At 66.2% G+C, this 57671-nt stretch carries 39 protein-coding genes and 3 pseudogenes (1 of these 42 running past the window's edge); 31 read left to right on the forward strand and 11 right to left on the reverse strand.

The window, feature by feature from the left end; translation table 11 throughout:
- Positions 1 to 120: 120 nt before the first annotated feature.
- From MF607_RS16380 to MF607_RS16395, 4 genes and pseudogenes are all read left to right on the forward strand, one after another.
- Positions 121 to 552 (forward strand): annotated as a pseudogene (locus MF607_RS16380) (IS5 family transposase); the annotation flags it as partial.
- Between the two features lie 370 nt (positions 553 to 922).
- The gene (locus tag MF607_RS16385) at positions 923 to 3703 is read left to right on the forward strand and encodes a TonB-dependent receptor plug domain-containing protein (protein WP_431311968.1); all 2781 of its coding nucleotides are present in this window, start codon (positions 923 to 925) and stop codon (positions 3701 to 3703) included.
- Positions 3704 to 3725: 22 nt separating this feature from the next.
- Positions 3726 to 5318 carry an amidohydrolase gene (locus MF607_RS16390; RefSeq protein ID WP_242120770.1) on the forward strand — a complete coding sequence of 531 codons (1593 nt, stop codon included), beginning with the start codon at positions 3726 to 3728 and terminating at the stop codon, positions 5316 to 5318.
- Positions 5319 to 5489: 171 nt separating this feature from the next.
- A complete protein-coding gene (locus tag MF607_RS16395) occupies positions 5490 to 6389 on the forward strand; it encodes a LysR family transcriptional regulator (protein WP_242120772.1) in 900 nt (299 codons plus the stop codon).
- On the opposite strand, the gene MF607_RS16400 is transcribed toward MF607_RS16395, so the two are convergent.
- Entirely contained in the window at positions 6363 to 7574 is a 1212-nt protein-coding gene (locus MF607_RS16400) for a cation:dicarboxylate symporter family transporter (protein WP_242120775.1), read from the reverse strand. The genes MF607_RS16395 and MF607_RS16400 overlap by 27 nt on opposite strands.
- A 197-nt stretch (positions 7575 to 7771) precedes the next feature.
- Here MF607_RS16400 and MF607_RS16405 point away from each other — a divergent pair, with 197 nt between their 5' ends.
- The 4 genes from MF607_RS16405 (at position 7772) to MF607_RS16420 (ending at position 13207) form a co-directional block, all read left to right on the forward strand.
- Positions 7772 to 8605 (forward strand): substrate-binding domain-containing protein, encoded by an 834-nt coding sequence (locus MF607_RS16405; protein ID WP_242120776.1) that lies wholly within the window; start codon positions 7772 to 7774, stop codon positions 8603 to 8605.
- Positions 8602 to 9927, forward strand: coding sequence for an MFS transporter (locus tag MF607_RS16410; RefSeq protein WP_242120778.1), 1326 nt, complete (start codon positions 8602 to 8604; stop codon positions 9925 to 9927). Before MF607_RS16405 ends, MF607_RS16410 begins: the two co-directional genes overlap by 4 nt.
- A 302-nt stretch (positions 9928 to 10229) precedes the next feature.
- A complete protein-coding gene (locus MF607_RS16415; protein ID WP_242120780.1) occupies positions 10230 to 11681 on the forward strand; it encodes an OprO/OprP family phosphate-selective porin in 1452 nt (483 codons plus the stop codon).
- A 38-nt stretch (positions 11682 to 11719) separates the two neighbouring features.
- A complete protein-coding gene (locus MF607_RS16420; protein ID WP_242120782.1) occupies positions 11720 to 13207 on the forward strand; it encodes an MFS transporter in 1488 nt (495 codons plus the stop codon).
- Positions 13208 to 13217: 10 nt separating this feature from the next.
- Here the strand turns inward: MF607_RS16420 and MF607_RS16425 are convergent, their stop codons facing one another.
- Both MF607_RS16425 and MF607_RS16430 read right to left on the reverse strand, forming a co-directional pair.
- Positions 13218 to 15335, reverse strand: a complete 2118-nt coding sequence (locus MF607_RS16425) for a S9 family peptidase (protein ID WP_242120784.1) — start codon at positions 15333 to 15335, stop codon at positions 13218 to 13220.
- Positions 15336 to 15439: 104 nt separating this feature from the next.
- Entirely contained in the window at positions 15440 to 17599 is a 2160-nt protein-coding gene (locus MF607_RS16430) for a M3 family metallopeptidase (RefSeq protein ID WP_242120786.1), read from the reverse strand.
- A gap of 177 nt (positions 17600 to 17776) precedes the next feature.
- Here MF607_RS16430 and MF607_RS16435 point away from each other — a divergent pair, with 177 nt between their 5' ends.
- Entirely contained in the window at positions 17777 to 18526 is a 750-nt protein-coding gene (locus MF607_RS16435; RefSeq protein ID WP_242120788.1) for a 3-keto-disaccharide hydrolase, read from the forward strand.
- Positions 18527 to 18529: 3 nt separating this feature from the next.
- On the opposite strand, the gene MF607_RS16440 is transcribed toward MF607_RS16435, so the two are convergent.
- The gene (locus MF607_RS16440) at positions 18530 to 19213 is read right to left on the reverse strand and encodes a Fe2+-dependent dioxygenase (protein ID WP_242120790.1); all 684 of its coding nucleotides are present in this window, start codon (positions 19211 to 19213) and stop codon (positions 18530 to 18532) included.
- 16 nt (positions 19214 to 19229) lie between these two features.
- Positions 19230 to 21596: a TonB-dependent receptor gene (locus MF607_RS16445; RefSeq protein ID WP_242120793.1), complete on the reverse strand. Its 2367-nt coding sequence runs from the start codon at positions 21594 to 21596 to the stop codon at positions 19230 to 19232.
- A gap of 768 nt (positions 21597 to 22364) precedes the next feature.
- Between MF607_RS16445 and MF607_RS16450 the strand changes: the two genes are divergently transcribed.
- From MF607_RS16450 to MF607_RS16520, 17 genes and pseudogenes are all read left to right on the forward strand, one after another.
- A complete protein-coding gene (locus tag MF607_RS16450) occupies positions 22365 to 24947 on the forward strand; it encodes a S8 family serine peptidase (protein ID WP_242120795.1) in 2583 nt (860 codons plus the stop codon).
- A 164-nt stretch (positions 24948 to 25111) separates the two neighbouring features.
- On the forward strand, positions 25112 to 27616 hold the full coding sequence (locus tag MF607_RS16455) for a S8 family serine peptidase (RefSeq protein WP_242120798.1): 2505 nt from the start codon (positions 25112 to 25114) through the stop codon (positions 27614 to 27616).
- A 383-nt stretch (positions 27617 to 27999) separates the two neighbouring features.
- Positions 28000 to 29946 (forward strand): annotated as a pseudogene (locus MF607_RS16460) (S8 family serine peptidase); the annotation flags it as partial.
- Between the two features lie 28 nt (positions 29947 to 29974).
- A pseudogene (locus MF607_RS23140) lies at positions 29975 to 30022 on the forward strand (hypothetical protein); the annotation flags it as partial.
- An 84-nt stretch (positions 30023 to 30106) separates the two neighbouring features.
- Positions 30107 to 30313, forward strand: coding sequence for a hypothetical protein (locus MF607_RS23145; protein ID WP_488803480.1), 207 nt, complete (start codon positions 30107 to 30109; stop codon positions 30311 to 30313).
- A gap of 58 nt (positions 30314 to 30371) precedes the next feature.
- Entirely contained in the window at positions 30372 to 30635 is a 264-nt protein-coding gene (locus tag MF607_RS16465; RefSeq protein WP_242120802.1) for an I78 family peptidase inhibitor, read from the forward strand.
- 112 nt (positions 30636 to 30747) lie between these two features.
- On the forward strand, positions 30748 to 31248 hold the full coding sequence (locus MF607_RS16470; RefSeq protein ID WP_242120804.1) for a helix-turn-helix domain-containing protein: 501 nt from the start codon (positions 30748 to 30750) through the stop codon (positions 31246 to 31248).
- Positions 31249 to 31267: 19 nt separating this feature from the next.
- Positions 31268 to 31615, forward strand: coding sequence for a hypothetical protein (locus MF607_RS16475; protein ID WP_242120806.1), 348 nt, complete (start codon positions 31268 to 31270; stop codon positions 31613 to 31615).
- A 16-nt stretch (positions 31616 to 31631) separates the two neighbouring features.
- A complete protein-coding gene (locus MF607_RS16480; RefSeq protein ID WP_242120811.1) occupies positions 31632 to 32099 on the forward strand; it encodes a hypothetical protein in 468 nt (155 codons plus the stop codon).
- Complete coding sequence (locus MF607_RS16485; RefSeq protein ID WP_242120812.1) at positions 32051 to 32392, forward strand: MarR family transcriptional regulator; 342 nt, start codon at positions 32051 to 32053, stop codon at positions 32390 to 32392. The genes MF607_RS16480 and MF607_RS16485 overlap by 49 nt, the downstream gene beginning before the upstream one ends.
- A 304-nt stretch (positions 32393 to 32696) precedes the next feature.
- Complete coding sequence (locus tag MF607_RS16490; protein WP_242120813.1) at positions 32697 to 33017, forward strand: hypothetical protein; 321 nt, start codon at positions 32697 to 32699, stop codon at positions 33015 to 33017.
- Between the two features lie 37 nt (positions 33018 to 33054).
- Complete coding sequence (locus tag MF607_RS16495; RefSeq protein WP_242120814.1) at positions 33055 to 33420, forward strand: CsbD family protein; 366 nt, start codon at positions 33055 to 33057, stop codon at positions 33418 to 33420.
- 7 nt (positions 33421 to 33427) lie between these two features.
- Positions 33428 to 34945, forward strand: coding sequence for a helix-turn-helix transcriptional regulator (locus MF607_RS16500; protein ID WP_242120818.1), 1518 nt, complete (start codon positions 33428 to 33430; stop codon positions 34943 to 34945).
- On the forward strand, positions 34942 to 35124 hold the full coding sequence (locus MF607_RS16505; protein WP_242120821.1) for a CsbD family protein: 183 nt from the start codon (positions 34942 to 34944) through the stop codon (positions 35122 to 35124). The genes MF607_RS16500 and MF607_RS16505 overlap by 4 nt, the downstream gene beginning before the upstream one ends.
- Positions 35125 to 35156: 32 nt before the next feature.
- Positions 35157 to 36068, forward strand: a complete 912-nt coding sequence (locus MF607_RS16510) for a hypothetical protein (RefSeq protein ID WP_242120822.1) — start codon at positions 35157 to 35159, stop codon at positions 36066 to 36068.
- Positions 36069 to 36134: 66 nt separating this feature from the next.
- On the forward strand, positions 36135 to 36275 hold the full coding sequence (locus MF607_RS16515) for an entericidin A/B family lipoprotein (RefSeq protein ID WP_082438795.1): 141 nt from the start codon (positions 36135 to 36137) through the stop codon (positions 36273 to 36275).
- Between the two features lie 75 nt (positions 36276 to 36350).
- Complete coding sequence (locus tag MF607_RS16520) at positions 36351 to 38759, forward strand: ligase-associated DNA damage response DEXH box helicase (RefSeq protein WP_242120823.1); 2409 nt, start codon at positions 36351 to 36353, stop codon at positions 38757 to 38759.
- 412 nt (positions 38760 to 39171) lie between these two features.
- Here the strand turns inward: MF607_RS16520 and gyrB are convergent, their stop codons facing one another.
- On the reverse strand, positions 39172 to 41640 hold the full coding sequence (gene gyrB / locus MF607_RS16525) for a DNA topoisomerase (ATP-hydrolyzing) subunit B (RefSeq protein WP_242120824.1): 2469 nt from the start codon (positions 41638 to 41640) through the stop codon (positions 39172 to 39174).
- A 328-nt stretch (positions 41641 to 41968) separates the two neighbouring features.
- Between gyrB and MF607_RS16530 the strand changes: the two genes are divergently transcribed.
- Together MF607_RS16530 and MF607_RS16535 are read left to right on the forward strand one after the other, a co-directional pair.
- Positions 41969 to 42337: a glycine zipper 2TM domain-containing protein gene (locus MF607_RS16530; RefSeq protein WP_056459912.1), complete on the forward strand. Its 369-nt coding sequence runs from the start codon at positions 41969 to 41971 to the stop codon at positions 42335 to 42337.
- A gap of 248 nt (positions 42338 to 42585) precedes the next feature.
- Positions 42586 to 45138 carry a TonB-dependent receptor gene (locus MF607_RS16535; RefSeq protein ID WP_242120826.1) on the forward strand — a complete coding sequence of 851 codons (2553 nt, stop codon included), beginning with the start codon at positions 42586 to 42588 and terminating at the stop codon, positions 45136 to 45138.
- A gap of 46 nt (positions 45139 to 45184) precedes the next feature.
- On the opposite strand, the gene era is transcribed toward MF607_RS16535, so the two are convergent.
- On the reverse strand, positions 45185 to 46087 hold the full coding sequence (era, locus tag MF607_RS16540) for a GTPase Era (protein WP_242120828.1): 903 nt from the start codon (positions 46085 to 46087) through the stop codon (positions 45185 to 45187).
- 152 nt (positions 46088 to 46239) lie between these two features.
- On the opposite strand from era, the gene MF607_RS16545 reads away from it, so the two are divergent.
- Positions 46240 to 47850 (forward strand): alpha-N-arabinofuranosidase, encoded by a 1611-nt coding sequence (locus MF607_RS16545; RefSeq protein WP_242120831.1) that lies wholly within the window; start codon positions 46240 to 46242, stop codon positions 47848 to 47850.
- Between the two features lie 63 nt (positions 47851 to 47913).
- On the opposite strand, the gene MF607_RS16550 is transcribed toward MF607_RS16545, so the two are convergent.
- The gene (locus MF607_RS16550) at positions 47914 to 49014 is read right to left on the reverse strand and encodes a glycosyltransferase (protein ID WP_242120833.1); all 1101 of its coding nucleotides are present in this window, start codon (positions 49012 to 49014) and stop codon (positions 47914 to 47916) included.
- A gap of 139 nt (positions 49015 to 49153) precedes the next feature.
- On the opposite strand from MF607_RS16550, the gene MF607_RS16555 reads away from it, so the two are divergent.
- A complete protein-coding gene (locus MF607_RS16555; protein ID WP_242120834.1) occupies positions 49154 to 49930 on the forward strand; it encodes a hypothetical protein in 777 nt (258 codons plus the stop codon).
- Positions 49931 to 50089: 159 nt separating this feature from the next.
- Here MF607_RS16555 and MF607_RS16560 read toward each other — a convergent pair whose 3' ends face one another.
- The 3 genes from MF607_RS16560 to MF607_RS16570 form a co-directional block, all read right to left on the reverse strand.
- Positions 50090 to 51550, reverse strand: coding sequence for a hypothetical protein (locus tag MF607_RS16560; protein ID WP_242120835.1), 1461 nt, complete (start codon positions 51548 to 51550; stop codon positions 50090 to 50092).
- Between the two features lie 4 nt (positions 51551 to 51554).
- The gene (locus MF607_RS16565) at positions 51555 to 53162 is read right to left on the reverse strand and encodes an inorganic phosphate transporter (protein WP_242120836.1); all 1608 of its coding nucleotides are present in this window, start codon (positions 53160 to 53162) and stop codon (positions 51555 to 51557) included.
- A gap of 195 nt (positions 53163 to 53357) precedes the next feature.
- The gene (locus tag MF607_RS16570; protein WP_242120837.1) at positions 53358 to 55784 is read right to left on the reverse strand and encodes a glycosyl hydrolase 115 family protein; all 2427 of its coding nucleotides are present in this window, start codon (positions 55782 to 55784) and stop codon (positions 53358 to 53360) included.
- Between the two features lie 309 nt (positions 55785 to 56093).
- Between MF607_RS16570 and MF607_RS16575 the strand changes: the two genes are divergently transcribed.
- On the forward strand, positions 56094 to 57671 hold the 5' portion of the coding sequence (locus tag MF607_RS16575; RefSeq protein WP_242120839.1) for a TonB-dependent receptor. Its footprint extends 1629 nt past the window's final position; only the first 1578 of its 3207 coding nucleotides appear in the window; its start codon is at positions 56094 to 56096; its stop codon lies off the right edge, out of view.

Below are 57671 nucleotides of genomic sequence, written 5' to 3' on the forward strand. Positions count from 1 at the left end.
CTGCAGCTGTTCTTGCCCAGATCAATCCCGAGAACCGATATGTCCATGACCCTTGCTCCTTCCGCAAACGGCCTGCTGCCGTGAGGCAACAACGCTCAGTTAAGGGGCGAGCCATCCATAAAGGGGGGCCTTGGCCGCCTGATAGGCCGCACCAAGGGCGGCATGAACACCAAGCTCCATGCCGTAGCCGATGCGAACGGACGCCCCTTGAGCTTCTTTATGACCGCCGGGCAGGTCAGCGACTACACCGGTGCGGCCGCGTTGCTGGACGACCTGCCGAAGGCTCAGTGGCTGCTAGGTGACCGCGGCTACGACGCCGACTGGTTCAGGGATGCGCTCCAGGCCAAGGGCATCCAACCCTGCATCCCAGGGCGGCGGTCCCGCAACGAGCCGGTCAGGTACGACAAGCGCCGCTATCGGCGACGTAGCCGCATCGAGATCATGTTCGGCCGCCTCAAGGACTGGCGCCGCGTCGCAACCCGCTACGACCGCTGCCCGACCGTCTTCTTCTCCGCCATCGCCCTCGCTGCCACCGTCATCTTCTGGCTGTAATCAACGAGTCCTGACCCTAGGCAACGGACTTCGTGAAATCGGTCGGACGCCGGCATCGGCACCCGATCGTTTCACCGATGGCTTCGGTCGGACGAGCGGACCGCTCTCCTCCCGATCCCGTCGCGTTCGCCACAATGATGTCGGGGGAGCGATGCCCGGAGGCTTTTGAACAAAGCTTCGGGGAGTCGACATGGCGGGGACACAGACGCGTACAGGGGCGGTCGAACGGGTGGCGGGTTGCGACGTCGGCATACGCGCGGCGTTGCTGGCGACGGTCGCGGCGGCGCTGATCGCACCGACGCCGGGTCGGGCACGACAGGTAACGCAGGTTGCGGACGCGACCGGGGCGGCACCCTCGCCAGTCACCACCATGACGGACGCGCCGCAGGACGAGGCGGACGAGGAAAAGGTCGACAGCGACATCGTCGTCACCGGCAGCCGCATCGTCCGCGACGGCTATAGTGCCCCTACCCCGGTCACCGTGCTGGGCGCCGCCGATATCCAGGCGCAGAAGCCCGCCAATATCTCCGACTTCGTCAACCAGCTTCCCAGCATCGGACAGGGCAGCACGTCGGGCAACAGTTCGGGATCGCTGTCAAACGGCATTGCCGGCATCAATTCGGTCAATCTGCGCGGGCTGGGCGCGGGGCGGACGCTGGTGCTGCTCAACGGGCAGCGTTCGGTCGCATCCGCCGTCAACGGCGTGGTCGACATCAACACCTTCCCACAGGATCTGGTCGAGCGGGTCGAGGTCGTCACCGGCGGCGCATCGGCACAATATGGGTCCGACGCGGTCGGCGGCGTCGTCAACTTCATCCTCGACGAACGGTTCAAGGGGCTGAAGCTGTCGGCCGATCAGGGCATCTCGACCTATGGCGACGGGCGCAACTATCGGTTGGCGGCGACAGTCGGCGTCTCGGGGTTCGACGACCGCCTGCACGTACTGCTGAGCGGCGAATATTTCCGGCAGGAAGGCGTCGACACGATCGCGCGCGACTGGAACGACAATGGCTATTTCCAGATCAACAACCCCGCCTATACCGCAACCAACGGCCTGCCCCAGCGGCTGGTCGGGTCGGGTTTCGGGCCGGCGGGCTATACCAAGGGCGGGTTGGTCACCGCCGGGCCGCTGCGCGGCACCTATTTCCTGGGGGACGGACAGACCGGACAACTGACCTTCGGCACGACCAACACCACCTCTTCGCCATGGATGATCGGCGGCGACTGGCGGACGACGCTGGAAGGCCATGTCGGTACCAATTCGCTGATCCCGCACGAGGAGCGGATCAGCTTCTTCGACCGCATCGCCTTCGACGTCAGCGACGCGCTGCAGGTCTATGGGCAGGCGTCGTACAACCGCTATCGCGGGCAGAGCTTCTATCAACAGACGCCGAGCACCAACGTCACCATCCGTAGCGACAATGCCTATCTGCTGAGCCAGTATCCGGCAGTCGCGGCAGCGATGCGGGCCAACGGGCTTGCCTCGATCGCGATCGGCACGTCGAATTTCGGCTTTCCGGTGCCGGGCAGCGACAATACGCGCGAAGTCTATCGCTACGTGCTCGGCGCCAAGGGCAAGTTCCAGCTATTCGGGCAACGCTGGACGTGGGACAGCTATTACCAGCATGGCGCGACCAAGTCGCACGAGGAGCTGACCAATACCTGGAACAACGCCCGCATGGCGCTGGCGCAGGATGCGGTGCTGTCGGGTGGGCAGATCGTCTGCCGGTCGACGCTGACCAATCCGACCAATGGCTGCGTTCCGATCGACCGGCTGGGCACCGGCGGCGTGTCGGCGGCGGCGCTCAATTACATCTATGGCACCGCCCAGCCGCAGCGCGACCAGACGATCCAGCAGGACGTCGCCGCCGCCAGCGTCAACGGCGCGCTGTTCAAACTGCCCGGCGGGGTCGCGGCGATCGCGTTCGGTGGCGAATGGCGCAAGGAACAGATTGACGGCACCGTCGACCCGCAATTCTCCTCGGGCTGGCTCTACGGCAATTATCTGGTCAATCGCGGCGAATATTCGGTGAAGGAAGGGTTCGTCGAAGTCGACCTGCCGGTGCTGCCCGGACTGAACCTGAACGGTGCCGGGCGCTATACCGATTATTCGACCTCGGGCACGGTCCAGACATGGAAGGTCGGCGCGACGTGGCAGCCGATCCCCGACATCAAGTTCCGGGGAACCTATAGCCGCGACATCCGCGCCCCCAACCTGCAGGAACTGTTCGCGGCAGGCACGGCGCGCACGAACACGGTCATCCTGCCATCCAACGCGCCGCTGACCGGATCGCAACAATTCCTCGAAACGACGATCGGCAATACCAGCCTCGACCCCGAACGGGCCAAGACATGGACGCTGGGCGCGGTGTTCAGCCCCGGATTCGTCCCCGGCTTCACCACTTCGTTCGACTATTTCGACATCACCATCGACGATGCGATCGGGTCGATCACGTCGCAGAACACGGTCGATTTCTGCTATACCGGATCGAACCAGTATTGCAGCAACATCGTCTATACCGGCGGCGCGTTGCAGCGGATCATCATCCAGCCGTTCAACTTCGCCAGCCAGCATGAGCGCGGCTTCGATATCGAGGCGAGCTATCGCACCGACTTGTCGGCGATCAGCGGATCGCTGCCCGGCCGGATCAGCATCCATGGCGCGGCGACGCATTACATTTCGAACGTGATCGACAACGGGATCTTCCCGATCGACTATGCCGGGGTGAATGGCGGCAGCCTGTCGGGCGGCTTCTCGGTGCCCAAATGGCGCTACCGGGTCAGCGCCTTCTACGAACTCGATCCGGTCAGCCTGAATCTGGTCGCGCGCGGGTTCGGCAACGGCGTCTATGGCAACGACTATGTCGAATGCACCAGCGGCTGCCCGGCATCGACCACGCAATATCGCACGATCAACGAGAACCATATTCCCGGCATGATGTACCTCGACGCATCGCTGGGTGTGAAGCTGAATGCCGGCGGGCATCAGGGCAGCCTGAACTTCATCGTCAACAATCTGACGAACCGCGATCCGGTGCTGGTCGGCAACGGTCCCGACGGCAACAACGTGCCCGCCTACGCCCAGACCGCGCGGTCGATGTACGACGTGATCGGTCGCACCTTCCGCGTCGCCTTCACCATCAAATTTTGACCTTTCCAAGGGGAGTGACAAGATGACCTATCTGCACAAGGGCGCCGCCGCGCTGCTGATCGCCGCGATGGCCGGCACCGCCCTCACCCCGGCCGCGGCACAGGCGCCCAAGCCGCTGAAGGTCGAGGCCGCCGCCGCCGTCGACGCGCAGGCGAAGGACATTCAGGTGATGGTCGACACCGTGTTCAGCTTTGCCGAACCGGGTTTTCAGGAGGTGCGGACCTCCGCCTATCTGGCCGATGTCCTCGAAAAGAACGGGTTCAAGGTCGAACGCGGTGTCGCGGGCATGCCGACCGCCTTCGTCGCGACCTGGGGTTCGGGCGGGCCGCTGATCGCGCTTGGCAGCGATATCGACGGGCTGCTCGGCCTGTCGCAGATGCCGGGCGTGGCGCAGCAGAAGCCGCTGGTGCCCGGCGCGCCGGGCCATGGCGAGGGGCATAATTCGGGCATGCCGATGATGATCGCCGCCGCGATCGCCGCCAAGCAGGTGATGGAGAAGAACAAGATCCCCGGCCGGCTGATGCTGTGGCCCGGCGTCGCCGAGGAATTGCTGGCGACCAAGGCCTATTATGTCCGCGCCGGCGTGTTCAAGGATGTCGATGCCTCGATCTTCTCGCACGTCAGCAGCGATTTCGGTACCGCGTACGGCGAACTCGGCATGAACGGCATGGTGTCGGTCGAATATACCTTCCACGGCAAGACCGCCCATGCCGGCGGCATGCCGTGGGAGGGCCGCTCGGCGCTCGACGGCGTCGAACTGATGGATACCGCGTGGAATTTCCGGCGCGAGCATCTGCCCGTCACGCAGCGGTCGCATTACGTCATCACCAATGGCGGCGGGCAGCCCAATATCGTGCCCGACACCGCGTCGGTGTGGTATTATTTCCGCGACCGCACCTTTGCCGGGGTCAAGACGCTGTTCGATACCGGCAACGAGATCGCCGAGGGTGCCGCGCGCGCCAGCGGCACGACGGTGACGCGCCAGATCCTCGGCTATGCCGCGCCCAATTTCGGCAACAAGCCGCTCGCCGAAGCGGCCTATGCCAACATCACCGCGGTCGGCATGCCGAAATGGACGCCCGCCGATCAGGCCTTTGCCAAGACGGTACAGGAAACCAACGGCCGCAAGGTCGAAGCACTGCGCAGCGTGCCCGCTCCTCTCAGCACCCCGGAGAACCGCACCGCGGTATTCGGCGGCGGGTCGGACGATATCGGCGACATCATGTGGACGGTGCCGACGATCACCATCCGTTTCCCGTCGAACATCCCGAACATGATCGGCCACCACATCACCTCGGCAATGGCGATGGCGACGCCGATCGCGCACAAGGGCGTCGAGGCGGGCGCCAAGGCGGTGGCGATGACCGTGCTCGACCTGATGACCACGCCAAAGCTGGTCAGCGCGGCCAAGACCTATTTCCGCGACGTCCAGCTCAAGACCGACAGCTATGCGCCGTTGATCGGCCCGGACGACAAGCCGGCGATCTGGCTGAACGAAAAGCTGATGCGCGAGATGCGGCCCGAGATGGAGAAATATTACTACGACGCGAGCAAATATCCGACGTATCTCGATCAGATCGGCGTTCGTTATCCGGGTTCCGGTTCCGCGAAATGATTAAGACGGGCCGCCCTCCTTTCGGGAGGGCGGCCGCATTCGTCCTGTTCGAATATGGCGCCGGACTCTGGACCCCGGCGTGCGGAACGTCCATCTTCCGGCCAGGCTGTCGGATACAGCGCGGCAGCGCCAAACCGGCATCCGATTTCCCGCAACGCCGTAGAGTGATGCATGTCCCAGTTGAATTGCGAGTTGCTGGACCTGCGCGCGCTCCTTGCCGTGGCGGAGGGCAAGAGTTTCCTGCGCGCGGCGGAACAGCTCAACCTGTCGCAACCGGCGCTCAGCCGGCGGGTGCAGAAGCTGGAGGCGATGGTCGGCACGCCGCTCCTCGAACGGACGACCCGCAGCGTCCGGCTGACCCCCGCAGGGCAGGAGATCGTACCGCTGCTGCGGCGGTTGCTTGAGGAGGTCGACCATTCGCTGCTGGGCATGATGGCACTGGGCGAGCGGCGCGCCGGGCGGCTGACCGTCGCCAGCATCCCCAGCGCGACGGTGCGGTTCCTGCCCGACGTGCTGGAACAGTTCGGGCAGGAATATCGCAACGTCCGCGTCCGCGTGCTCGACCTGTCGGCGACCGAATGTGCCGAGGCGGTGCGGACCGGCGAGGCGGAGTTCGCCATCACCCTGCCGGTACTGTCGGATGCCGACCTGTCGTTCGAGCCGCTGACCGACGATCCCTATGGACTGGTCTGCCGACGCGACGATCCGCTGGCGGACATGCCCGCACCGGGCTGGGCCGACCTTGCGGGCATGCGGCGGGTGACGGTGCATATGGGGAGCGGCAACCGGACCGCGCTCGACGCCGGGCTGGCGCGGGCGGGGATCGAGTTGCGCTGGTTCTACGAAGTGACGCGGCTGACCTCGGCGCTGGCGCTGGTACAGGCGGGGCTTGGGCCATCGGTGCTGCCGCGCCTCGCCTGTGAGGGGCCGGAGGCGCGCGATCTGGTGTGGCGGCCGCTGGCCGGCGCGGAGGTCGTGCGGACGATCGGCGTGCTGCGCCGCGCGTCGGCGACGCTGTCGCCGACCGCGACCCGGCTGATGGCGCTACTCGCCGCGGCGTGGGGGCGGTAGGGCGGGGCGGACCCCGCTCCACCGGGTGACCAGCAGCGACGCGGCGACATTGGCGGTGCCGCTGGTCAGCGCACGGATTTCGGACAGGAAGCGGTCGATCGCGATCAGCAGCGCCGCCGCGCCCACGGGGACGTCGGGCAGCAGCGACAGGGTGAGCAGCAGCGCCGAAAAGCCACTGCCCGTGACCCCCGCCGCCGCTTTCGACGTGACCAGCATCACCGCGAGATAGGCGAGGATGCGCTGGGGCGAGAGGGTCACGTCGACCGCTTCGGCGAGGAACAGCGTCGCGACGATCAGATAGACGGCGGTGCCGGCGAGGTTCAGTGAATAGCCGAGCGGCACGGTCAGCCCGACGATGCCGCGCGGACAGCCCATCGCCTCCAGCTTTTCGATCAGGCGCGGCAGCACGACCTCGGTCGAGGAGGTGCCGAGGACGATCAGGATTTCGTCGCGGAACAGGCGCCACAGCCCACCGGGGCCGATGCCGGTCGCCAGCCGTACCGCCAGCAGCAGCCCCGCGACCAGCAGACCGCAGGCCAGCGCCAGCGTCGCGACCAGCATGCCAAGCGACCCGATGAAGCCGACGCCGTAGGTGCCGACGGTGAAGGCAATTGCACCGAACGCCCCGACCGGGGCGGCGCGGATCAGGAAGCCGAAGATCGCGAACTGCAACCGCGTCAGCGCCTCGATCCCGCGGACGATCGGCGCACCCGCTTCGCCGATGCGCAACAGGCCGAAGCCGACCAGCGCGGCGACGAACAGGACCGGCAGGACGTCGCCGGCGGTGAAGGCGGAGAACAGCGTGTCGGGGACGATATGGAGCAGGAAATCGCCCGGCCCGGCGATTGCGCGCGCGCGGACCTGTTGCGCTACGAGGTCGAGCATCGCCGTGTCGGGGGCGAGCACCAGCCCCTCGCCCGGATGGAGGACCAGCGCGGCGCCCAGCCCCAGCCCGAGCGCGGCAAGGGTAATTGCGAGGAAGATCAGGATGCTGCGCAACACGGTCGCGCCGGTATCGCGCGTCGCGCCGTGGCGCACGATCCCTTCGACGATCGTGCAGAACAGGACCGGCGGCACCATCATCCGCATCGCCTTTACAAAGGCGATGCCGAGCGGACCCAGCGCGCGGCCGAGATCGGGCAGCCAGACGCCGATCAGCGTGCCGGCCGCGATCCCGAGCAGCATCTGGACCCAAAGGTGACGAAGGTTACGCGTAGCGACCGTCCTTTCGCGGCTATTTATGCGTGCGACGCATAAAGCGGCTCGATCATTGCATTTGATCGAAAGGCCGCCGGTGCTGCTTAGTGTCGCATACGGCACGCCGGCTCAAGCCTTTGCCGCCACGGGAATCCGCCGGAGAGCGGGACGAACGAGAGGTGTTCATGCACGATCCACTATCCAGGCCGATGGCCGTCCTGTCGCGGCGCACCACGCTGTTCCTGGGACTTGCCGCGCTGATCGGCTTCCAGACCGGCGATGCCACCGCGCAGCGCCGCCCCCGCGAACTCCATGTCTTCACCTCGGGCGGGTTCACCGCCGCGTTCGAGGCGCTGGCCAAGCAATATGAACGCGATACCGGCGTCCATATCGTCACCGAACACGGGCCGTCGATGGGCGACACGCCACAGGCGATCCCCAACCGCCTGGCGCGCCACGAAGCCGCCGATGTCGTCATCCTCGCGCGCAGCGGGCTCGACAGGCTGGCCGAACAGAAGGTCGTGACGCCCGGCACCACCGTCGATCTGGGATTGTCCAAGATCGCCGTCGCGGTGAAGGCGGGCGCGCCCACCCCGAACATCACCACCCCCGACGCGCTGCGATCGACGCTGCTGACCGCCAAGTCGGTGGCATGGTCGGACAGCGCATCGGGCGTGTATATCCAGTCGGCGATGCTCGACCGGTTGGGCATCGCCGATCAGGTCCGACCCAAGGGACGGATGATCCCCGCCACCCCGGTCGGCAAGATCGTCGCCGACGGTCAGGCCGAGATCGGGTTCCAGCAGCTGAGCGAACTCAAGCCCGTCAAGGGCATCCGCATCATCGGCCTGCTGCCCGACACGTTGCAGAAGGTCACGCCCTTCTCGGCCGGTGTCGTCGCCTATTCCCCGCATCAGGCCGAAGCACGCGCGCTGATCGCCTATCTCGCCTCCCCCAAAGCCCACCGGCAGATCCGCGACAGCGGCCTCGAACCGGTCGTCGCAAAGGTGACACCATGACCCAAGCCATCCCCTTCCCCGCCGACACGGCGGGTTCGACGCCGCCGATTTCGGCCGCCGCCAAGAAGTCGGCGTTCAAGTCGATCTTCATCGTCGCCAGCGGCAACTTCCTCGAAATGTTCGACTTCATGGTGTTCGGCTATTACGCCACCTACATCGCGAAGGCGTTTTTCCCGACCGGCAGCGAGTTCGCATCACTGATGCTGACGCTGATGACCTTCGGCGCCGGATTCCTGATGCGGCCGGTCGGTGCGCTGGTGCTGGGTGCCTATATCGACCGGCACGGGCGGCGGCAGGGCTTGCTGCTGACGCTGGGGCTGATGGCGCTCGGCACGCTCGCCATCGCGGTGACGCCCACTTATGAACAGATCGGCCTCGCCGCGCCGATCATCATCCTGATCGGACGGCTGGTGCAGGGCCTGTCGGCGGGTGTCGAGGTCGGCGGCGTGTCGGTCTATCTGAACGAGATCGCGCCGCCCAACCGCAAGGGCTTCTTCACCTCGTGGCAGTCGGCCAGCCAGCAGGCGGCGGTGGTGTTCGCCGCGCTGATCGGCCTACTGGTGTCGACCAACCTGTCGCCCGACACGATGCAGGCATGGGGCTGGCGCATCCCGTTCATCATCGGCTGCGTGATGATCCCGTTCCTGTTTGTCATCCGTCGCCACATGGAAGAGACCGAGGCGTTCCTGAACCGCAAGGAGCATCCGCAGCTCGGCCAGATCCTGCGGACCATCGGCGGCAACTGGGGCGTAGTGGTGCAGGGCACGCTGATGGCGGTGATGACCACCGTCTTCTTCTACATGATCACCGCCTATACCCCGACCTTCGGCAGCAAGGTGCTGTCGCTCAGCCCGGGCGAGAGCCTGTTCGTCACCGCCTGTGTCGGCATCACCAACTTCGTGCTGCTGCCGGTGATGGGGGCGCTGTCGGACCGGGTCGGGCGTCGTCCGCTGCTGATCACCGCGACGGTGCTGGGCGCGGTGCTCGCCTATCCGCTGATGAGCTGGCTGGTCGCCTCGCCCAGCTTCGGGCGGCTGCTCGCGGTCGAACTGCTGCTCGCGGCGATCTATGCGACCTATAATGGTGCCTTCATCGTCTATCTGACCGAAGTCATCCCGGCGCATGTCCGCACCGTCGGCTTCAGCCTCGCCTACAGCCTTGCCACCGCGATCTTCGGCGGGTTCACCCCGGCGATCAGCACCGCGCTGATCGGGGCGACCGGCGACAAGGCGATCCCCGGCGCATGGTGCGCCGCCGCCGCGATCCTGTCGCTCCTCGCGCTCTTGATCGGCAGTGCGCGGGCGCGGCGCAAGGCGGGGTGATTGGACGGACATATCCCGGCGGATGCCGGGATATGTCGGCGAGACGGACAGCGCCGGCATCGTCATTCCCGCAAGGGCGGGGCCGCTGCGAACGTCGCGTTTTTGAATGCAAGTTGGTCGTACCCCGGCGGAGGCCGGGGTCCAGTTGGCACGTCTTTTCAGAAATTTACGAACGTCCCCCAACTGGGCCCCGGCCTTCGCCGGGGTACGGGAACCTCGTTCCGCAGCGATACTGCGTCTGCCGGAACGACGATCCGAGACGAGGATGCACAACCTCCATCCGCCCCATTCGGAGAAATCCCATGTTTCGTGCCAGCCTGTTGGCCACGAGCCTGTTGATCGCCGCGCCGGCAGCGGCGCAGGACGCCGATGTCGCGACGCTGGCCCGGCTGGTCCGCGAACAGGCCGCCCGGATCGAACGCCTCGAAGCGCGGCTGGCCGCGGTTGAAGGCACCGCTGCCGCCGCGACCGATGCGCCGCCGCCGCAGGTGGCGCAGACCACGCCACCGGTCCGCACCCCCGCCCCGCTCGGTCAGTCGCTGCCGTCCGACGCGCATCCGCCGTCGCTGGAGGCGCGGATGGCGCGGGTCGAGCGGGCACAGCGCGAAAATGCCCATGTCGACTGGTCGAAGGGCACACCCGAATTCGTCAGCGCCGATGGCGCGCTGAGCTTCCGTCCGCGCGGTCGCATCCTGATCGATGCCGGCACCACGACCGGCAGCGACGTCGCCAACCGCAACGTGACCGCCACGCAGGCGCGATCGCTCCGCCTCGGCATCGAGGGGACGTTCGGCAAGCATCTGTCCTATCTGCTCGAAGGCGATTTCGCCGATAACGAGGTGGCGATCAAATCGGCCTATCTCGCCTGGACCACCGGGTTCCTGGGGGAGCAGGCGGAGTTCGCGCTGGGCAACCGGCTGAACGATCGCGGGCTGGACGGGTCGAGCGGCACGATCGCGGTCCCGTTCCTCGAACGCAATGTCGTGGCGCAGGGGATCATCCCGGCGCGGGGCTTTTTCGGACTCGGCGCGGCGGCCCGCGTCTATGGCAAGGGGTGGCATGTCGGCGTGCAGCTGTCGGGGGACGATATCGCCAACCCCGGCACGGCGGGCGACGGGATGACCATCGCGGCGCGCGCGCACTGGAACCCGGTTCGCACCGACGACTGGCTGGTGCATCTGGGCCTGTGGGGCTTTCACGAACGGCTGGCGAGCGATGTCAGCCGTCCGACGCGCAGCATCGCCGTCGGCGGCTTCTACAACGACAATCTGCGGATCGCGCCGGGCAGCTTCCCCGGTCCGGTGTCGGGCGACGGCTATGGCGTCGAACTCGGCACCTTCCACCACTCGCTCTGGGCCTATGCCGAGGCGGGCAGCCGGCAATTGGCGAATCGCGCGGGCGACACCACCCATCAGAACGCATGGGCGGTGCAGGGCGGCTGGTTCCTGACCGGCGAGACGCCGCCCTATCTGACGCGGGGCGGGGTGTGGAGCCGGCCGAAGGTGCTGCGTCCCTTCACCACCGGCGGCAGCGGTGCGGTCGAACTGGCCGCGCGATACGAGGAGCTGGACTATAGCGACAATCCGACCGCCGGGCGCGGGACGGCATTGACGCTGGGCGTCAACTGGTACCTCAACAATTTCGTCCGGCTGCAGCTGAACGCGATCGACTGGCTGCTGGCCAACCCGGTCGCGGGCGCGATAGCGCGCGACCATGGCCGCAGCCTGATCGGACGGGCGCAAATCGCGTTCTGATGCGTTAATGGTTGCAGTGCAGCAACGAGTGGGACGGCATGGGGTCGCGACGCGGTAGATTGGCGACGACGATGGCGGATGCGGGCGACGGCGTCCCGCCGGGCAGCGGCATGCCGGACGTCACCGATGCCCGGCCGGCAGCGGCGCGCGGCTATCGCGTGATCGCGCTGGTCGTCGCATCGGCGCTGTTCATGCAGCAACTCGATGGCACGGTGCTGACCATCGCGCTGCCGACGATGGCGCGCGACCTGGGCGTGCCCGCCACCAATCTCAGCCTTGCGCTGACCAGCTATCTGCTGTCGCTGGCGCTGTTCATTCCGGCGAGCGGGACGCTGGCCGACCGGTTCGGGTCGCGGACGATCTTTTGCGGTGCGATCGGCGTGTTCCTGCTCGGGTCGATCCTGTGCGCACAGGCGGGGTCGCTGTGGATGCTGGTCGCGGCGCGCTTCCTGCAGGGCATCGGCGGGGCGATGATGGTGCCGGTCGGGCGGCTGGTCCTGCTGCGCAGCGTGCGACGCGAGGACATGGTGCAGGCGCTGTCATGGCTGGTCATGCCCGCATTGGTCGGGCCGATCCTCGGGCCGCCGCTGGGCGGGTTGATCGTGACGTGGCTCGACTGGCGCTGGATCTTCTATCTCAACATTCCGATCGGCATCGCCGGCATCCTCGGCGCGCTGACCCTGATCCCCGACATTCGCGGCGACGGGCCGCAGCGGTTCGACACAAGCGGGTTCGTCCTGTCGGGGATCGCGCTGGGCTGCCTGTTGTTCGGGTTCGAACTGTCGAGCCGGGCGGGGACCGGCTGGATCGCGCTGGCGCTGGTCGGCACCGGGCTGGCCGCCGGATACGCCTATATCCGCCATGCGCGGCGCGCCACCGACCCGATCCTCGACCTGCGGTTGATGCAGGTGCCGACCTTTCGCCTGTCGGTGATCGGCGGGTCGCTGACGCGGATCACCCAGGGGGCGCAGCCGTTCCTGCTGCCGCTGATGTTCCAGATCGGGTTCGGCCTGTCGGCGGCGACGACCGGCACGATCACCATGGCGACCGCGATCGGCGCGCTGGCGATGAAGGCGCTGGCGCCGCGCGTGCTGCGCCGGTTCGGCTTTCGCCGCAGCCTGATCGTATCGGGGCTGGTGAGCAGCCTCGGCTATGCCACCTGCGCGTTGTTCCGGCCCGACTGGCCGGTCGCGGCGATTATCGGCGTGCTCGCTTTGTCCGGCTTCTTCACCTCGTTCCAGTTCACCGGCTACAACGCCATCGCCTATGCCGAGGTCGCGGACGGGCGGATGAGCGCGGCGGCCAGCTTCTATGCGACGTTCCAGCAGTTGATGCTGTCGCTCGGCATCTGCGTCGCGGCGACGGTGCTGGAAGTCGGCACGCTGGCCGGCGGCGGGGGCGCGCCGACCCTGACGGTCTTCTCGACGGCGTTCGCGGTCGTATCCGCGATCTCGGCCGCGGCGTTCTTCTGGAACCGGCAATTCGCGACCGACGCCGGCGACACGATGAGCGGCCATCGCCCGTAAGGGCCGATGCCTATCCGGCGACGCCCAGCTGCGACAGCATGAACGCTTGCCATTCGGCCTTCTGGCGAAGGCGTTCGAACCGGCCGGACTTGCCGCCATGCCCCGCTTCCATGTCGATGCGGAACAGCAGCGGGTTGGCGTCGGTCTTGCGCTCGCGCAGCCTCGCCACCCATTTGGCGGGTTCGTAATATTGCACCTGGCTGTCCCACAGCCCGGTGCCGACATAGAGCGCCGGATACGCCTGTGCCGCGACATTGTCGTAGGGCGAGTAGCTCAGCATATAGTCGTAATAGGGCTTGTCTGCCGGGTTGCCCCATTCGTCATATTCGAAGGTCGTCAGCGGGATCGACGCGTCGAGCATCGTCGTGACGACGTCGACAAAGGGGACCTGCGCGACCATCACCTTGTAATCCTGCGGCGCCATGTTGGCGACCGCGCCCATCAGCAGGCCGCCGGCGCTGCCCCCCATCGCGGCGACGCGCCCCGGGGCGGCATATTTCTGCGCGACCAGATAGCGGGTGACATCGATGAAATCGGTGAAGCTGTTCTTCTTCTTGAGCAGATGGCCGTCGTCATACCAGCGGCGACCCATTTCCTGACCGCCGCGGATATGGGCGATGGCATAGATCACGCCGCGATCGAGCAGCCCGATCTGGCCCGGATCGACCGACGGATCGGTCGAATAGCCGTAGCTGCCATAGGCATATTGGAACAGCGGCGCGGTGCCGTCGCGCTTCAGGCCCTTGCGATAGACGAGCGAGACGGGAATGCGCGTCCCGTCGCGGGCCGGCGCCCATAGCCGTTCGGTGACGTAGTTCGACGGATCATAGCCCGGTACCGGCGTCACCTTCAGCGTCCGGCGCTCGCCGGTCCGCGCGTTGATCTCGAAGGTCGTCGTCGGCGTCACCAGCGAACTGTAGGTGTAGCGGACCCAGGGCGTATCCGGCTCCTCGTTCGTCGACAGGCCCATGCGATAGGCGGGTTCGCCCGCCTGTACGGGCACCGAGCGGCCGCTATCGGTCAGCAGGCGGATCATGCGGTTGCCGCCCGCGCGCTGGTCGATCGCGACGAAGCCGGAGAACGGCTTGAAATCCTCGATGAACACCGTGTCGCTGGCCGGCACCAGATCGCGCCACGCAGCGACGCCGCTTGCCGCATCCCGGTCGGCAAGCGTCACCAGCTTGTAGTTCAGCGCATCGCGGTTGGTCCGGATGATCCAGCGCTCGCCCAGATGGTCCGCAGCGTAGCGGAACTCGCGCCGGCGGGGCGCGATCACGGTGAATGCGTCCGGCCGGGTCGCGGGCGCGCAACGCTGTTCGTCGCTGACCGTGCTCTGGACGGCGATGCAGACATAGCGATCGTCGGTGGTCCGGCCGATCGTCATCTGGAAGGTGTCGTCCTTCTCCTCGTACAGCATGCGGTCGGCGCTGACCGGGGTGCCGAGGGCATGCGCCATCACCCGGTAGCCGCGAAGCGTCACCGGGTCCTTCGCGATATACAGGATCGTGCGGTTGTCGCCGGCCCAGACGATATTGGGTTCGATGTTCGAAACGGTATCGGCAAGGACCCGGCCGGTCGCGATATCCTTTACCTTCAGCACATATTGCCGCCGCCCGACCGTATCTTCGGCCCAGGCGACCATCCGGTTGTCGGGACTGACCGACCAGTTCGACAGCGCGAAGAAATTATGCCCCTTCGCCATGGCGGGCTGATCGAACAGCACCGCCGGGGCGGCGGTCGCGCTGCCCCGGCGCCGTTCGATCACCGGATAGTCGGCACCGGTCGCGAAACGCGACGCATACCAATAGCCGTTCTTCAGGAACGGGACGCTGCTGTCGTCCTGTTTGATATGCGCGACGGCCTCTTCGTAGAGTTTCGTCTGGAGCGGCTTGAGCGCGGCCAGTTGCGCGTCGGCATAGGCGTTCTCGGCCGCCAGATAGGCCAGCATGTCCGGCCGCTTGCGGCTGTCGTCGCGCAGCCAGTAATATTCATCCTCCCGCGTACCGTTCGGCGAGGTCACCTGATACGGTTTCTTCGCGGCGACCGGCCCGCGCGGCCCCGCCCCTTGCGCGAACACCGGAACCGCCAGCGACACCAGCATCGTCGCCGTCACCCACCGCATTCTCATGGCCCTGCCCCCGAAGCATCGTCGCGCGAGAGGATGACCGGGCCGGGCGAGCAACGCAAGGGCGCCCGATCCGGTGGCCGGGCACCGGATCGGGCGGGCATCGGCTATTTCGCGACCGTTGCCGCCCCGTCGGTCGCGATGCGCGATCCGTCGGCGTTGAGGCCGAGGTCGCGCAGCAGCGGGCCGACCTGCGGATCGGCGCCGTTGAAGTTGCGGAACATGGTCGCGTAATCCTCGGTATGGCCCTTGGACAGGATCAGGTCGCGGAAGCGCTGGCCATTGGCGCGGGTCAGGCCGCCATGCCGTCCGAACCAGTCGAACGCGTTCGCGCTGAGCATCTTGGTCCAGCTATAGGCGTAATAGCCCGCCGCATAGCCATTGCCCCAAATGTGCAGGAAATAGGTCGAGCGATAGCGCGGGGGCACGTCGGCAATGTCCAGCCCGGTCGCGGCCAGCGCCTTCGCCTCGAACGCATCGGCATTCTGCACCCCGTCCGCGGCGGTCAGCGAATGCCAGCTCATGTCCATTTCGGCAGCGGCCAGCGCCTCGCCGAACGAATAGCCCGAATTGAACGTGCCGGCGCGCTTGATCTTGTCGATCAGGGTCTGCGGAATGACCTGTCCGGTGCGGTAATGCACCGCGTAATGCGGCAGGATCTTGGGATCGAGCGCCCAATGTTCGTTGAACTGCGACGGAAACTCGACGAAGTCGCGCGCGGTGTTGGTGCCCGAAATGCTCGGATAGGTCTGGTTGGCGAACAGGCCGTGCAGCGCATGGCCGAATTCGTGGAACATGGTCGTCACGTCGTCGAAGCTGATCAGCGCGGGCTGTCCGGCGGCGGGTTTGGTGAAGTTGGCGACGTTGTAGATGACCGGCTTCGTGCCGAGCAGCTTCGACTGGTTGACGAAGTTCGACATCCACGCGCCGCCATTCTTGTTGTCGCGTTTCCACAGGTCGAAATACATCAGCCCGACGGGCGTGCCGTTCGCCTCCAGCACCTCATAGACGCTGATATCGGGATGATAGACCGGAATGTCGGTCCGCAGCTTGAACGTCACGCCGTAAAGCTGGTTGGCGGCATAGAACACGCCGTCGGTCAGCACCTTGTCGATTTCGAAATAGGGCTTCAGTTCGTCCTGGTTGAGGTCGTAGCGCGCCTTGCGGACCTGTTCGGAATAATAGTCCCAGTCCCATGGCTTGAGCTGGAAATCGCCGCCGGTCGCGGCGATCTGTGCCTGCAACTCGGCCGCCTCGCGCCGCTGTTCGGCGGCGACCGGCGTGCCAAGGCGCTGCATGAAGCCCAAAGCGGTCTGGGGGTTCTGCGCCATCTGGTCCTGCAGCACGTAATCGGCCCAGGTCTTGAAACCGAGCAGCTTCGCCTTTTGCGCACGCAGCGCCGCGATCTGCACGATCGTCGCGCGGGTGTCGTTGGCATCGCCCTTCGCCGCGCGGGTCCAGCTGGCGTTGAACAGCGCCTCGCGCGTCGCCCGGTTCTTCAGCGTCGCCAGTTCGGGTTGCTGCGTCGTATTCTGCAACGTCAGCACATATTTGCCGGCCAGCCCGCGCGCCTTCGCCGCATCGGCCGCCGCGGCGATCTCACCCTCCGACAGTCCGTCGAGCTTCGCGCGGTCGTCGACCACCAGCGCGCCGGCCTTCGCCGCGGCGAGCAGCTTCTGCTGGAACGCGGTCTCCAGCGTCGAGAGTTGCGCGTTATAGCCGCTCAGCGTCTTCTTGTCGGCAGGCGACAGCAGCGCGCCGGCGCGGACCATGCCTTGATAGGTGAGCGTCAGCACCTGCAATTGTTCGGCGTTCAAGCCCAGCGACTGGCGCCGATCGTACAGCGTCCGCACCCGCGCGAACAGGGCGGGGTCGAGGTTGATCGCGTCCTGATGCGCGGCGAATTCGGGGGCGAGTTCGGCCTGCGTTCGTTGCAGCGTGTCGTCGGTATTGGCACCGACCACTCCGTAAAAGGCGAGGCTGGCACGTTCGAGCAGCCGGCCCGACCGTTCCATCGCCGCGATCGTGTTGTCGAAGGTCGGCGCGCTGCGGGCGCGGGTGATCGCGGCGATCTCCGCGCGTTGTTCGGCCATGCCCGCACGGATTGCCGGGCCGTAATCGCCGCTCTTGATCCGGTCGAACGGCGGCGCCTGGAACGGCAGCGTGCTCGTGCGCGCGAAGGGGTTGGTCGCGGGCAGCGGCGCGGCGATGGCGGTGGTCGACAGCATCAGGATCGTGGCGGCGGCGGTAACGGGAAACAGGCGCATGACGGCTCCGTCGGTACAGGGATGGCGACGGTGTCGCACCGCCGGCGCCGTCCCGCAATGCCCGCCGACATGCGAAGCCGGCCGCATCGCGTGGCGGTGCGTGCTTGTCATCGGGTTCACAACCGCTAAGCCATCGGCAACGTGGCGAAAACGCCGGTCGATAGGTAGGAGAGCACCATGCGCACGGCATTCGGCATCGGTTTGGCGCTGGCGATGATGGTCTCCCCGGTCATGGCCGGACCTGCACAGGAACAGAGCAACGTCCTGAGCGCGCAGGAACGGGCGCAGGGGTGGCGGCTGTTGTTCAACGGGCGCGACCTGTCGGGATGGCGCGCGTTCGATGGTACGGCGCCGGCCGTTTCCTGGGTGGTGCGCGATGGCGCGTTGATGCTCGACAAGCGCGATGGCGAGATGCGCGGCGACGATCTGGTCACCGCCGATCGCTATGGCGCGTTCGAGCTGACGCTCGACTGGAAAGTGGCGCGCGGCGGCAATAGCGGCGTGCTCTACCTTGCCCGCAACGTGGCCGGCGCGCCGCTGCTGTACCAGAGCGGGCTGGAGATGCAGGTGCTCGACAATGCCGGCCATTCGGACGGCAGGATCCCGACGCATCGCGCCGGGGCGCTGTACGACATGACCGTGCCGCCGGCCGGGGCGGCGCGGCCGGCGGGCAGCTGGAACCATGCCCGGCTGCTGGTCGAGCGCGGGCGCATCCGCCAGTGGCTGAACGGGACGCCGACCGCCGACGTCTCCTATGGCGACGCGGCGTGGCGCAAGCGGGTGGCGGGATCGAAGTTCGCGACGATGCCGGTATTCGGCACCTTCCCAAGCGGGGTCATCGGCCTGCAGGACCATGGCGAGCCGGTGGCGTTCCGCAACATCAAGCTGCGCCCGATCGCCGCATCGGCCATCGACGCGCGCCGGTAACGGTCAGGCGTCGGCCCAGCGCCGCAACAGATTGTGATACAGCCCGGTCAGCTGCACGACGACGGCATCCCCCTGCCCGCGCTCGGCAGCCAGCGTCTGCACCGACTGGTCGAGGTCGAACAGCATCCGCCGCGCGCCATCGTCGCGGACCATCGACTGCAACCAGAAGAAGGCGGCGGTACGCACCCCGCGCGTGACCGGCGTCACCCGGTGCAGGCTGGACGCGGGATAGAGGATCATATGCCCGGCGGGCAGCTTGACCGTCTGCGGCCCGAAACGGTCCTCGATCACCAGTTCGCCACCATCGTAGCTGGCCGGGTCTTCGAGGAACAAGGTCGCCGACAGGTCGGAGCGGATGCGGAAATCGGTGCCGCGCTTCATGCGGATGGCATTGTCGACGTGCAGCCCGAACGCCTCCCCGCCGGCATAGCGATTGAACAGCGGCGGAAAGACCTTCAACGGCAGCGCGGCGGCGATGAACAGCGGCGCCCGGCCGAGCGCGTCGAGCACGATCGCCCCCGCCGCGCGCGCCGCATCGCCATCCTCGGGCAATTGCCGGTTGCGCTTGGCGAGCGCCGCCTGCGGCCCCGACGTCGCGTTGCCGTCGGTCCAGTCGCCGCCTGCCGTCAGCGCGCGCACCCGGTCGAGGGCGGCGGCGTCGAGAACCTCCGGTATCGCAATCAGCATCGCCGCCGCCCCCAGGTCAGAAGTTATAGAACAGGCTGAGCACCGCCTGCCGCCGGTCGCCCGGCATCGCCCAGCCACCGGAAACCGCCCCGGTCGTGGCGTTCACGTTGCTGCGCACGCCGGTCAGATAGCGTTCGTCGGTGAAGTTCTGCACGTTCAATTGCACCGTTGCCCGTTCGGCGATGGTATAGGCCAGATAGGCGCGGTGGATCAGATAATCGTCCGCGCGGAACTGCACCGGTTGCAGCGCGGTCGGCACGTTGAGCGCGATGCTGCCCTGATAGGTAAGGCCATAGCCGACCTCCAGGCCGAAGGGCAGCTTGTAGGTGGTGAACAGCGACCCCGAATGTTCGGGCGTCTGCACCAGCCACGCATCCGCCTGCGGATCGCGGATGCCCGCCGCCCGGTCGCGGTTCGAGATCGACTGCCGCACCCGCCCGTCGAGATAGGTATAGTTGGCGAAGATCGTCCAGGCAGGCACGATCGATCCCGACAGGCCGAGCGCGATGCCGTCGACCCGCGACCGGCCGTCGAGCACCTGCAAGCCCGCAGGCAGCGCCGGGTCGTTCGACGGCACGCGGTAGTTGGTGCGTTCGTTGCGGAAGATCGCGGCGGTCGCCTCCAGCCGGCGGCCGAACAGCGCGGCCTTCACCCCCGCCTCGATATTCTGCGCGGTTTCGGGGGCGACGGCGCAGGGGTCGGCGCCACCCGCGACGCTTGGCACGCCGCAGCCCAGCCGCACCGTCTGCGACGAGGGGGTCTTCGCCTTGCCATAGCCGGCATAGATGCTGACCGCGTCGACCGGATGGAACACCATGCCGCCGCGATAGGAGAACAGCCGTTCGTTCGAGTGCTGCACCCGTTGTTGCAGGGCGGTCAGGGCGGTCGTGCCCGGCGGCACCACCGCCAGCGGCAGGTTGCGGAAGCGGGCGTCCTGCACCTCCCAGCGCACCCCGCCGTTGAGTTCGAACCAGCGGCCGATCTCCAGCGTGTCGAAGGCGTAGACCGCGACATTGTGCGTTTCCGAACGCGCCTGCGCGGTGACGGTCAGGTTGACCGGCCCGGTCCAGCGCGTGTCGGGATGCGCGATCGGCAGGTCGGGCTGCGTCACCGCGACCCCGGCGGGGGTGCGCAACAGGCTGCCGCTGGTGATGTGGTAGTTCTCGACCGTGCCCGACATGCCGATATTGGCAATATTATGCAGCGCGCCCTTGCTGCCCGCTTCGTGGCGCAGATCGACCTGGTTGTGGAGCAGGTCGTTCACCTGATCGCGCGACAGGCCGCGCGGCCCCGATGGCCGCCAGTTGCCGCGCGCTAGGCCGGCCGGGCAGGCAAGCCCGACCGTTGCCGCGGCATTGGCGCCGACCGGCTGCAACCCGGTCGTGGCGAGGCAATAGGTCCCCTGCGGCGCACTGGTGATGCTGTCCTGCGCGACGCGCTGCCACCGGGTCAGGTTGCGCACCGACAGATGATCGTCGACGGCATGGCGGAAGGTGGCGGTAAGGCGATCGACGGTCTGGTCCTGCCGGTCGAGATTGGCGATGCCGTAATAATCGGACCGGTCGACGCCGGGCAGCACGCCGCCGCCGATCGGGCTTTGATAATAGGGCACGCCGTATAGCGGGACGTTGCGGTCCTGTTGATGGACATAGGCGAGCGTCAGGCTGGTCGGGCCGCCGATGCCGATCGTCACCGAAGGCGCGATGCCCCAGCGTTCGAACGTCTCGACGTCGCGCCCGGGCACGCGATTATGGTGATAGGCGCCGGTCAGCCGTACCGCGACCAGATCGGAAACGCGCCGGTTGGCGTCGATCGACGCGCGGCGATAATCGTCCGTGCCGATCGACAGTTGCGCGATCGACAGGTCCTGCGCACCCGGCACCTTCGACACGAGGTTGATGGTGCCGCCGACCGATCCCGATCCGTTGAAGACGGTGTTGGCGCCGTTATAGACCTCGATCTGCTGCAGGTTGAACGGATCGGTGCGGTTATATTGCGCCGAATCGCGCACGCCGTCGACGGTGATGTCGTTCGCCGCCGAATAGCCGCGCAGGTTGATCGAGTCGCCGTAACCGCCGCCGCCCTCGCCCGCGGCGAAGGTGATGCCGGGAATGGTCTGCAACGCGTCGCGCAGGGTCTGCAGATTCTGCTTGCGGATCGTCTGGTCGTTGAGGACGGTGATCGTCTGCGGCACGTCGGCCAGCGGCGCGGTCGCCTTCGGGCTTTCGAGCCTGGCCTCGGCCACCTTCTGTCCGTTGACCACGATGACGTCGCGGTCGTCGATCCGGTCCTGTTTCGTGTCCGGCGCTGCCGTGGCTGCGGCCGGTGCCGTGGCGATGAAGCCGATACAGCCCATCGCGAGAAAACGCATCGTGTCGTTCATTCTGGTCCCCCTTTGCGGAAGGCCAGCTATTGCGACTTACTCGCAGAGTCAATCTTGTTGCGACGTGTTCCTATTAGCATGAAGCCCGGCGACGTCCGGCAGCGCCCCCCGCCATTTTGCGCTCCGCAATGCGCCCGACCCGCGTCAACCCCGACAGATCATGCGCGGTGCCGAAGGGGTCGGCCACGACGCACACCACCCAAGCTGAGCCTGTCGTTTCGGGATCAACATGGTCGGCCAACGCATAGTCGTTGAAAAACCTAAATATTTCAAATGAACGGCGCCAAGACTGGCGTTCGAAGCATAACCGCAACAAAACAACAGTAGATGGGAGGTTTCATAAATTACAACTCGTACTAAATATTGACGTGCCTTTGAAAATCCTTGCGATTTTGCGACGTCACCGTGTGATTCATGGCACATCCGTCCACATTGTCCCGGAATCTGTCACTAGTATCAGTTGACACAAGGTTTCATCAATGACTTAATCCTTTCGAAACCAGTGGAAAGGATTGAAATAAACCCTTCTACAACAACAATTAAATACCTGCGTTGCAGTGATGTCGAACCCGGCCGATTCTTCGCTCGATAGCGAAGGGATCAGGATCGGCGTCGATGCGCCGTATTTCGGGCATCGGGTGCATGGGCAGCGGGAACTGACGAATTTCTAACGGATCTTCCGATGCGGGTGCCGCATCGGTTGGGGGAATGCGTCCTGCCGACAGCGCAGGCGCAGAATGGTTCAAACGCCGACTTCAGGGGGCCACATTGAAAATACCGACGATCTCGTCCGCACCGACCATGTCCTTGGCACAGGCGAAGGCAGCCGGCGCGCTCACCGCGCAGACCGCCTATGTCTCGACCTTCGCCGAACCCATGGACGTCGCCGGGATGACCGACGCGGAGATGAGGGCGAACGTCGCTAGCGCTCCCCTCGGTGTGACGTTCGACCTGACCACCGGCAAGTCGATCAAATTGGACATGGACCTGTATTCGCCCGGCAACGGCGACAGGGAGGCCTATGGCCAATGGCATCTGCGCTATCTGGGCGACATCGCCAAGGTGTGGAGGGACTATACCGGCAAGGGCGTCAGCGTCGGCGTTTATGACCAGGGCATTCAGAGCGCGCACTGGGACCTTGGCAAGAACATCGACACGTCGAAGCAACTGGTCGACGACAACGGCAAGGTCCTGAGCGGAGAGCCGGTGTTTACCATGCCGGAAGATCGCACGGACCATGCGCACGGCACCTCGGTCGCCGGCATCATCGGCGCCGAACGCAATGGCAAGGGCGGCATGGGCATCGCCTATGACGTCAAGATGACCGGCGTGAACATCTTCGATTTCAAATCGCAGGCTGCCAACACCGACTGGGCAATTTCGAAGGGCGGTCATTTCGACATTCTCAGCAATAGCTGGGGTTACCCGGCCTACTTCATGCAGGCGACTTCGGGCTTCTCGCGTGCCAGTGACGTCGGCTTCAAAGGGTCGATGGAGGTCCTAGAAAACCTCGCCAAGGAAGGGCGTAACGGGCTGGGGTCGATCTTCGTGAAGGCAGCGGGCAATGAAAGCTCGGACAATGCCGGCGATGGGTTGAACACTACCCGCCACACAGTCGCGGTCGCCGCCTATCGCGGTCCCGACGGCGTGGCGTCCCAGTACAGCAACCATGGCCCGTATCTGCTGATCTCCGCCCCTTCGAACGACTTCCTGATGCTGGGCGGCACGGGGCAGGTCACCACCGACCTGCTGGGCGAGCGCGGTTATAATCAGGCCGTGAATCCGGAGGGCGCAACCGACTATACCGACGATTTCGGCGGCACGTCGGGCGCGACGCCGGTCGTCTCGGGGGTCGTCGCGCTGATGCTCGACGCCAATGAAAATCTCGGCTGGCGCGACGTGCGCGACATCCTCGCCGCTTCGGCCAAGATGCCGATCGCGTTCGAAACCGGTCCGGTCGCGTTCACCGTCGCCAATGACGATCGTCAGGTGACGCTGTCGATGAACGAAAGCCAGTTCAAGCTGGGCGGTGCCGACGCCAACTGGAATGGCGGCACGATGCATTACAGCAACGATTACGGTTATGGCGCGGTCGATGCCTATGGCGCGGCGCGCATGGCCGAAGTCTGGTCGCTGTTCGGTCCGGCCAAGACGTCGGCCAACGAAGCCCATGTCACCGTCGAGACCAAGGTCGGCGTGACCGCCGACAGCACCGGCAACGTTAACCCCGGCCATTTGCAGATCTTCAACAGCTTCGCCAATACCCCGGTCAGCTTCCAGTTCGAGGTCAAGGACTCGATCGACGTCGAACATGTCGACCTGTCGCTGCTGTTCACCGAACTCACCACCACCATTGCTGCCGGCAATACCAATAGCTGGAACAATGCGCTCAGCAATGTGCAGATCAAGCTGATCGCACCGGACGGCACCGAAGCCTTCTGGGCATCGGACCGTTGGTACAGCGAGGCCCCGGCCGATGACGAATTCACCTTCGGCCTTGCCGGTTTCCACGGCGTGAACAGCAAGGGTACGTGGACGCTCCAGTTCTCGACCTATGGCCATACCGGCAAGATGAGTGACGCCGCCGACGCCGAGACCTGGGAAGCGATCAACAAGCTGACCGTCAACGGGCTGAAGATGGACCTGTTCGGATCGAAGCCGACCAACGACGACGTCCACACCTACACCAACGAATTCTTCAAGATGCTGGCCATCGCCGGGGAATCGGACCGTGCGGTGCTGGCCGACACCAATGGCGGCAACGACTGGATCAACGCGGCCGCCGTGTCGAAGAACATCGTCCTCGACCTGGCCGCCGGTACCGGTGGCGCGACCTTCGGCGGACAGAAGGCGTTCTCGATCGCGGTCGGCAGCGTCATCGAAAATGCGGTGACCGGCGACGGCAACGACACGATCACCGGCAACAGCGTCGCCAACAAGCTGTACGGCATGCGCGGCGACGACAAGCTGTACGGCCTTGCCGGCAACGACACCATCGACGGTGGCGCCGGCAACGACTGGATCGACGGCGGCAAGGGCAACGACGTCCTCACCGGCGGCGCGGGCAACGACGTGTTCTTCTTCGACAACAAGGGGACGTCGGGCGTCGACCGCATCACCGACTTCGGCAGCGGCGACAAGCTGATGCTGACCGCCGCGCTGCGCGACGGCAACCGCGACGGCATCATCACCTTCGGGTCGAACGGCGTCCTGAACCTCGATTCGTCGAGCAAGGGCGACCGGGTGACGCTGGAAGGTGTCGATCCGGCAGCCGGCCTGAAGTTCGCGGGCATGGAAAACGGCTATTACGTCTATGTCCTGAACGAACCGACCGCCGCGCTGCACGGCTGATGCAGACGGGCGCGCCGGAATATCCGGCGCGCCCTTTTTTCTACGATCGACGTCGCACGGTGGCCGATCCCTTCCCCGTCGTCGCCGGCACATGTCGTGACCGGACAGGGTGGGCCGGCCCCGATCGCTGACGCGCGCCCAAAAATTTCGGGGAAATTTCCGCCATGTCACGACATTTGCCGACCGCCCGCACGATCGAACTCGACGCCAACGACACCCTGCCGCTCGCCAGTGGCCCGGACACCGCAGCGCCGGCCAGCACACCGCGCGACATGTCGTACGACACGCGGACGGGCGCCCAGGTGAAACTCGCCATGCCGGTCTATTCGACCGCCAGCGTCGCCGAAACCGCCGACCAGTGGCATCTCGGCTATCTCGGCGACATCACCAAGATCTGGCAGGACTTTACCGGCAAGGGCGTGAAGGTCGGCGTGTTCGACGACGGCGTACAGGGCTGGCACTGGGACCTCGCCCCGAATTACGATGCCGCCAACCATCTCAACGTCGACGGCTTCGTCGTCAACGGCAGCTGGGACGGCCCCTATCACGGCACTGCCGTCGCCGGCCTGATCGCCGCGGCACGCAACGACCGGGGGGGCGTCGGCATCGCCTATGACGCGAAGCTGAGCGGCGTGTCGATCTACACCGACTGGGAGCCATCCTATGTCGACGGCCGCGACTTCTGGAAAGCGCAGCAGGCGGCGGCGCATCAATATGACGTCGTCAACAACAGCTGGGGTGGCGGCGGCAGTTCGCTCGACACGGGAAACTCGCGTTCGAACCCGGACAGCATGGCATCGATGTACGCCAAGGGCTGGGCTGCGCTCGCCGAACAGGGCCGCGACGGCCTCGGCACCATTTCGGTCAAATCGGCGGGCAACAGCGCGGCCGATGTGGAGAGCGAAGGCGGCGACACCACCCGCCACACGATCAACGTCGGCGCCTATCGCCAGGTCGATGGCGTCGCGGCGAGCTATAGCAACAGCGGCGCCGCGCTGCTGCTATCGGCCCCGTCCAGCGACCGGTTGTCGATGCAGGGCACCTATCTCGTTACCACCGATCTGCTCGGCGACGACGGGATCAACTGGTATGCCAATCTGAACAGCGGCGAGATCGACTATAGCAAGTCGGATTACACCAACGGCTTTGGCGGCACGTCCGCGTCCGGGCCGATCGTGACCGGTGTCGTATCGCTGATGCTCGACGCCAACGACCAGCTCGGCTGGCGCGACGTGCGTACGATTCTTGCGCAATCGGCCAAGATGCCGATCGCGTTCGACACCGGGCCGGTATCCTATACCGGCTTCATCCAGGGCGCCGACCGCACGGTGATGATGAACGAAAGCCAGTTCAGGCTGTCGGGCGAGGCGGCGAACGTCAATGGCGGGGCGCTGCACTACAGCAACGACTATGGCTATGGTGCGGTGGATGGCTATGCCGCGGTGCGCATGGCGGAGGTCTGGTCGCTGTTCGGTGCGGCGAAGACGTCGGCGAACGAGGTCCACGCCACGGTCGCGGCGAATGTCGGCCTGGTCGCGGAAGGCGACGCATCGGCGATCGCGGTCAGCCGCCAGGCGCAGAGCGGGTTCCTGACGACGCCGGTGCGCTACACCTTCGAGGTCGGCGACACGGTCGATCTGGAACATCTCGACCTGACGCTCAACTTCCTCAACCGGGTGACCATCGACGATGGCAATGGCGGTTCGAGCTATGACTCCGACCTGACCAACGTCCAGATCCGGGTGATCGCGCCCGATGGCACCGAAGCCTTCATCGCCCAGCCCGGCACCATGCGCGGCGTGGACGGGGCGCAGGAATTCACCTTCGGCCTCGCCGGTTTCCAGGGCACCGAAAGCAAGGGCACGTGGACGCTGGAATTCGCGACCTATGCCCGAACGATCGATCAGGGCGACCAGTCGGCGGTCGTCACCAGCGACCTGACCATCAACAGCCTGAAGATGGACCTGTACGGCGCGGCACCGACCAATGACGACGTGTACAGCTATACCAACGAATTCTTCACGATGCTGGCGATCGCGGGGGAATCCGATCGCGCGGTGCTGAGCGACAAGAATGGCGGCAACGACTGGATCAACGCCGCGGCCGTGTCGACGGACGTCGTGCTCGACCTCGGCACCACCGGCGGGGCGAGCTTCGGCGGCACCCGCGCCTTCTCGATCCAGCGCGGCACGGTGATCGAGAATGCGGTGACCGGCGACGGCAACGATCAGGTTACCGGCAATGCCGGCGCCAACAAGCTGTACGGCATGCGCGGCGACGACAAGCTGTACGGGCTGGCCGGCAACGACACCATCGACGGCGGCGCCGGCAATGACTGGATCGACGGCGGCAAGGGCAACGACATCCTGACCGGCGGTGCGGGCAATGACGTGTTCTTCTTCGACAACAAGGGGACGTCGGGCTTCGACCGCATCACCGACTTCTCCGCAGGCGACAAGCTGATGCTGACCGCCGCGCTGCGCGACAGCAACCGCGACGGCATCATCACCTTCGGCCGCGACGGCATCCTCAACCTCGACAAGTCGACCCGCGGCGACAAGCTGCTGCTCGACGGCGTCGATCCCGATAGCGGGCTGAAGTTCGCCGGCATGGAAAACGGTTATTACGTCTATGTCCTGAATACCGGCCACGTCGACGGCCTTAGCTGAACCCGACCGACGGGCCCGGAGCGATCCGGGCCCGTTTTGCATCGGAGCGCATCACCGGACCGCTCGCCACTACCGGACGGGGGCCGAGTCCCGCTCCGACCATTCGCGCACGACGATCTCTGGGGGGAGTTTGAATCATGACGCAGACCATTTCGAACACGCACATCTTCGCCAGCGAAGCGCTGGCCAGCGTACCGACCTTCGACGGTGCGCAGGCGCCGCGGGCATTTAGCACCTCGCAGGGCGCGGCCTTCACCCCGCCCGAACAGGTGTCGTACGACCTCCGCACCGGCAAGACGGTGACGCTGGCGATGCCGATCTACGACACCGGCAAGGACGATCCCGAACTGGGGATGCAGTGGCAGCTGGGGTATCTGGGCGACATGGTGAAGATCTGGGAAGATTTCACCGGCAAGGGCGTTCGCTACGCCCCGCTCGACAATGGCGTACAGGTCGACCACTGGGACCTCGCGGCCAATTACGATGCCGACAACAGCCTCGTGCTCGACGGCCAAGTCCATTCGGGCGCCAATTACTGGGGCGACCACGGCACGGCGGCGACCGGTCTGGTCGTTGCGGCCCGCAATGGTCTTGGCGGGGTTGGCGTCGCCTATGGTGCCAGCTTCACACCGGTGAACGTCTATGACTGGTCGGGGCCGACCAATGTCGACGGTTGGAATTTCGTCGCGGTGCTGAAGGCCGCTGCCAGCCAGTATGACGTCATCAATTGCAGCTATATCCGTCCCGACCATTATGCGATCGCCACCTTCAATTCGCGCTCGCAGGGCGGCTGGGCGTCGGGTTATAACGAAGGCTATGCCTATCTCGCCGATCACGGCCGCGACGGTCTGGGCACGATCACGGTCAAGCCGGCGGGCAATTTCTCGTGGGACGCCCAGCATGATTCGAGCAACACGTCGCGCTATCTGATCAACGCCGCCGCCTATCGTCAGGCCGACGGCGTCTCCTCCAGCTGGTGCAATTACGGGCCGGTCCTGTTGATCTCGGCACCGTCCAGCGACCGGCTGTTCCTCGGCGGCACCGGACTGGTCACCACCGACATGGTCGGCGGCGAGGGCTATAACTGGTGGGACAATCTGGCCGACGACGAGCCCAACCTCGCCAAGTCCGACTATACCAACGCGTTCGGTGGCACGTCCGGCTCCGGCCCGATCGTCGCGGGCGTCGCGGCGCTGATGCTCGACGCCAACGACCAGCTCGGCTGGCGCGACGTGCGCACGATCTTCGCACAATCGGCCAAGATGCCGATCGCCTTCGAAACCGGGCCGGTTTCGTACATCGGCGAGTATAACGGTCGGATGTACAACGTCTCGCTGAACGAACGCTATTTCACGATCGGCGGACAGGCCGCGAACGTGAATGGCGGCGGTCTGCACTACAGCAACGACTATGGCTATGGCGCGGTCGATGCCTATGCCGCGGTGCGGATGGCCGAGGTCTGGTCGCTGTTCGGCCCGGCCAAGACATCGGCGAACGAAATGCACGCCGCGGTCGAGACGAAGGTCGGCATCACTGCGCTTGGCGATCCCGCATCCGTGGTCGGCGACCCCTCGTACGTGGCCGGCGACCGCAGGGCGGTTACCGATTTCGTCGACGACCCGGTCCGCTTCAGCTTCGAAGTGACCGACGCAATGGACGTCGAGAATATCGACCTGACGCTGCGCTTCACCTGCCGGGTCAAGGTGCAGGATGCCGACGGCAACATCCTCGACAACTATCTGTCCGACATGTCGATGACGCAGTTCAAGCTGATCGCGCCCGACGGGACCGAGATGTTCACCGCGCAGCCGGGCAATCGCGGCTGGGTCGATGGTTCGCAGGAATTCACCTTCGGCCTTGCCAATTTCCAGGGGGTAGAAAGCAAGGGCACGTGGACGATCGAGGTCGCCACCTATGCGCAGAACGGCGATCGCGACGGACGGCCGGTAATCATCACTACCGACGTGACGATCGAAAGCCTGAAGATGGACCTCTACGGCGCGCCGCCCACCAACGATGACGTCTACAGCTATACCAACGAATTCTTCACCATGGCGGCGATCGCCGGCGAGGCCGACCGCGCGGTGCTGAGCGACAAGAATGGCGGCAACGACTGGATCAACGCCGCCGCCGTGTCGGCGGACGTCGTGCTCGACCTCGGCACCACCGGCGGGGCGAGCTTCGGCGGCACCCGCGCCTTCTCGATCCAGCGCGGCACGGTGATCGAGAATGCGGTGACCGGCGACGGCAATGACAAGGTCACCGGCAATGCCGGCGCCAACAAGCTGTACGGCATGCGCGGCGACGACAAGCTGTACGGCCTTGCCGGCAACGACACCATCGACGGCGGCGCCGGCAATGACTGGATCGACGGCGGGCAAGGGCAACGACGTCCTGACCGGCGGCGCGGGCAACGACGTGTTCTTCTTCGACAACAAGGGGACGTCGGGCTTCGACCGCATCACCGACTTCTCCGCAGGCGACAAGCTGATGCTGACCGCCGCACTGCGCGACAGCAACCGCGACGGCATCATCACCTTCGGCCGCGACGGCATCCTCAACCTCGACAAGTCCAGCCGCGGCGACAAGCTGCTGCTCGACGGCGTCGATCCCGATAGCGGGCTGAAGTTCGCCGGCATGGAAAACGGTTATTACGTCTATGTCCTTAACGTGCCGGATATCGCCGGCGAGGGCTGATGCACGGGCGCGACCGGACCGACCGGTCGCCCCCCCTTTTCCCGATGGAGCGCGAAGCATGACCGATTTCGACCCGAAACCGAACCCGATCACGGCGGGACTGGCCGGCAGCGCCGCGCCCTTCGACCTTGGCGGTTGCGGGGCGGAGCGGGTCGAACGCGGCCAGCCGGTGCCCGACGCGCTGCTGGCGCAGGCGCAGGCGCATCCCGGGCAGGTCCGCATCGTACGGCGCGGGCAGGCGATGACGATGGATCTGCGCCCGCAAAGGCTGACGATCGTCGTCGACGATGACGGCAGGGTGATCGCCGCACGCTGCGGTTGACCAATCGGACCGGTCCCGGCCCTCGGCACGACGCGCACCGGGCGCATGCTTTTTCCCGGCAATCTATATGCGGGGCGTTGGAAAGGTCGGCGGTGGCGGTAAAGGTCCGAATGTGACCGAATCGGAAGCCCTTGCCCGCCTGACGCCGCGCGAACGCCGTTGCCTCGAACTGGTGGCGCGGCATTACGACACCGGACAGATCGCCGCCGAGCTGGGAATCAGCGTCGCGACGGTGAATGGATATCTGGCCGATGCCCGTCAGAAACTGGGCGCGCGCAATCGCAAGGAAGCCGCGCGAATGCTGGGCGCCTCGCCGGTTTCCCCCACCGAAACAACGGGTTCCGACACCCCGACCGAAGATAGGGGTATGTTCGAACGGGTTGAGCCGACCGCGCCGGCCACGCCACCATTCGCCCCGCAGGTCGAGAGTCGATCGGGGGGATGGTTGTCCCGGCTGCTCTATCTCGAACGGACGACCGAACCGCGTCGTTTCGGGGTGGGGGGTCGCACGTTGATGATCGTCGGGCTGGTCGTGGCACTGTGCGCCGCGCTCGCCATGTCGGTCGTTGCCGCCGTGGGCCTCGTATCGATCTTTGCGAGCCTGCGTCCTTGAGCGACGAAGGGGGCATTTCATGCATACACCACTGCATCCGGTGGTCACCGACATTACCCACGGGCTGCTGACCGCCGAACGGTCGAACGACGATGCGATCGTGTCGGCGGCGGCGATGATCCAGGCGCTGGTCGCCGATCGGGGGCAATTGCAGCTCCAGTTCGGCACGATCCAGGCACCGCTGACCGACGCCGCCAAGGCGATGATGCTGGCGGTGGAGGCCCGCGCGCATCTCGGCCGCTGTCACAAGCGGATGCACGAGATCGGCGTCGAGCACGCGCTGTTCGCGGCGACCGCGCATGGCGACGTCTTTCCGACGACCGGCGCGAGCGAGGCGACGCGATCGCCGCTGCCGCTGGCGGCCTGACCGATCGGGCGACCGCGTGAACGCCTGGCTCTATCTGGCACTGCTGCTGACCGTTTCGGTCTGGACGCTGTGGCGTGGCGGCGCACCCGAACGGATCGCGATGCTCGCGATCCTGTTCGCGGTCGCCGCCACGATCGCGGTCGCGTCCAACCATGTGTTCACCAGCCGCGAGACCGGCATCTTCGCGGTCGACCTGGTCCTGACCCTTGTGATTTGTACGCTGGCGATGCTGGCGGAAAGGTTCTGGCCGTTATGGCTAAGCGCAATATTGATCGTCGGCGTAATGCTGCAACTGGCGATCTGGTACGCTCCGCGCTCGTACCGGGAAGTCTATCTGATCCTGCACGCGATGAGCGCCTATCCGACGCTGATGCTGATCCTGGCGGGGACGCTGCGCCATCGCCATCGGCTGCGTCGCGCGGGGCACGATCCGGCGTGGTCGACGACGCGACGCCGGAAAACGCCGCCCGCGCCCGCCGGCTGATCGCGATGAAGGACCGGATTGCCGGCCTCTATCCGGTCAAGGTCACCGACCCCGTCTATGACGCGCTGTTCCAGCTTTACATCGCCGAGGAGGAGGGACGGCCGATGTCGGTATCGGCAGTGGCACCGATGATCCGCGTGCCATCGACCACCTGGCTGCGCTGGGTGGCGTTGATGGAGGAGGCCGGACTGGTCGTGCGCCAGCCCGATCCGACGGACGCCCGTCGCAGCTGGATCGCGCTGACCCGCGAGTGCAAGGCGCGGCTGGACAAGCTGATCGCCGATCTGTGGTGACGACGCGCGTGCGGTACCGTACCATCGAACCGGTTCCGCAACGGTCGTCGCCGCCATCGGCGAATTTCCGGCACATCGGCCACGTCCCGACGCCTCGCAAAGCAAATTGTTGATAGTGTTGTGTAAATAACCGTTCTCAATTCGCGTCGCATCGAAACTACCACGGTTCGTCGTGAAAAATTCCGAACCTATTGGTACTTTGCCACTACGCCTTCTGGCAGAAATACCAGGAACGCACCTCCTTTCGGGCGGTTGATGCGCCCGAACCGGACGCGTCCCTGCGCCCCGGTCGGAGGAACCGACCATGAAATCACTGGCGCTGATCTTGCTCGGTGCGGCCACGCTATCGGCCTGTGCTGCACCCGCCACCCGTATCTCTACGGGGTTGCAGCGCTATGGTCTCGACGCGCAGCGGGCCGATTGCGTCGGCACCCGCCTGCAGGGCGATCTGTCGCTCGGGCAGTTGCAGCAACTCGGCCGCGCCGCCGCGGCATATGGCACGAACGATCCCAATCCCGGCGTCCTGACCGTCGGCGACCTGATCCGGGTCGCGGGCGAATTGAAGGACCCGGCAATCCCGCTAGCGGTCGGCAAGGCGGCGGCGGGCTGCAACGTGCTGCCGTGACGCCCCGGGTCCCATTCGCAACCAGAGGAGCAATTCGATGAACAGCGACGAATTCGAAGGCGGTATCCGCTATGCGACCGGCAAGGTCGAAAAGGCCGTGGGCGATGTCGCCGACCGCCGCGACTGGCAGGCCGATGGCGTGGTCGATCAGGTCGCAGGCGGCGCGCAGCATGGCTATGGCCGCGCCAAATCCATCCTGAACGACGCGATCGACAGCGCGCCGGGCCTCATCAAGGACGCGCGTGACCGGCTGGAGACGACCGGCAGGCAGGTCGCCGACGCCGCACAGCGTGGTGGCAAGACGACCGCGCGTGCCGCGAAGGAACAGCCGCTGGTCTGGGCACTCGGCGCGATCGCGCTCGGCTATGGTCTCGGCTGGCTGATCCACGGGCGGCACGACTGAGCGCATCATGGCGGAGGCGTCGTTCAAATCGCTGCGCGAGACGGCCGATCTGCGGCATTTGCGGCAGATCATCGTCGGTCTCGACGAAGGCGTGATCCTGATCGATCCCGATCAGAGCCTGTTATGGGCGAACGACGCCGCGCTGGCGATGCACGGCGTGCAGGACCTTGCCGAACTGGGCGCGACCGTCGACGAATATCGGTCGCGCTTCCAGCTCCATTACCGCAACAACCACCGGCTGGCGGCCGACGACTACCCGATCGACCGGGTCGTGTCGGGCGACCGGTTTTCGGAAGTGGTGGTCGAGGTGACCGTGGCCGGCGAGGACAAGCCGCGCTGGACGCATCAGGTACGCAGCCTCGTGCTGAACGACAGCGACGATGGCGAGCCGACCTGTCTGGTGCTGATCGTGCAGGACGTGACCGCGCAGTATGAGGCGGAGGACCGGTTCGAACAGTCGTTCAAGGCCAACCCGGCACCGGCGGTCATCTGCCGCCTGCGCGACCTGCGGTTCGTGAAGGTCAATCAGGGGTTTCTCGACATGACCGGCTACGCCCGTAACCAGGTGCTCGATCGCACGGTGTACGACATCGACGTGCTGCGCGGTGCAGAACGCCGCGATCTGGCCAAGGAACGGCTGGCCGAGGGGCGTACCATCCCGCAGATGGAGGCCGAACTCGACCTGCCGAATGGCGAGACCAAGCTGGTGATCGTCGCCGGACAGCCGATCGAGATGGGCGATGAACCCTGTCTGCTGTTCACCTTCGCCGATCTCGAACCGCGTCGCCGCGCGCAGGAGGCGTTGCGCCACAGCGAGGAACGCTTCACCCGCACGTTCCAGATGGCACCGGTGCCGATGGCGATCGGCGCACGCGACGGGCATCTATTGTGCGAGGTCAACGCCAGCTTCACGCAGATGACCGGTTATGCCCCCGATGCGATTATCGGTCGCCCGCTGGGCGAAGTCGGCCTGTGGGAAAGTGCCGCGGTCCGTCGCCGGGTCGAAGCGGCGATCGATGCGGGGCAGGACCTGCGTAACGAGGAAGTCCGCATCCATACGAGCGACGGCGCGATCCTCGACTGCATCGTGTCGACCGAAGCGATCCGGCTGGGCGACGGGGCCTGCATCCTGTGGGCGATGCAGGACATCACCCGGCGCAAGGCGACCGAGGTCGAACTGGTCGAGGCGATCGAGGCGGTGATGAAGGACACCAGCTGGTTCAGCCGGTCGGTGATGGACAAGCTCGCCCGCCTGCGCACGCCGCCGGGCGAGAAGACCGGCCCCGGGCTGAACGACCTGACCCCGCGCGAACGCGACGTGCTGGCGCTGATCTGTCGGGGGCAGGACGACAAGACGATCGCGCGGACGCTGGACGTGTCGGGCAACACCGTGCGCAACCATGTCGCCCGCATCTATGCGAAGATCGGCGTCAATCGCCGGATCGCGGCGGTGGCATGGGCACGCAGCCGCGGTTTCGACGACGGCACCCGGTTGGAAACCGACGATCGGGAGGCGGCCGCATGAACGACGGCAAGGCGACCGATGGCAAGCGCAACCCCGACCAACCGTCGGTGCGCGCGGCCAAGGGATCGGTCCATGAAGCGATCGGCAAGCTGATCGGCGACGATGCTGCCCGCGCCCGCGGTTCGGCCGAAAAGGCGGCGGGCGAAGCGGCCGACAAAGACAAATCCTCGCGGCCCTGAACCGCAAGCGATCCGTAACAACAGGAGTATCCATGGCGACCAATCTGAACACCGGCTACCGGCCGGTCGACCCCGCTTATGTCGACAAGACGCCGACCCGCATTTCGTGGGGAGCGATCTTTGCCGGGGTGGTGATCGCGATCGCGGTACAATTGGTGCTCGGCATTCTCGGCGCCGGCATCGGGCTGACCATGGTCGACCCGGTCGAGGGCACCACGCCGGGGGCGGCCGGCTTCGGCATCGGCGCGGGCCTTTACTGGCTCATCACCACCGTCGTCGCGCTGGGTGCTGGCGGCTATGCGGCGGCGCGGGTGTCGGGCGTGACCGAGCGGTTCGATGCACTGGTCCATGGGCTGGTCGTATGGGGCGTCACGCTGATCCTGACGCTGTATCTGCTGACCTCGGCGGTGGGCGGCATCATCGGCGGCGCGTTCCGTACCGTGGGTGCGGTCGCCGGTACCGCGGGCAGCGCGGTCGGCACGGTCGCGTCGGCAGCGCCCGCCGCAGCGGCGGTCGCCGGTGTCGATGCCAATGACGTGAAGGACGCCGCGCAGGACGTGCGCAGCGAAGCCGCCGCCTATCTGTCGGACGCGCCCAATGATCCGGCGCAAATGACGCCCGAACAGGCGCAGGCCGAAATCGCCCGCCAGCTGCCCGCGCTCGCCCGTGGTGGTGCCGAGGGCCAGCAGGCCGAGCGCCGCATCGTCGACATCGTCGCCGCGCAGCGCAAGATCAGCCGCCCCGAGGCACAGGCGCAGGTCACCCGCGCCAAGCAGCAATTCGTCCAGACCAAGAACGAAGCCGTCGCCACTGCCAAGTCGGCGACCGACAAGGCCGCCGGTGCGGCAGCAGGCACTTCGTTCGTCCTCGTGCTCGCGCTGTTGATCGGTGCGGCCGCGGCAGGTTTCGGTGCAACCACGGCGGCTCGTCGTAAGTTGCGCTGAGTGTGCGTGGCGGGTCGGCGTATCTCGACCCGCCACAACCCGGTTTTACCAAGAAGGAGAATCATCATGACCCGCAAGATCGGTCTTATCGTCGCCCTCGCCGCCACCGTCACGCTCGGCGCGTGCAACACGGTGAACGGTGCCGGCAAGGACCTGAAGTCGGCCGGATCGGCGATCGAAGGCGCCTCGGGCACGGACAAGAAGTAAGTCCGGCAACGGGCGGGGCGGGGAAGCGCCCCGCCCGCTTTGCAGTCGCGCCGCCGCGATCCTACATCATTGATCGTGCGCGACCTTCCCGCTCCCCTTACCGACTGGTTCGCCGCACGTGGCTGGACGCCCCGCCGTCATCAGCTCGACATGCTCGAACAGGCGCGTGCCCGTCGCCACGCCCTACTGGTCGCGGCGACCGGGGCGGGCAAGACCCTGTCGGGTTTCCTGCCGACGCTGGTCGACCTGATCGAGCGGCCCCGTGACGGGCTGCACACACTCTATATCTCACCGCTCAAGGCGCTGGCGGTCGATGTCCAGCGCAACCTGCTGACGCCGATCGCCGAGATGGACTTGCCCATCCGGGTCGAGACGCGCACCGGCGACACGCCGTCGGACCGCAAGGCGCGCCAGCGCGCCAAGCCGCCGCATATCCTGCTGACCACGCCCGAATCGCTGAGCCTCTTGCTGTCCTATCCTGACAGCGACAAGCTGTTCGCGTCGCTGTCGACGATCGTCATCGACGAAGTCCATGCCTTCGCCACCGACAAGCGCGGCGACCTGTTGGCGCTGTGCCTGACCCGGTTGCAGAAGTTCGCGCCCGGTCTGCGCCGCGTCGCGCTGTCGGCGACGGTCGCCGATCCCGACGGTTATCGGGCGTGGCTCGCCCCCGATGGCGATATCGATGCCGTGGCGGCGGTGCAGGGCGAAGCCGGCGCCGACCCCGATATCCGCATCCTGCTGCCACAGGAACGCATCCCATGGTCGGGCCATTCGGGGCGCTATGCCGCCGAACAGGTGATGCGCGAAATACGGGCGCACCGCACGACCATCGTCTTCTGCAACACCCGCAGCCTTGCCGAGCTGATCTTTCAGGATCTGTGGAAGGCGAATGACGACCAGTTGCCGATCGGTGTCCATCACGGCAGCCTCGACCGCGAGGCGCGGCGCAAGGTCGAACAGGCGATGGCCGATGGCAGATTGCGCGCGCTGGTCGCCACCGCCAGCCTCGACCTCGGCGTCGATTGGGGCGATGTCGACTGCGTGATCCAGATGGGTGCACCCAAGGGGTCGTCGCGGCTGCTGCAGAGGATCGGCCGGGCCAATCACCGGCTCGATGAATCGTCGAAGGCGCTGCTGGTACCGGGCAACCGCTTCGAATTTCTGGAGGCGCAGGCGGCGCTCGATGCGGTCGATGCCGGCGAACTCGACCGCGACATCTTCCGTCCCGGCACGCTCGACGTGCTGGCGCAGCATCTGATGGGTTGCGCCTGTGCCGAACCGTTCGATGCCGCCGAGATGCTCGACGAAGTCCGGGGCGCCCTGCCCTATTCGGCACTCGACAGCGACACGTTCGACCGCGTCCTCCACTATATCGCCGAGGGTGGCTACGCGCTGAAGGCGTATGACAAGTTCAAGCGCTTGCGGCTGGGAAGCGATGGCCGCTGGACGGTGACCAAGCCGGGTTTCGTCGCGCAGCACCGGCTGAACGCCGGCATCATCGTCGATGCCCCCACGCTCGACGTGCGGTTCAGGAACGGGCGGCGTCTGGGCACGGTCGAGGAATATTTCGCCTCGACCCTGTCGCCGGGCGATACCTTCTTCTTCTCGGGGTTGAGCCTTGAAGTCGAGAAGATCGAGCTGACCGATCTGGTCGTCCGCGCGACCAGCAAGCCGGCGCGCATCCCCAAATATGGCGGCACGCGCATGGCGCTGTCGACCAACCTCGCCGACCGGGTGCGCGGCTTCCTTGCCGATGCGGGCGAATGGCACCGCTTTCCCGACGATGTCCGCGAATGGCTGGAGATACAGGCACGGCGATCGGTGCTGCCGCGCGCGGGCGAGCTGCTGGTCGAAACCTTTCCGCATGACGGGCGGCACTACATGGTCGCCTACAGCTTCGAAGGATGGAACGCGCACCAGTCGCTCGGCATGCTGGTCACGCGGCGGATGGAGGCGCTGGGCCTGAACCCGATCGGTTTCGTATCGAACGACTATGCACTCGCCTGCTACGCGCTCGAACCGATCACCGATCCGGGCGTGCTGTTCTCGCCCGACATTCTCGAACATGAATTCGTCGATTGGGTCCAAGGGTCTGCGCTGCTCAAACGCGCCTTCCGCGAGGTGGCGGTGATTGGCGGCCTCGTCGAACGCCAGCATCCGGGCAAGCGCAAGACCGGCAAGCAGGTCACCTTCTCGACCGACCTGATCTACGACGTGCTGCGCAAATATGAACCGGGCCATTTGCTCTTGCAGGCGGCGTGGGAAGATGCGCGGGCGCGGATGACCGATGTCGGGCGGTTGGCGACGCTGCTGGAGACGGCACAGGCGCGGATGCGGCATGTGACGCTGGAGCGGGTCAGCCCGCTGGCGGTACCGGTGCTGGTGCTGATCGGGCGGGAGCGCGTGACGCAGGGGTCGGCCGACGATGCGCTGCTGGTGGAAGCAGAGGCGCTGGCGGCGCAGGCGATGGCGCTGGATTGAGGGGAGTCACGCCCCCCTCCGTTTGCTTCGAGCGCAGGTTGGAGCCCGTCGAGAACCGAAGTCGAGAAGGGCGCGCCCCAAGCAACCGGGTTCTCGAAGGACGCTTCTCGATGAGCCTGAAGCTGCTCGAACCGAACGGTATTGGGTTCTGGGATAGCGCCCTCGCCACCAAGCGTACCCCGGCGAAGGCCGGGGTCCAGTTGGGGGACGCCCGCGACTCCAGCGCAACGGCATCCAAACTGGACCCCGGCCTCCGCCGGGGTACGGCATGGGGTGGGGGAACCCCTCCCTCGATTAAAAGCCGTATCCCCGCGCAGGCGGGGATTCAGGGCCAAGGGCGTTGCGCGCAGTAACCCTGGATCCCCGCCTCTCCGCGGGGATACGATCTACGTGGTTACGTAGCCCGCCCCGATCAAACGTCGAGGTTCGCGACGTTCAGCGCATTTTCCTGAATGAAGTCCCTGCGCGGTTCGACGACATCGCCCATCAACCGCGTAAAGATCTCGTCCGCAACATCGGCCTGATCGATCGCCACGCGCAACATCGACCGGTTGGCCGGGTCTAGCGTCGTCTCCCACAGCTGTTCGGCATTCATCTCGCCCAGCCCCTTGTAGCGCTGGATCGACAGCCCCTTGCGACCGGCCGCGAGGATCGCGTCAAGCAACTGGCTGGGCCGCGCGACCAGCGTCTCGCCCTTGGCCGCGACCGCCGGGGCCTCTTCCTCGCCGTCGGCGGCCGGATCGGCCGCGCTGCGCGCGCTGACCAGCTTCGACACGCCGGCATAGCTCGCGGCTTCCTCGGCGGCGAGGCTGTGGAGCTTGCGCCCCTCCGCCGACAGCAGGAACGCCGGCTCGATATTGTGGGTGTCGGTCACCCCGCGCCAGCGCCGCTGGAACTGCAACCCGTGATCCTCGGTCACGCGCGCGGTCCATTCGGCCTCGACATCGGTCCGGCCGATCCGCGACACCGCATCCTGCAACCGCGTCTGGCGATCCGCGTCGTTGATCGCCGGATCGAGCACCCCCGCCAGCGCCAGCACCTCGACGATGCCCATGTCGTAGCGGCGCGGGACATAGCGCATCAGCGTGCGCATCCGTCGCGCATGGCTGAGCAGCGCCTTCAGATCGTCGCCGCTGCGCGCACCTGCTGGCGTTTCCAGCACCTGCGCACTGACGCCGGCTTCGACCAGATATTCGTCGAGGGCGTTGTCGTCCTTCAGATACACTTCGGACCGGCCCTTGGTGGCCTTATACAATGGCGGCTGCGCGATATAGAGATGCCCCGCCTCGATGATCTCGGGCATCTGGCGGTAGAAGAAGGTCAGCAGCAGCGTACGGATATGCGCGCCGTCGACATCGGCGTCGGTCATGATGACGATCTTGTGGTAGCGCAGCTTGTCGAGGTTGAAATCGTCGCGGATGCCGGTGCCGAGCGCGGTGATGATCGTGCCGATCTCGCGGCTGGCGAGCATGCGGTCGAACCGCGCGCGCTCGACGTTCAGGATCTTGCCGCGCAGCGGCAGGATCGCCTGGAAATGACGGTCGCGGCCCTGCTTGGCCGAGCCACCGGCCGAATCACCCTCGACGAAGAACAGTTCGGACTTGGCGGGATCGCGCTCCTGGCAATCGGCCAGCTTGCCGGGCAGCGAGGCGATGTCCATCGCCCCCTTGCGCCGGGTCAGCTCGCGCGCCTTCTTGGCGGCTTCGCGCGCGGCGGCGGCGTCGATCACCTTCTGGATGATCGCCTTCGCATTCGCCGGATTTTCCTGGAGATATTCGGCGAGCTTGTCGGCCATCAGCGCTTCCAGCGGCTGGCGGACTTCCGACGATACCAGCTTGTCCTTGGTCTGGCTGCTGAACTTCGGATCGGGCAGCTTGACCGAGACGATCGCGGTCAGCCCTTCGCGCATGTCGTCGCCGGTAAGGCTGACCTTCTCCTTCTTCAGCATGCCCGACTTGTCGGCATAGCTGTTGAGCGTCCGCGTCAGCGCCGCGCGGAACGCCGCCATGTGCGTGCCGCCGTCGCGCTGGGGGATGTTGTTGGTGAAGGCGAGGACGTTCTCGTAATAGCTGTCATTCCATTCCAGCGCCACGTCGATGCCGACATCGTCGCGGAAACCGTGGATGGCGATCGGATCGGGCATCAGCGGCGTCTTGGTCCGGTCGAGATATTTCACGAACGCGGCGATCCCGCCTTCGTAGAACAGCTCGACCTCGCGCGGCTCCTCATGCCGGGCATCGACCAGCACCAGCCGCACGCCCGAATTGAGGAACGCCAGCTCGCGGAAGCGATGTTCCAGCTTGTCGAAATCGAACTCGACGATCTTGAACGTTTCGGGCGACGGCAGGAAGGTGACGCGCGTCCCGCGCTTGTCCGACGGCCCCATCACCTTCAGCGGCGCTTCGGCATCGCCGCGGCGGAAGCGCATATAATGCTCCTGCCCGTCGCGCCAGATGGTCAGGTCGAGGAAGTCGCTGAGCGCGTTCACCACCGACACGCCGACGCCGTGCAGACCGCCCGACACCTTGTACGCATTGTCGTCGTTGGTGTTTTCGAACTTACCCCCGGCGTGGAGCTGGGTCATGATGACCTCCGCCGCCGACACGCCTTCTTCCGAATGGATGCCGGTCGGGATGCCGCGGCCATTATCCTCGACCGAGACCGAACCATCGGCGTTCAGCGTGATGAGGATTCGATCGCAATGGCCGGCCAGCGCCTCGTCGATCGCATTGTCGCTGACCTCGAACACCATGTGGTGGAGGCCGGAGCCGTCGTCGGTATCGCCGATATACATGCCGGGGCGCTTGCGGACCGCGTCCAGCCCCTTGAGCACCTTGATCGAATCTGCGCCGTAGTCGTTCTGATTGGGGTTCGTTGCCATAGCGAGTATATAGGGTTTCGCGCGGTGGAACTAAAGCAAAACCCGCACGGGGCCGGGGGCGGTTTGCGGGACGATGAGCGCCCCTCGAAGTCCAGCGTACCCTCGCGCAGGCGAGGATCCAAAGCCAAGCAACGATGCCGCCCGCCTTTGCGACCCTGGACCCCGGCCTTCGCGGGGAGTGACGAAAAACCGCCATCGGTCCCCGTCCGATACTGAACGGCAGCTAACAGGCGCATTCAGTATCGGCTCAAGCGAATCAGGGCATACCCCAAATCACAGACGGACTTCCCCACCCGGAACCGTCACCAGATTTTGAGGGAGAAGACCCATGTTCAAGAAGCTGACGCTCGCTGCCGCCGCCCTTGCCACGGTCGCCACCGCCGCCGCCCCCACCGCCGCATCGGCGCAGAGCTGGCGCGGGGACCGCTATGAGCGGGATTATCGGGACGGCCGCAGCTATCGCGAATATCGCGGCGACCGCGGCTATTACAACAACCGCTACGTCAATCGTCGCGGCGAACGTTGCGAAAATGGCGACGGCGGCACGGTGATCGGCGCGATCGCCGGCGGCCTGCTCGGCAACCAGGTCGGCGGCAATGGCAACCGCCTGCTCGGCACCATCCTGGGTGGCGGTGTCGGCGCGCTGGCCGGCCGGGCGATCGATAAGGCGGACGCCCCGCGCTACTGCCGCCGCTAAGCGCTTTCCCGACCCCCCGGTGGCGTAACGGGGTTACGGGAATGGGCCGGTCTTCCGACAAGGAAGGCCGGCCTTTCTGCGTTGCGTTGGTTGCCGAAACCGGGCGCGACGCCGCCCTTGTCGTCGCGCCGCCCGGATCGCTTTCGCTTTCACGATCAAGCCGACCGCCGTCCATTTGCCCCGATCTGCCACGATCCGGCCGGAAACCCTGCGTAGTCGGCGGGCGCAACGGTGACGGAGTGGCGTGCATGGCGCGATACGGACGGGACGGCTGGCGGACGCTCGCGGGCGCGGCAATCCTTGCCGCTCCGGTCCCGGCATGGGCACAGGACGACACCGAGCGACCGGATGACGAACCGCCCGCGCAAGAGATCGTCGTCACCGGCAAACGCCCGCCGGGATCGGCGCTGGGCAATGCCGCACCGGTCGCGATGCTCGATGCCGACGCGATCCGGGCAATGGGCGTGACCAGCATCGAGGAACTGCTCAAACTGCTGAAACCGCTGACCACGTCGAACAGCGGCGGCGAACCGGTGTTCCTGCTCAACGGCCGCCGCATTTCGGGCTATCGCGAGATCCAGGCGCTGCCGCCCGAAGCGCTGGAGCGAACCGAAATCCTGAACGAACAGGATTCGGCGCGCTTCGGCTTTCCGGCGACCGTGCGAGTCGTCAATTTCGTTACCAAGAAACACTTTCGCGGGCTGACCGTCGAACAGGGGGCGGGCACCACCACCGATGGCGGCGGCGGGACCGTCAACGCCGAACTCGGTGCGACCCGGATCGAGGGCAGTCGCCGCACCACGCTGGCGATCAATTACGACCGGCAGAATCCGTTATTCGCCAATCAGCGCACCTATCAGGTCGACAACGACACGCTGTTCGACCGGACCGGCAATCTGCGCGCGTTGGACGGCGGCAGCATCGACCCCGCGCTCGACGCCCTTGCCGGGCGCGCGATCACCGCCACCGCCGTGCCGACCGATCCGGCACAACGCGACGCGCTGAGCGCCTATGCCGCCGGCACGACCCGCGCGACCGACATCTCGCCCTTCCTGTCGCTGCGCAGCAACGACCAGTTGAAGGTCGACATGACCCACGCCGTCCCGATCGGCAAGACCATGACCGGGTCGCTGAACCTGATCATGGACGCGCAGCGCGGCTTTGCGCTGGCCGGGTTGCAGGGCGCGACGCTGCGCCTGCCCGCCAGCAATCCGGCCAGCCCGTTTGCCGGCGACGTGCTGCTCTACCGCTATCTCGGCGAAGCGGGCACGCTGACCCAGCGCAACGACAATCTGACGCTGCATGCCGGATCAGGGGTGGAGGGCGGGATCGGCCGCTGGATGTGGACGGTGAGCGGGGAATATGACCGCGTCCGTGCCCGCGCCTCGGTCGATCGCGGCGTCGATTCGGCAGTGTTGCAGGCGGCGGTCGATGCCGGTGCCGATCCATACGACCTGTCCGACCGCATCGCCACCGCCGGCCGGATCATCACCCGCAGCCGTACCCTGACCAACACCGCCACGGCCAAGGCGACCGCCAACGGCCCGGCCTTCATGCTTCCCGCCGGACAGGCGCTGCTGACGCTCAACGCCGATTACGCCACCTCCAACAGCGCGGGGCGGCTGGCCGACGATATCGGCGCGGCGACCTCGCTGACCCGCACCATCGCGGGCACCAGCGCCAGTCTCGACCTGCCGATCGCCTCCGCCGATCGCGGCGTGCTGGACGCGATCGGCACGGTTTCGGCCAATGCTACGCTCGGGGTGACCGGGGTGTCGGCCTATGGCAATCTGACCAGCAGCAACCTCGCACTCCGCTGGAACCCGCGGCGCCCGATCCAGATCACCGCGTCGATCAACACGGCGCAGACCCCGCCGGCGATCGCAGCGCTGACCAACCCGGTCGTCACCGTTCCGAACACGCCGTTCTTCGACTTCGTCACCGGCACCAGCGCGCTGATCGCGGTCACCGGCGGCGGCAACACCGATCTCGCGCCCGAGGAACGGCAGATCCGCACGCTCGGCCTCGACTGGCAACCGATCAAGGGCAGCGAGCTGCGCCTGAATCTCGCCTATGTCGACACGCGCATCACCGATCAGCTCGTCTACCCAGCCAGCGCGACCGCCGAATTGCAGGCCGCCTTTCCCGAACGATTCCTGCGCGATGCCGCCGGACAATTGCTGCGCGCCGACCTGCGCCCGATCAACGCCTTCGACGAGCGCGAACGCAAGGTCACGGCGGGCTGGTTGTTCTTCGGGCAGATCGGCCCCAAGCCGCCTGCGCCGACGCCCCCGGCCAAGGACGCCCCGCCGCCGCCACCGCCCAAACAGCGGCCGATGCTGTGGAGCTTCACCACCGTCACGGCACGGCTCGACGACCGGCTGGTGCTCGGCCCCGGCCAGCCCGAACTCGATTTGCTCGATGGCGCCTCGCTCGACGGCAATAGCGGGCGGTCGCGCTACGAGGTGCAGAGCAATATCGGCGGGTCCTATGGTCCGGTGCGCCTCGGCACCTATGCCTTCTGGCAGGCACCAACCCGCATCCGCAGCAGCATCGCCGAATCCGACCTGCGCTTCACGCCTGCGACGGTCATGGGCATCTATTCGCAGCTGGAGGGCCAGCAACTGGCCCCCAAAGCGCCCTGGGCGAAAAGTCTGACCTTCCAGTTCCAGGTCCAGAATCTGCTGAACGACCGCCCCGACGTCCGCGACCGCAACGGCGCGGTGCCGTTCCGCTTCCAGCCAGCGTTCCTCGATCCTTATGGCCGGATCGTCAGGCTGTCGGTGCGCAAGCTGTTTTGAAGGCGCCGGTGCGGGAATGACGGGGTCGTGGGTGCAGAACCGCCCCCTATTCCACCCAGTCCAGCCCGATATCCCGGTACAGCATCCGGTCCTCTTCCCAATTCGGCTTGACCTTCACATGCAGGTAGAGATGCACCCGCACCCCCAACAACTCCTGCAATTCCTTGCGTGCGGTCGCGCCGATTTCCTTGATCCGCTGCCCGCCCTTGCCCAGCACGATCGCGCGCTGCGTATCGCGCGCGACATAGATTTGCTGGTGGATTTCGACCGACCCGTCCTCGCGCTCGAGATAGCGTTCGGTGTCGACCGCGCTCGCATAGGGCAGTTCCTCGTGCAGCTGATGGTATAGCTGCTCGCGCGTCACTTCCGCCGCCAGCATCCGGTCGGTGGCGTCGCTTACCTGATCCTCGGGGAAATGCCACGGCCCCTCTGGCATGCGCTTCGCCAGCGCCGCCTTCATCTCGGCCAGGCCATCGCCGGTCGTCGCGCTGACGAAGAACGTCTCCTCGAACGCCGCCATCTCGTGCAGCCGTGCGGCATGGTCGAGCAGGCGCGGCTTGTCGGCGATGTCGACCTTGTTCAGGATCAGCAGCTTCGGCTCCTTGCGCGCGGCCAGCGGCTCGACGATCGCGCGGACCTTCGGCCCGATCCCGCCCTTGCCGTCGACGACCACCGCGATCGCATCGGCGCCTGTCGTGCCTTCCCAAGCCGCCGACACCATCGCCCGGTCCAGCCGCCGCTTCGGTTCGAAAATACCCGGCGTGTCGACCAGCAGCAGCTGCGTGTCCCCCTCGATCGCGATGCCCATCAACCGGGTGCGCGTCGTCTGCGCCTTGGGACTGGTGATCGCGACCTTCTGCCCGACCAGCGCATTGACCAGCGTCGACTTGCCCGCATTGGGGGCGCCAAGGACCGCGACCAGGCCGCACGACTGGGAAGAAGACGTCAAAAGCTAACCTCGCGCAAATATCCGATGATGCCCCTCTTACCCGTGGCGGCGACGCAAGCAAAGCGTGCGCGCACCGCAAGTCGGTGCTTGATCCGCCCCGACAGGCCCGCTACCCAATAGTCCGACAAGAACACAGGAGGGGGCGACAACCCATGCGTACTCAATCGACCGCGCACCGCACATTGCGGACCCGCGCACGCAATTTCGTGCTCGGTACGGCATCGCTGCTGATCGCCGCGACCGCATCGGCCCAGGCCCCCGCCCCGGCAACGCCGCAGCCGGGCGAACCGGCGCAGATCGCGATCCGCGGCGATCAGCAGGGTCCGACCTATGACCGGCGCATCTTCACCCAGTTCGCCGAGCATCTCGGCAACGGCATCTATGGCGGCCTGTGGGTCGGCAACGATCGCCGGATCCCGAACACGCGCGGGTTCCGCAACGACGTCGTCGCCGCGCTGAAGCGCCTTGGCGTGCCGGTCATCCGCTGGCCGGGCGGCTGCTTCGCCGACGAATATCACTGGCGCGAAGGGATCGGGCCCCGCAACAAGCGCCCGGTCAAGATCAACACCAACTGGGGCGGCGTGACCGAGGACAATGCGGTCGGCACCCATGAATTCATGGACCTGACCGAACAGGTCGGCGCCGAAGCCTATATCTCGGGCAATGTCGGCAACGGATCGCCGCGCGAAATGGCCGAGTGGGTCGAATATATGACGCAGGAAGCCGGCACCCTCGCCGACGAACGCGCGAAGAACGGCCGCAAGGCGCCGTGGAAGGTGCCCTATTTCGGTATCGGCAACGAGCTATGGGGATGTGGCGGCAATATGCGCCCCGAATATGCCGCCGACGAGACGAAACGCTTCGCGACCTTTATCAAGTCGCCGGCCGGCAGCCGCGTTCTCAAGATCGCATCCGGCGCCAATGTCGAGGACTATAACTGGACCGACGTGATGATGCGCGAGGCGATCAACCAGATCGACGCCGTCTCGCTGCATTACTACACCGTCCCCGGTGGCGGCTGGCCGCCCAAGGCGTCCCCGACCCAGTTCGACGAATCCGCCTGGGCCGAAACGCTCGCGCGGACGTGGAAGATGGACGAGCTGATCACCAAGCATTCGCAGATGATGGACAAGTACGACCCGCAAAAGCGCGTCTGGCTGGCCGTCGACGAATGGGGCACGTGGTATGCCCAGGATCCGGGCACGACGCCGGGCTTCCTGCGCCAGCAGAACACGCTGCGCGACGCGCTGGTCGCCGCGATCAACCTCGACATCTTCGCCAAACATGCCGACCGGGTAAAGATGACCGCCATCGCGCAGATGGTGAACGTGTTGCAGGCGATGATCCTGACCGACGGGCCGAAGATGGTCCTGACCCCGACCTATCACGTGTTCGAAATGTACAAGCCGTTCATGGACGGCACGGTGCTGCCGATCACGGTCAACAGCCCCTATTATTCGCGTGACAAATGGGTGATGCCGGCGGTGTCGGCCTCGGCGGTGCGTAGCAAGGACGGCGTGGTCCATGTCGCCCTGTCGAACGCCGATCCGAACCGTCCGACCACCGTGTCGGCGGCGCTGACCGGGATCAACGGCGCGACCGTCACCGGCCGGGTGCTGACCGCGCCGACGATCACCGCGCACAATACGTTCGACAATCCGAACGCCGTGACCCCGACCGCCTTCACCGGCGCACAGGTCGCGAACGGCACGTTGACGGTGACGCTGCCGGCCAAGTCGGTGGTGATGCTCGACATCAAGTAAGGATATGGGGCGGCGTCCGGCCGCCCCATACTCCCGTTACGGACGGGCCGTTCCCGCCGTGCGTCAGTCGGCCCAGAGCCGTACCGCCAGCCCCTCGATATAATCCGCCGCCCGGCCCGCCGCGCCCGCATCGTACAGCGCGGCCAGCGCCGCCGGATCGAGCGCCTTGGCGGCGTCCAGCAGCCCGCGCCACGGTGCGAGCGACCCCGGCCACTGGTGCAGCGCCACCGCCGCGCCGACCTCGGCCAGCCGGTCGGCCTTGCGCGTCTGTTCTGCGAAATACCGCCATTCGGGCGCGCAGATATAGGGGCGGCCGACCCGCGCGATCTCATGCACCGTATTGTCGCCTGCCGATGCGATCACGACGTCGGCGGCGGCGATGTGATCGGTGACGCCGTCGACCCAGCCGCGTTCGACCAGATTGCCGAAATCGGTCTCGTGCCCCTCGCGATGCACCGGTCCGATCACCAGCCACAGCGCATCGGGCACCGCCCGCGCCGCCATGGTCAGCGGGGCATAGGGCGTCCCCGCCCCGCCGCCGCCGGTCAGCACCAGCACGACTTCCTTGTCGGGATCGATGCCCAGCTTCGCCCGCGCCTCGGCCTTGGACGGCACGGCATCGGTCGTGGTGCACAGCCCGCCGGTATAGCAGGTCTTGGCCCGGCCCCAGTCGGGAAAGTCGTCCTGCTCGATGCCTTCGTCGAACGGCGCCAGCAGCCCGACACACGCCTGATAGGCACCCAGATGCCCCGGATCGGTGCGGTCGCCATGCATCCGGATCTTGATCGCGGGCACGCTGGCGATCCGCGCCATCAGCGCGATCTCCGCCGAAACGTCGACGACGAACAGCGCGGGGGCGGCATCGTCGAGATGGTCGAGGATCGTCCGCATCGTCCGCCGCGTCGCCTCGACGCCCAAGGGCACGCAGTGCAGCACTTCGGGCGTCGGCTGGTCGAATAGCGCCCGGGTCGGCACCGGCGCGCCGATCATGTTGGGCAGCGCCACGATCTCGATCGGGCGGTCGAAGCCGTCGAACAATTCGGGCCGCGCGCACAGGATCGTTACCGGCCGCTCGGCGGGCAGTTCGCGAATGATCGCCATCGCCCGATTGGCATGGCCGCGGCCCTGATGATGGATGAAAAAGGTGATCGGCCGCGTCGTCATCTGTCCCCCGGAGAAACCCGTCTTCGTACCTGCGCACGAACGCGGCGGAACCGTTGCCGGCTCCCCGCGTAACCGCCATACCGAAAATTATTTCGGAATCACAACGATTTCCGATGATTCAGATGGGAATAGAACCTGCATGACGACGCATGACGGCTGGTCCAATCCGCGCCCCGGCCTGACGATCCTGCGTCGTGGCGACGCGCCGATCCGCGCGATCCAGGTATATGGCCAGCGTTGTTCGGGGACCAACGTCCTGATCCGGTCGATCGAGGCCAATCTCGGCCGCGCCGCCTTTACCGAACAGCATGGCTTCAAACACTGGTTCGTGCCCGAACAGGTGCTGTTCCCGCGTGACGTGATGGTGCTGGCGGTGGCACGCGATCCGGTCGACTGGGTGCGCAGCCTGCATCGCCAGCCATGGCACGCCCATCCCGAACTGAAGAAACTCGGCTTCTCCGACTTCATCCGCGCGCCGTGGCACAGCTATTGGGACAGCGAATTCTGGGGGGTCGAGGACGATCATCCGGTGCTGGGGCGCGAGATGCTGCACGAACGCTGCCCCGATACCGGCGAACGCTTCGCCAACCCGCTTGCCAAGCGTACCGCGAAGCTGCGGCACTGGGCGGGACTGCACGACCGGGCGCATCATGTTGCGCTGCTCAACCACGAGGCCTTCTGTGCCGATCCGGCGGGCGTGATCGCCGACCTTGCCGCCGCGACCGGCCTGACCATGGCCGAACCGTTCGTCGCGCAGGACACGTACAAGGGGCAGGGCCACCGCGCCTTCCGTCCGACCGCCTACCCGCCGGTGTCCGACGCCGATCTCGCCCATATCCATGCCTGGCTCGATCCGGCGGTCGAGGCGCGCTACGGCTTTATGATCCCCGAACCGCAGGCGCAGGCGGCTGAGTAGGTTCACGCGAAGGCGCGAAGACGCGAAGGGGTTGCGTTCAGGGTGATGTCCCGCGATCGGGAGACACTTGCTCCGGTTGCAACGAAAACATGGCCGCTGGCGCGGACAGGCTTTGCCAGTGGCGCAACTCCTTCGCGTCTCCGCGCCTTCGCGTGAACCCTATCTTCCTTCGGCCGTGGCCCGCCGCACCGAACCGGCCAGCGCCACCGTCAGCAACCCGGCGACAACCGCCCAGATCGCCAGCCCCTGCCACGGTGTATAGCCCAGCCATTCATCGGCCACGGTCCGCAGATAGCCCGGATCGAACCGCGCCGCGAACACGGCAACCGCCAGCGCGCGCGGCTCGTCCTGCGGCGCGGTGATCTCCGCACTGGCGATCGCCATGTTGAGGACGACCGACCCCGCGAGCAACGCGGTGACCGCCACGCGCGACCAGCGCGTCGCGCGTGCCCAGAACGTGCCGATGCCGATGCACAGGAACCCGACCGCCGGCAGCGCATGGCGCGGTCCGGTCGCGTTGCCGCCGTCCCAGTAATAATAGGAGGCGTTGATGAGGAACGGCACCACCGCCCCCGCGACCGCCAGCCAGCCAAGGTCGCGGGTCGCGCGATCGCGGACCAGCAGCGCCAGTCCGAACGGCGCGACGATCAGGATCGGCGCGACCCACAACATGCCGCGCCGCTCGCCGAGGATCAGTTCGTACAGCACATAGGGCTTGGGATAGGTCAGTCCGAACAGCCCCTCCTGCATTCCGGCAAAATCGGTGACGCCCGAATAGCCGAGCCGGAACACCGTCCCGAACGCGATCAGGTTATAGGCGAGCAGCACGACCAGCGCGCTGCCCCCCGCCGCCAGCGCGATGGCGACGGTCCGCACCGCCTCCCCCCGCGCGACCGTCCGCAGCCGCCACAGCGCGAAGCCCGCCACCGGCAGCCCGGCGATCAGCGCCGAATGCTCGATCAGCACCGCCCAGCCGAGCGCCAGCCCGGCAACGACCGCATGACCGGGCGACCGCTCCGCCCCGGTGCCCCGCCACACCGCCCAGGCGGCGATCAGCAGCAACGCCGCGACCGGAGCATGGCCGAAGATCGTCGTCGACCAGCCCCAGATGGTGGTGCCAAGGCCATAGGAGAGCGCAGCGACCGCGCCCGCCTCGCCATCGCCGGTCGCCCGCCGGACCAGATCGTAGAGCAGCATCGCCGCCAGCGCGCTCAGCACCGCGCAGATCGTCACCGCGACCAGCCGGATGCGGATCTTCAGGAAGCGGTTGAACTCGCGATTCTCGAAGCCGGGGACGAAGTCGTCGGCGCGCTGCCCCGACAGACGGTCGGCAATGGCGACCGCGGGGATACCGAGCACGGTCATCCCCGGCGCCTTGTCCGAATAATAATGGCTGCCGAACTGCGCCTTGTCGATCGTCAGGGGGGCGAACTCATCGATCGTCGCGTCGCCCTGTTCGACCAGCGACAGCGTCGCGAACATGCGGACGGCATTGTTGGGATTGAACTCCCACGACCCGAACCATGCGCAGGAAAACCACACCAGCAGCAGGATCAGCCACGCCACCGGATCACGGCGCAGCGGCACTACCGACCGGTCCGCCCGATCCGCCGCCGTCATGCGATCAGAAGACCCGGTTCAGCAGCAGATAGAGCGACCCCGACAGCAGCACCGACACGGGCAGCGTCAGCACCCACGCCATCAGCAAGTTGCGCACCGTCCCCATCTGCAACCCCGACCGGTTCGCCGCCATCGTGCCGGCGACGCCCGACGACAGGACGTGCGTGGTCGACACCGGCAGGCCGAGGCTGTCGGCGCCGAAGATCGTGCCCATCGCCACCAGCTCGGCCGACGCGCCCTGCGCATAGGTCAGGTGGGTCTTGCCGATTTTTTCGCCGACGGTGACCACGATCCGCTTCCACCCGACCATCGTGCCGAGCCCAAGCGCGAAGGCGACCGCCACCTTGACCCATAGCGGGATGAAGCGCGTGCCGGCGTCGAGCGAACCGCGATAGTCGGTCAGCACCTGCTGGTCGCGATCGTTCAGGCCCAGCGACTTCTCCTTGCCGATGCGCTTCACCGCTTCGGAGGCGAGGTACATGTCGTTGCGCATATTGCCGCTGACCGCCGCCGGAACCTTGGCCAGCGAACCATATTCGCGGACCTGGCGGTCGATCGTCCCGACCAGCGCGGTGACGGCGGGCACGGTTTCGGCGTCGAGCTTGCGCTCGGTGATATAGCGCTGCGTCTGCCTGCGCGCGGCGATGTCGTCGAGGCCGACACGCGGGCCACGCGGCGCCAACACCTGCACCGCCGCCGCGCTGTTGGCGGCGAACTGCGCCTCATATTCGGCGGGAACCGCGCGGTTGAGCGCATAGGCGGTCGGCACCGTACCGATCAGGATCAGCATGATGAGGCCCATGCCCTTCTGCCCGTCGTTCGACCCGTGGGCGAAGCTGACGCCGGTGCAGGTGAAGATCAGCAACGCGCGGATCCACAGCGGCGGCGGGGTGTCGCCGACCGGCGCCTCGTACAGCTTGCGGTTGCGGACCAGCGTCTTCATCGCGAGGAACAGCAGCGCGGCGACGCCGAAACCGATCAGCGGCGAGATCAGCAGCGCCTTGCCGATCTCGGTCGCCTTGTCCCAATCGACGCCGGCCGATCCGTTGCGCCCTTGCAGGATCGCATTCGCCACGCCGACGCCGATGATCGACCCGATCAGCGTGTGCGACGACGACGACGGAATGCCCAGCGCCCAGGTGGCGAGGTTCCACACGATCGCCGCGATCAGCAGCGCGAACACCATCGCGAAGCCCGACGACGACCCGACCTGCAGGATCAGTTCGATCGGCAGCAGCGAGATGATGCCGAACGCGACCGCGCCGGTCGACAGCAGCACGCCAAGGAAGTTGAAGAACCCCGACCATACGACCGCGACATGGGCGGGCATCGAATTGGTGTAGATCACGGTCGCGACCGCATTGGCGGTGTCGTGGAAGCCGTTCACGAATTCGAAGCCCAGCGCGATGATCAGCGCGAGCACCAGCAATGCGAAGGGCATCAGCGTCAGCGGATCGACGCTGGCCGCCGCCGCATCGTGATATACGTTGTAGACGACATAGCCGAGTGCGGCGACGATCGCCGTGGCGAATCCAAACGTACCGGCGCGGCCGAAGCCGTCGTCCAGTTTCGGGCCGGGGCGTCCATCCCGCTCCAGCGCTGCGCTCGTCATCGAAATTCCCCTGCCGAATGGACGAATCGCCCTACTGGCGAAGTGTGACAGTTCCACACCGCCCCCGCGTCGGCATCGCGATCGGCGAGGCGCCCATAGCGGATGGAAGATGCTTTGGCGATATGCCGCGCATATGCGTCCGATTCCGGAACGACGCCGTTACCGGTGCGCCACACTATGCGCGCGCAATGCCGGTCAGGGCAGGATGCGCAACCGTTCGATCACCACCCCCGGATCGACCATCCACAAGCGGATGCGATGCCGACCGGCCTTCGCCACCTGATGGCTGGACCGGGTCGCACGAACCGCATTGCTGACCGCTTCGGCCCATTCCTTCTCACCGGTGCCTTTCCACAGGTCGATGACCTGCGGCGGCGCATCGTCGATGGCAATGGCGTAGCGCCGCCCGCTGCCGATGACGTCGAGCGATGGTGCCGCCAGCACCTCGACCGTCGCGGTGCCGGCAGGCAGCGTGACAATGTAATCGAGCGCAGGCCCCTTGCCCGGCACCTGCGCCGCGGCCGTCTGCGGCCATGGCGTCACCGCGCGACCCGCGATGCCGAGGCCGGGCACGATAACCCAGCGCACCGCATCGGCAGGACGGTTGGCAGCGAACGCCGCCGCATCGATCTCGGTCGGCTTCGCCGGCGGCTGGACCGCAATCGGCGTGCGCCGCGTGCCGGGCGCGACGCGACGCACTTCTGGCATCACATCGGTCTCGGGCTGTTGCCAGCTCGTATAGCCAATATGCGTCTGCGCCATCATGTGCCGCCACTTGCCACCGTTCAGCCCCTCATAGCGCGCGCGGATCGCACGATCGTTGGCGAACAGCCGCTCCGCCTCATCCGCGAGGCGGTTGGCCGCCGGATCGCCCGCCGCCGCCGCCGCGCGGTTGCGCGCGACCGTCACATACAGCCGGGCGAGATTGCCCGCCGCCTCGACCGGATGCGCGACCAGTTGATAGAAGGCGTCCTGCCCCGCGACCTTGGGCCGCACCGCCGCGACGTCGCGGTCGAGCGCCGCCCATTCGGCCAGCACCCGGTCGGCGGTGCCGTCGGTCAGGCTCCAGCTATCGGGCGACCAGAGTTCGGGCTTCTGCCGCGCCAGATAGCGGGTCGTGCGGTCGAGGATCGACGCGATCGCGTCCGCCTGCCCCGCCCCGAACTGTTCGGCTGCCCAGCGGCGATGATAGTCCGCCATCGCCTCAATGGTCATCGCCTTCGGATTCCACGCCATGTCGAGGAAGAAGCTGGTCGGAAGCTCCATCGGCTTCAGGTCGCCGACATTGACGATCCACATCCGGTCGACACCATGCGCGTCGGCCAGCGCCATCTGCTCCCAGGTTCGCGAAATCTGATTGGTGTTGAGCCACTTGTAGTTGCGCGGACCACCGACATAATCGAAATGATAATAGACGCCGTACCCGCCCGGTCGGGTTTCGCCAACCTTGGGCAAACGACGGATATTGCCCCAATTGTCATCGGCGAACAGCAGCGTCACGTCGTCGGGGACGCGCATCCCGGCATCGTAATAATCCTGCACTTCCTTGTAGAGCGCCCAGACCTGCGGCGTCTGTGCGGCGGGCTTGCCGGTCACCTCGGCGATGATGCCGCGCTGGTCGGCGACGATGCGTTCGAGCAGCTTGGTCGCGGTGCCGCTGGTCATCGGCTCGTCGCCATCGCCGCGCATGCCGACCGTCACCACCGCATCGCGCCCGGCGTTGCGCACGATCCCCTCGCGCCAGAAGCCACGAAGCTTCTCGACATTGGTCGTGTAATCCCACGCCCCGCCCTTGCCCCGCGCCCATTCGATATGCGCGCGCTGCATCGGTTCGTGGTGCGAAGTGCCGAGCACGATTCCCATCCGGTCGGCAAGCGCCGCGCTGGTCGGATCGTCCTGCCACAGCGATTTGCCCCACATCGCCGGCCACAGATAATTGCCCTTGAGCCGCAGCGTCAGTTCGAACACCCGCTGATAGAAACGCGAATTGATCCCGCCGAAGCTGCTGCGCGCCCATTCGCCCAGCGCCGGTTCCTCGTCGTTCAGGAAGATGCCGCGATAGCGCACTTGCGGCGCATCGATCCTGCGGCCCGCCGTCACATACAGGTTCGGGCGTACCGGCACCGGCACGTCCGCCCACCAGCTCCAGGGCGACACCCCCGCCCGACGCGACAGGTCATAGGTGCCGAAGATCGCCCCGCGCTTGTCGGCGCCGACGATCACCAGCGCGCGGGCGACGCCCGGCATTGGTGCCTCGACCACCTGCTGGACATAGCCTTCCCAGCGCCCCTGCAGCGTCGATACGTCGATCCTGCCCGCCGCGATCAGCGCGTCGATCGCCGGGCTCTGTCCCAGCACGCCGATCAGCACCGCCCGGTCCTGCGCCTCGCCGCTGCGTCCGGCGAGTCCGGTCAGGTCGCGGACCAGATCGTCGGCGGCATCGCGAACGCCGCCATCGACCGTCGGTTCGACAACGACCCGTGCCGGCACGCCGTTTTCGATCAGGGCCATCGCGTCGCTCGGCGCCTTCTCGCAGATCGCAACCAGACCGGTGCAGGCCGATGCCGGATTCGACGCCGCTATGCCGACCGCCCCAGCCATCAGGCCAATTCGTCGAATCATCGAACGCCGGTCAGGACGATGAACGGATTGCTGCATGACCTCTCCGAATATTGGTATCGTTGGGCGATTGCCCTGACAGCGTAGCCAAGCCGCCTTCATCGGTCGACCCGGTCGCGGGGTCAACGTTCCATCCGTCGCTCCAACTACTTTTCGCCATCGACATGGTGCGCGGTAACGCACCGAATATCGGTCAAACCAATTATACAAGACTGGCTTGACGGCCGCGCGGTGATAGCGCTACCACCACCAGATCATTCGTAGCGAATGGAGGCGACCCCGAATTCGGGGCGCTGGTGTGGGAGAGTTGAGATGTTGACGAACACCCTGTTGCGCCGTGCCGGTACCGTGTCGGCGCTGCTGCTGGCCGGCACCGCCTGGCCCGCCCTCGCCCAGACCGCGACGACCGCCGCCAACGAACCCCCGACCGCGCAGACGCAGGACGGTGCCGGCGCGACCCAGCCGACCGCGATCGATTCGACCGACCAGCCGCCGGCCGATCCGTCGCTGACCGGCAATGACGAGATCGTCGTCACCGGCTACCGCGCCTCGCTGACCAGCCAGACCAATGCGAAGCGCAATTCGATCGGCTTTACCGACACGATCTTTGCCGAGGATATCGGCAAGTTCCCCGACACCAACATCGCCGAATCGGTCAACCGCATCCCCGGCGTGACGATCAGCCGCGAAGTCACTGGCGAAGGCGCCAACGTCGCGATCCGCGGTCTCGGCACCAACTTCACCCGCGTGCTGCTGAACGGCGCGCCGGTCGCGATCGCCTCGGTCCGCTTCGATGCGCAGAGCACCAATCGCGAGGTCGATCTCGACCTGATCCCGACCGAGCTGTTCACCCAGCTGACCGTCAGCAAGTCGCCGACCGCCAGCCAGATTGAGGGCGGCGCGGCCGGCACCGTCAACCTGCGCTCGGCGCGTCCCTTCGACAATCCCAAGCCGTACATCAGCTATGGCCTGCAAGGGTCGAAAGTCAGCAGCGCTGACAAATGGGGCTATCGCGGCCATGTGCTCGCCAGCGCCACCTTTGGCGATTTCGGCATCCTTGTCGGCGGTGCGGCGGTGCATAACCAGTTCCGCGTCGACGGGTTCGAGACGATCGGCTGGACCAACCCCAATCTGACCGCGGCACAGAGCAGCAGTTCCACGCGCAATGCGACCGGCGGCGGCAACTTCACCATTCCGGGCACCGTGCCCGCCAATGCCGGCAACGGGCTGATCCCCGGCACCGTCATCGACGAAGCGTTCCTGCTGCGCAACAATCCGGGCGCCACCATCCAGCAGATCGACAACGGGCTGCTCCCGCGTCTCGGTCGTCCGCGCACCGAGATCGGCGAGCGCACCCGCTATAACGGTCTCGTCAGCCTCGAATGGCGGCCGAGCGACGCGCTGCATTTCTATGTCGACGGCATGTATGCCAAGCGCGATACCGAGTTTACCCGCAACGCGATGAACTGGGCGGTGCGCAACGGCGCGGCGATCCCGCTCAACACCACCTATGACAAGACCGACTGCGCGGCCGGCTGCACCGTCACCGGCGGCACCTATGCCAATGCGCAGTTCTTCCTCGAATATCGTCCGTACAAGGATACGCAGGACTACTGGGGCGTGAACCCCGGCGTCGAATTCGTCGTCAACGATTTCATCAAGGGCGATCTGCAGGCGAATTATACGCAGAGCAATTTCCGCCGCGAAAGCCCGACCTTCCTCGTCATCACCCCGGCCAGCAGCGGCACGACCGTCACCTACAAGAATGACGGCGGCATCCCGTCGATCACCAGCAATATCGACCTGAACGATCCGCGCAATTTCGGTTGGGCCGGCGGCGGTCGCGTCAACCTGAACGGCGAAGAGCGCCGGACCGAGACACGCGGTGTG

The sequence above is a fragment of the Sphingomonas lacusdianchii genome (assembly GCF_022664395.1).
Classification (GTDB): Bacteria; Pseudomonadota; Alphaproteobacteria; order Sphingomonadales; family Sphingomonadaceae; genus Sphingomonas; species Sphingomonas lacusdianchii.

Coding starts and splice junctions, on each gene's coding strand:
- MF607_RS16445 (WP_242120793.1), bottom strand. CDS start 21,596: ATGAACGACACGATGCGTTTTCTCGCGATGGGCTGTATCGGCTTCATC.
- MF607_RS16435 (WP_242120788.1), top strand. CDS start 17,777: ATGCGCACGGCATTCGGCATCGGTTTGGCGCTGGCGATGATGGTCTCC.
- MF607_RS16495 (WP_242120814.1), top strand. CDS start 33,055: ATGAACAGCGACGAATTCGAAGGCGGTATCCGCTATGCGACCGGCAAG.
- MF607_RS16505 (WP_242120821.1), top strand. CDS start 34,942: ATGAACGACGGCAAGGCGACCGATGGCAAGCGCAACCCCGACCAACCG.
- MF607_RS16475 (WP_242120806.1), top strand. CDS start 31,268: ATGCATACACCACTGCATCCGGTGGTCACCGACATTACCCACGGGCTG.
- gyrB (WP_242120824.1), bottom strand. CDS start 41,640: ATGGCAACGAACCCCAATCAGAACGACTACGGCGCAGATTCGATCAAG.
- MF607_RS16570 (WP_242120837.1), bottom strand. CDS start 55,784: ATGATTCGACGAATTGGCCTGATGGCTGGGGCGGTCGGCATAGCGGCG.
- MF607_RS16500 (WP_242120818.1), top strand. CDS start 33,428: ATGGCGGAGGCGTCGTTCAAATCGCTGCGCGAGACGGCCGATCTGCGG.
- MF607_RS16410 (WP_242120778.1), top strand. CDS start 8,602: ATGACCCAAGCCATCCCCTTCCCCGCCGACACGGCGGGTTCGACGCCG.
- MF607_RS16385 (WP_431311968.1), top strand. CDS start 923: ATGACGGACGCGCCGCAGGACGAGGCGGACGAGGAAAAGGTCGACAGC.
- MF607_RS23145 (WP_488803480.1), top strand. CDS start 30,107: ATGCTGACCGCCGCACTGCGCGACAGCAACCGCGACGGCATCATCACC.
- MF607_RS16420 (WP_242120782.1), top strand. CDS start 11,720: ATGGGGTCGCGACGCGGTAGATTGGCGACGACGATGGCGGATGCGGGC.
- MF607_RS16530 (WP_056459912.1), top strand. CDS start 41,969: ATGTTCAAGAAGCTGACGCTCGCTGCCGCCGCCCTTGCCACGGTCGCC.
- MF607_RS16535 (WP_242120826.1), top strand. CDS start 42,586: ATGGCGCGATACGGACGGGACGGCTGGCGGACGCTCGCGGGCGCGGCA.
- MF607_RS16490 (WP_242120813.1), top strand. CDS start 32,697: ATGAAATCACTGGCGCTGATCTTGCTCGGTGCGGCCACGCTATCGGCC.
- MF607_RS16550 (WP_242120833.1), bottom strand. CDS start 49,014: ATGACGACGCGGCCGATCACCTTTTTCATCCATCATCAGGGCCGCGGC.
- MF607_RS16555 (WP_242120834.1), top strand. CDS start 49,154: ATGACGACGCATGACGGCTGGTCCAATCCGCGCCCCGGCCTGACGATC.
- MF607_RS16425 (WP_242120784.1), bottom strand. CDS start 15,335: ATGAGAATGCGGTGGGTGACGGCGACGATGCTGGTGTCGCTGGCGGTT.
- MF607_RS16415 (WP_242120780.1), top strand. CDS start 10,230: ATGTTTCGTGCCAGCCTGTTGGCCACGAGCCTGTTGATCGCCGCGCCG.
- MF607_RS16405 (WP_242120776.1), top strand. CDS start 7,772: ATGCACGATCCACTATCCAGGCCGATGGCCGTCCTGTCGCGGCGCACC.
- MF607_RS16430 (WP_242120786.1), bottom strand. CDS start 17,599: ATGCGCCTGTTTCCCGTTACCGCCGCCGCCACGATCCTGATGCTGTCG.
- MF607_RS16510 (WP_242120822.1), top strand. CDS start 35,157: ATGGCGACCAATCTGAACACCGGCTACCGGCCGGTCGACCCCGCTTAT.
- MF607_RS16565 (WP_242120836.1), bottom strand. CDS start 53,162: ATGACGAGCGCAGCGCTGGAGCGGGATGGACGCCCCGGCCCGAAACTG.
- MF607_RS16455 (WP_242120798.1), top strand. CDS start 25,112: ATGTCACGACATTTGCCGACCGCCCGCACGATCGAACTCGACGCCAAC.
- MF607_RS16465 (WP_242120802.1), top strand. CDS start 30,372: ATGACCGATTTCGACCCGAAACCGAACCCGATCACGGCGGGACTGGCC.
- MF607_RS16395 (WP_242120772.1), top strand. CDS start 5,490: ATGTCCCAGTTGAATTGCGAGTTGCTGGACCTGCGCGCGCTCCTTGCC.
- MF607_RS16440 (WP_242120790.1), bottom strand. CDS start 19,213: ATGCTGATTGCGATACCGGAGGTTCTCGACGCCGCCGCCCTCGACCGG.
- MF607_RS16515 (WP_082438795.1), top strand. CDS start 36,135: ATGACCCGCAAGATCGGTCTTATCGTCGCCCTCGCCGCCACCGTCACG.
- MF607_RS16400 (WP_242120775.1), bottom strand. CDS start 7,574: ATGCTGCTCGGGATCGCGGCCGGCACGCTGATCGGCGTCTGGCTGCCC.
- MF607_RS16390 (WP_242120770.1), top strand. CDS start 3,726: ATGACCTATCTGCACAAGGGCGCCGCCGCGCTGCTGATCGCCGCGATG.
- MF607_RS16545 (WP_242120831.1), top strand. CDS start 46,240: ATGCGTACTCAATCGACCGCGCACCGCACATTGCGGACCCGCGCACGC.
- MF607_RS16560 (WP_242120835.1), bottom strand. CDS start 51,550: ATGACGGCGGCGGATCGGGCGGACCGGTCGGTAGTGCCGCTGCGCCGT.